A 57,671-nucleotide genomic window follows, 5' to 3' on the forward strand; every position below is an offset into this window, starting at 1 on the left:
GCCTTCCCGCACGTGGTGCAGCTCCTGGATGACGCGGTACGCCTGGTCTCGGAGCTGGACGAGGCCCCAGAGGACAACTATGTCGCCGCACACGTTCGAGCCGACGTCGCCGAGCACGGGGACGCCCGACGGGCCACCACCCGCATCTTCGGATCCAAGCCCGGCGCCTACGGCGCGGGCCTGTTGCAGGTGATGGACAACCGCAACTGGCGCGACGACGCCGATCTGGCCGAGGTCTACACCGCCTGGGGCGGCTACGCCTACGGCCGCGGCCTGGATGGGCGGGCCGCGCGTGGCGATATGGAACGCTCCTACGCACGTATCGCCGTGGCCGCGAAGAACACCGACACCCGCGAGCACGACATCGCCGACTCGGACGACTACTACCAGTACCACGGGGGCATGGTCGCCACCGTGCGCGCGCTGACCGGAACGAGCCCGGCCGCCTACATCGGGGACTCCACCCAGCCGGACGCGGTACGAACCCGTTCGTTGAACCAGGAGATGTCCCGGGTGTTCCGGGCGCGGGTGGTCAATCCCAAGTGGGTGGAGTCCATGCGCAATCACGGCTACAAGGGTGCGTTCGAGCTCGCGGCCACGGTGGACTACATGTTCGGTTACGACGCCACGACCGGTGTGGTACACGACTGGATGTACCAGAAGCTCACCGAAACCTACGTGCTGGACGAGACCAACCGGGAGTTCTTGGAGCAGGCGAACCCCTGGGCGCTCCACGGAATGACCGAGCGGCTGCTGGAGGCCGCCGACCGGGGCCTGTGGGCCGAGCCGGACCCGCAGACCCTCGAGGCGCTGCGCCAGACCTTCCTCCAGGTGGAGGGGGAGCTCGAGGACGAGGGGTAGACGTGCACGTGCCGCGGCCCCGGGAGCCGGAAACCGGCGTCGGGCGGTGCGGGCGGGGCCGGATGCCGCACCAACGGGGCCGTGGCCTACACCGTGCCCAAGACCCGGATCACGGCAATCTCCAGGACCACGCGCCGCGGGTTCTCCCGCGGCGTGCGGTAGCGCTCGGCGTAGCGTCGCTCCGCCTCGGCCACACTCTCTGGGTCGGTGCGTACCACGGCCCGCCCTTCCAGGGTCGACCAGCGTCGTCCGTCCACCTGGCAGACCGCCACGTGGGCGCCCGCCTCCCCGGCCGCGAGTACGTTGCGTGCCTTGCGGGACGCGGCCGAGGTAATCACCCGGACGATGGCACGGTCCAGGTCGAGTGTGGCCCCCACCGGAACCACGTGTGGTCTCCCGTTCGGGCGGAGGGTCGTCACCGTGCACAGGTGCCGTTCGGCCCAGAACGTTGCGAAGTCCGGGCCCCGCGCGTGCAGCTGGACTGGCCCGCTCACGAGCTCGCCCCGGTGGCGCGGCCGTTGCGGTCGGTGTGGCCCAGCTCGCGGTCCGGTGCCACCCGGTCCCGCACCCGGCGTTTGAGTTCGGGAATATCGGGAAACGCGCCCTGGGTGGCGCGGGACCACAGCACCTCCGATCCCAGACGAATCTCGAAGATCCCTCCGGACCCGGGAACCAGCGCCACCTCCCCGAGCTCCGCGGAGAACGTGGTCAGCAGTTCCTGTGCCGTCCATGCGGCGCGCAACAGCCACCGGCACTGGGTGCAGTACTCGATCTCCACGCGTGGTTCAGGCATGCTCGTCTCCTCCGGTGTTCGGGCGGGGTGCGCGGCCGACGATGGTACCGGCCCGGTCGATGACCAGGATGTCCACCTCCACCGCTGCACCACGTAGTACGTCCACGGCCACCCCGCGGGCGGTGTCGGCCACCACATCGCCGAGCGGAACCCCGGCCTGCTCGCACAGGCGCAGTGCCCCCAGGGCGGTGTTGGTGTCGTCCTCGCGGAGCCGGTGTGCCAGCTCCGGTGGTGCACCCGCCTGGGTGGCGAGTTGGGCCAGGTGGGACAGGTCCACCTGGGAGCGTCCCGAATGCAGATCAAGATGGCCCGCCGCCAGCTTGGCGAGCTTACCGATTCCCCCCGCGATCGTGAGACGCGGCACCGGGTGTCGGCGTACGTACTTCAGTACCGCGCCGGCGAAGTCCCCCATGTCGAGGAGGGCGTCCTCGGGGAGCCCGTACAGCTCGGCGGCAACTTGCTCGGAGGTGCTGCCGGTGCATCCGGCCACATGCCGGTATCCGGCGGCACGGGCGACATCCACGCCCCGGCGGATACTGTCGATCCAGGCCGAGCACGAGTACGGCACGACCACCCCGGTTGTTCCGAGTATCGACAGGCCACCGAGGATTCCGAGGCGGGGATTCCAGGTGTGGCGGGCAAGCTCCTCCCCGTCGACCACGCCCACCTCCACCACGACGTCGCCGGGCTGGCCGTGCGCCGTCGCCACCTCCGCCACGGCTTCGCTCATGAGACGGCGGGGAACCGGGTTGATGGCGGGCTCGCCGACCGCCAGGGGCAGCCCCTGTTTGGTGACGGTTCCCACGCCCGGTCCCGCGCGAAAGACCACCCCCGCGCCGGGGGTTCCGGGGCGTACGGTGGCACAGATCACGGCCGCGTGCGTGACGTCCGGATCGTCCCCGGCGTCCTTCACCACGGCGGCTCGGGCCCAGTCTTCGGCCCGTTCCTCCGTGGTCAACGTGAAGGAGGGCTGGTGGCCCCGGGGCAGCGTGATCGACACCGGATCGGGGAACTCGCCGGTGACCAGCGCCGTGTAGGCGGCCTTGGTTGCTGCCGTGGCACAGGCTCCGGTGGTCCAGCCGTGCCGCAGTGTGTCAGCCACACGTCACCCCTGCCCGGTTGCGCATACCCTCCAGCATGCCCAAGCGGAGCCTGTGCCCTGACCAGGGGGGGTGGTTCTCAGCTGTGCGGGTGCTCACCCATGGCACGTTCCAGTGCTTCCAGCACGCTGGCGCGGACCAGCGTCTGGCATGGCGTGTCCGTGGTGCCCGCCAACCCGGCGGCTGCCTGCACGGTCTCCGCGGACGCCGGCCGGTCGAGGAGCGCATCCTCCACGGAGCGCAGTCGCAGGGGGACTCGCGCCACCCCGCCCACGGCGACCCGCGCCCACCGGATGGTCGCTGGGGCGCGGGGGCGGGTTCCCTCCTGGTCGGCGGGGGCGGGGATTCCGAGCCGCACCAGGGTCTCGACCAGGGGCCATTCGGCCGTGCTGCGTCGGGTCAGGCGGTGGTAGGCGGCACACTCCTGCGCCGGGGGTGCGGGTAGGCGCACCCCGGTGAGGATCTCGTGCGCGGCGAGCTGGTGGTCGTGGGTGGGATCGGTCCCGTCCCCGAGCAGTTCGGGTACGGACCGCTCGCCTTCCGGATCGACGAGCACGGTCGCGTCGTGCGCCAGGAGCGCCAGCGCGATGGTGGAGGGGTGCGGTGCCACACACGGACCGAGGTTCACCAGCAGGGAGGAGGCTGCCCCGGCCTCGTGCGCGGGACACTGGTCGGCTCCGGTCTGGTGGCAGTCGAAGTCGGGGCTGCGGTAGTAGGGGCAGCGGTTGCGTTGGAGGAGGTTGCCGCCGATCGTGGCACGGCTGCGTACCTCCGGGGTCGCGATCTCGGCCACGGCCGCGGCCAGCCCCGGGTAGGACGTGCGGATGTGCGGGTCGCTGTGGAGCTCGGCGAGCGTGGTCGTGGCCCCCACCCAGGCGGGCTGCCCGTCCCGCGGGGGGTGCAGGCCGCGCAGGTCGGCAATGTCGGCCAGGTCCACGAACGGGCCGCTGGCACGGTTGAGGACCTGGCGGGAGGTGGTGTCGATCCCGCCCGCGCGAAACTCCGCGTCGGGGTGGGCGCGACGCGCGTCCCGGGCGGCGGCCACGGCATCTCCACCCTCGTGTTCGTCCAGTTCCGTGGTTCGCGTTGGGTTCACGACTGTTCCTCCAGGCCGTGCAGCACCTGCTCGGGCAGGATCGGCGTGCTGCGGGGCCGCCACCCCGTCGCGTTGTGTACCGCATTGCCGATCGAGGCGGCCACGGCGACGGTGGAAACCTCGCCGAGTCCGACCCCACCGCCGCGGACGTGGTCCCAGCCGTCGGTGTGGAAGTGCACGTCGATCTCCGGTGTGTCGGCGATGCCGGGGATCTGGTAGTCATCCAGATTCGTGCTGAGGACGGTACCGGAGGTGGGGTCCACCGTTCGCTGCTCGTACAGGGCGTAGCCCACCCCCTGGATCACTCCGCCTTCACACTGGTTACGGGCCAACCGTTCGGCATGGATGCGCCCCGCGGAGATGCCGCAGTCCACCCGCAGCGGACGGATCGTCCCCAACCGCGTGTCCACCTCGACCTGAGTGACCAGGACGGCCCCGGCAAACCCTCGACCAATCGCCACACCGTCCACCGGGAACGGGGTGACGTATCCGCCCCGGTCGCGGCGGCGCCGCCCCACGACCGATACGCCCTGCGCCGTGGCCGTATCGAGTCGCACCGGGGCGTCTGTGGGGGTGTTCAGAGCCCGACGCAGCCGCCTCGCGGCGTCGGCCGCGGCCGGCGCGAGGGACGGGGTGCTGCAACTACCGATCGCGGCGGGACCATGGGTGTGCGCGCTGTCGCCGACCTCGACCCGAATCCGCTCCGAGGGCAGCCCGAGCTCCGTTGCCAGGGTGTTGACCAGCACCGTACGACTACCCGTGCCAATGTCCTGGGTCGCGGTGCGTGCCACGAGGAGTCCGTCGTCCACGCTGAGTTCGACCCGGGTTGCGGGGTCCAACAGGTAGAGCCAGTTGGCGCAGGCCAGACCCACCCCGCGGCGCAGGCGCCCGGGCCGTGATCCACGGGTGGGGCGGTCCCGCCAGCTGGGGAGACGGCCCGCCCAGTCGTACAGCCGCTGCCGCTTGGGGTTACCGTCCCAGCGGCGCCGGAGATCCAGGGGGTCAACACCCAGGCTGTATGCCGCCTCGTCGACCGCCTGCTCCAGAGCCCAGGTCATCGGAGGCCCACCTGGGCCCCGGAAGGGGGTGGCGGGAGGGTGGTGCGTCAGCACGTCGTAGTCGCGCAGCCGCCGGGGAGCGTGTCCGTACACGAAGCGCGCCAGAGTGGCGGCATTGGACCCGACGGACACACCGCCCGAGCCGTAACTGTCCATCGTCAGACCGCTCAGCCCGCCCTCGGCATCGGTGGCCAGGGCGAGGTCGATGCGGGTGGCCGGGCGGTGCCCGCCGTCGGTGAGTTCCTCTCGCCGGCTCAGGGTGACCCGCACCGGGGTCCCGGTGTGCCGTGCCAGATCCACCGCGGCGATCACGTCCGAGGTGAGCCCCGCCTTGGCGCCGAAGCCGCCGCCCACGTGGTCGGAATGCACCCGTACGCGCTCCACGGGCAGTTCCCAGCGTCGCGCCACGGCGCGGGCCAGGCGCCGTACCGACTGGGTAGAGACGTACAGCCGCACCGTGCCGTTGGTCTCCCAGTGGGCGACGCAGCAGTGCGGTTCGAACGGGGTGTGCGTCTGGGCGGAGGTGGTGTAGCTGCCGGTCACCAGTACGCCGGAGTCGGGGCCGGTCGCGGCGGTCCGGCGCGCGGCGGCCGTCGGCCGCCAGCTCATCCCGGCGGGGCCCCGGAGGTTGCCGGTCCAGGGGACCGGGCCCTGCGGCGCCTCGGAGCTCAGGGGGGCTCGTTTACGCTGCCTACCTTCCGGATAGACCTGGGGCGCGTCCTCGGCGCGGGCCTGCTCCTCGGTGAGTACTGCTGGCAGGGGGGTGTACTGAACCGAAACCTCGGCGGCACGGCGTCGCGCCTCGACGTCGGTCGGGGCCGCGACCGCGGCGACGGGTTGGCCGACGTAGCGGACCGTGGCACCCTCGGAGCGCAACCGCACCAAGGGCACGTCCGCGGGAGCCTTGATGCCCTCGATCCGGGCATGGGCGTGCGGAGAGCGTACGATGACCCCGACCTGTTGGTTGGGCAGGCGGATATCGGTCGTGTAGCGGGCCTGACCGGTGACCTTCGCCGGAGCTTCGGTTCGGGGCGCCGGTGAGAGCGGACGGTGGGGGTCGTAGCGTCCGGTGCACGCGGCGGTGACGGCGGCGATGATGCCCGGATAGGCGCCGCAGCGGCACAGGTGACCGGCCAGCGCCGCGGTGACCTCGTCCCGGTGTGGCGGAGTGTCTCCGTGTTCGGCACGCCACCGGTCCACGAAGGAGGCGGCGGCGACCACCATCCCGGGCGTGCAGTAGCCACACTGGAGGGCGTCTTCGACGGCGAAGGCCCGCTGCACCGGATGGTCCCCGCCGAGTCCCTCGACCGTGGTGATGTTGCGGCCGTCCACGGTGGCGCACGGAGTGACGCAGCTCAGGGTTGGGGTCGCGTCCACCAGAACGGTGCAGGCCCCACAGACCCCGGTGCCGCAGACCACTTTCGTTCCGGTCAGGTCGAGGTCGTCGCGTACCAGCTGGTCCAGTGTGGTCTCCGGGGTAGCCGGGACGGGACTTCCGTTGACGGTGACGTCCATGCCGCTCCGGGGGATCGACGGTGGTTCCGGCCTATCCTTACACTCGCACAGGCCCTGGCACCAGGGGGCATCGGCGACCGGGCGCGAAGCCTCGGTGGGGCACGCGCTATCCTCCCGTGCAGGTCGGTACTCCGTACGGCCGAGAGGGGAGTGGGGCCATGGCTGAGCGAGCGGGCTGGTGGCCGGCCGCGGCGGACGCGGTCGATCCTCCGGACGTCGACTTCACCACCCCGAACATGGCTCGGGTCTACGACTATGTGCTCGGCGGCAAGGACAACTTCGCCGTGGACCGTGCGGTGGGCGACGAGATTCTGCGGCGCCTCCCGGAGGTGCGGCTGGGCGTGCAGCAGCAGCGCGCCCTGTTGCGGCGCGCGGTGCGGCTCATGGTGGAGGATCTGGGGATTCGGCAGCTCATCGATATCGGAGCCGGCCTACCGACCGCGGACAACGTGCACGAGATCGCGCGGCGCCACGCTCCGGGGACACGCGTGGTCTATGTCGACAATGATCCGGTGGTGTTGGCGCACGGGCGCGCGATTCTCGCCGACGCCCCTGAGGTATGCGTTGTGGAGGGGGACATCACCCGCCCGGAGGAGATACTGGCGCATCCGCAGACCCGCGGACTCATCGACCTCACCGAACCGGTCGGGCTGGTGCTGTGCGGCATCCTGCACCACGTCTCCGAGGAGGAGGGGCCGCAGGACCTGGTGCGTCGCCTGTGTGCCCCGCTCCCCGTGGGGAGTCACGTCCTGCTCCACCATCTGCGGGATCCGGGCAGCGCGGCCGCCGCCGAGCTCCAGCAGGCCTTCCGTGCGGCGACGGGGCGCGGTGAATTCCGTAGCGACGCCCGGGTCGCCTCCCTCCTCGACGGGCTGGACCTCCTCGAACCCGGGCTGGTTCCGGTCTGTCGTTGGCGGCCGGACCACGAGGTTCCGGAATCGGACGAGCACCCGGTGCTCCAGCTGGCCCTCGCGGCGTTGGCGCGCAAGTCCCGGCCGACGCTGCCATAGCCGGCACCGCGGGCAAGGCGATACGATGCGCCAACCTGTTGTCACTGGAGGTGAGCACGATGGTACGTGTCCCAACGTCGCTGACAGCCGTGGTCGCTGCGGTGGCCCTGTTCGGCGTGAGTGCCTGCAACGACGCCGAGGAGGAGCCGCAGGATCCCGTGGAGGACACCGATGTTGACGGCGATGACGCAGAAGCGGAGGACGACGCGGCGGACGATGCGGATCCCGACGCCGAGCCGCGGGCCGACGAGGTGATCGCGGTCGAGGCGACGGAGATGGCCTTCGAGGGACTGCCGGAGACCGTGCCGGCGGGAACGGTCGAGATCGAGCTGGACAATGTGGGGGACCTGCCCCACGACATTGTCGTGGAGGAACTCGGGGACGAGGTGGTGGCCAGTGCCGAGCCCGGCGAGTCCGCCTCCGGGACGGTAGAGCTGGAGCCCGGCGAGTACACCGTCTACTGCTCGATCGGCAACCACCGCCAGGAGGGCATGGAGGAGGTTGTTACCGTCGAGTGACGGCGGGTTTCGCCGACCTTCAGGCCCGGGGAATGTCGAACAGTCGGGGGAGATTGGTTCCCAGAGCCAGGTCTCCGCTGGCGGTCAGTTCCCGGGCCATGAACATGGCGATCGGGCTTCCGTTCCCGGAGACGAGCCGGAGGAAGGCGGCGTCGTCCATGGTCAGGGCGAGGGTTGGCTTTTCCTCCGCATGCCCGGGCTCGGTGGTGCAGCGTCCCTCGGCTATGGTCACGCGGTAGCTGATATCGCGCTCGCCGGTGACCGTCCAGTGGATGGTGGCGTTGACGGAGTGGACGGAATGTGCCGCCTCCGGCCGGAACTGGTGTTCCATTCGGGTGAAGATCTCGGCAATGACGCGTTCGCGGGTTTCCCCCTGCATCAGGGCGCTGATGTCCGCCGGCGTGGCCCCTGCGACCATGTGTGCGAACTCCTGCGGGGAAATGCTGGCGAAGTCCAGGTCGGCCAGGTGCTCAGGCAGGGAGTTGGACATGGGGCGTCTCCCGTCACTGGGGGGCGAACAGATTTTACCTGCGAGTAACATTACTCCTTGGTAGATAGGATCACAAGGGTGAGCCAGCGATCCAAGCGCCTGCCGCGGGCCGTGCGCGAGCAACAGATGATTGACGCGGCGATCCAGGTCTTCTCCGAGCGTGGATACCATTCCGCCATCGTCACCGAGATCGCGGAGCGTGCCGGTGTCTCCAAACCGATGGTCTACCTCTACCTGGGCTCCAAGGAGGATCTGTTCCTCGCCTGCGTCCGATCCTGCGCCCGGGAGCTGACCGCGGCGCTCCAGGAGTACGCCCGTCCGGAGCTGACCCCCGAGCAGCGACTGTGGCAGGGCCTGACCGCGTTCTTTACCTTCGTGGCCGACTACCCCGAACGCTGGAATGTGCTCTACCAGCAGGCCGCCAAACACGGCTCCACCATCGCGGCCGGGGTCGCCGAGGCTCGGGACCAGATCCTGCTGGACGTGACGCGCCTGGTGCGCGACGATCCTGCCACGGGGCAACAGACACCGCCGGACCGCACGCGAATGTCCGACAAGGAGGCCGAATTCGTCGCGCGTGCCCTGGTGGGAGCGGCGGACTCCCTCACCGACTGGATGCGGTCCTATCCCGACGAAGGCCCCGAACAGGTCACCCGACGGCTGATGACCATGGTCTGGGTGGGTATGGGAAACGCCCATGCCGGCCAGATCTGGTCCCCACCCGGCTGAGCGTTCCCCAGAAACGCGTCTCCCCGCCGCGGCGCGGGGGACAGCGGTCACGAGCCGGGAGTCGACAGGTGTCCCCGCAGGTGCCAACGGTCGCCGTTCGGGCTCCCCAACTCGAAGGCCCATCCCTCGTCCGTGGATCCGGCGTGCAGCCGCACATCGGAGCCGAGGAGCACCGGAGTGCGAAATGTGACCTCCACCTGGCAGGACGGGGCTGGTGGCGCCCCACCCGCGGAGCTTTCCAACAGGGCCAGACACCGGGCCTTGGTCCACATTCCGTGGGCGATGGCCCGGCGGAACCCGAACGGGCGCGCGGTCAGTGGGTGCAGGTGAATCGGGTTGCGGTCTCCGGACACCGAGGCGTAGCGCCGTCCCATGTTCCGCGCCACTCGCCATGTGGTGTCGATCTCGTTCCGGTCGGGTCCGCAGGGGTGCGGCGCGGGCCCTGAGGAGGCTCCCCGCGGCCCCCGTCGCAGATACGTGCTGACCGAGCGCCACTGGGGGACCTGGCTGTCCGCTGCGGTGAGGGTTGTGTGCACGTCGACGGTGACACCCGAGGGGTGGTCCTGGAGGGGATCGGCCCACGCACGCAGTGTCAGTGGCGTGTCCGGATCGATGGTGTCCAGACGGCGAATGCTGTTGTGTAGATGAACCAGGCCGATCGGCGCCAGGGGAAAGTCGGGCCGGGTCAGCAGCGCCATGGTCAGGCCGAATCCCAGAATATGCGGATAGGTTACCGGTAGTTCCCGCCCCTGGGGCCATCCGCACACCTCCCGGTAGCGGGCCACGTGTGCGGGGTCGAGGCGGACGTTGGGGAGGACCAGCTGTTGGGGTGGCACCTCGCCGGAACGCCGACGCCGGGGGACGGCGGCCCGCAGGTAGCTGGCGGTCAGGCGTGGCGAGCGGTGCAGGATGGTTATGGGACGGTCCGGCACGGCAGTCTCCCTGTCGGAACTGGGGTGGGGCACGCGGAATAGACGGGGCGACACGGGGCGAGGTCAGGCCCCGATCAGGGACTGTCCACAGACGCGGAGTACCTGACCGTTGACACCCCCGGTCCCCGGATCGGCCAGATAGCAGACCGCCTCGGCGACGTCCTGCGGGGTTCCGCCCTGGCGTAGGCTGTTCATCCGTCGCCCCGCTTCGCGCACCAGCAGCGGCATGGCTTCGGTCATCGGAGTCTCGATGAAACCCGGTGCGATCGCGTTGACCGTGGCGCCGCGTTCCGCGGCCGTGGGTGCGAGGGCGGTGACGAGCCCGATCAGTCCGGCCTTGCTCGTGGAGTAGTTGGTCTGGCCCGCATTGCCGGCGATGCCGCTGATCGACGAGGTGCACACCACGCGTCCCCCCGGCCCCAGCACCGGATCCGTGGGGTCGACGAGGCGTTCGGTGATGCGCTGCGCGGCCAGGAGGTTGACGGACAGGACCGCGTCCCACTGCTGGGCGCTCATCCGGGCCAGGGTCTTGTCGCGGGTGATTCCCGCGTTGTGCACCATGACGTCGAGCCGTCCGAAGTGGTGCCGGGCAGCCGCGACGATGCGTTGTGGCGCATCGTCCTCGGTGATGTCCAGCTCCAGGGCCTGACCGCCGACACGTGTGGCCGTGTCCGCGAGATGGGCCCCGGCGTGCGGTACGTCGATGCACAGCACCTGGGCGCCGTCGCGCGCGGCGGTCTCGGCGATGGTCGCTCCGATGCCCCGGGCCGCACCCGTCACCACCGCGACAGTGTCCGCCAGCGGTGCCACCTCGGCGATCGGGGGCGTCGGGGGCTCGGTGTTCGTGGACTGTGTGGTTTCGGACAGGTGCAGCGTCTGGCCGGACACGTAGGCGGAACGGTCCGAGACGAGGAAGCGCACCGTGGATGCCGCGGTGGTGGGGGCCTGGGCGGGAACGTAGATCAGGTTGACTGTGGCGCCCATGCGGAGCTCCTTGGCCAGCGCCCGGGTGAACCCCTCCAGGGACCGCTGTGCGACCGCGGCGCCGAGCGTGCGGCAGTCGGTCGCCGGGGTTCCGACCACGAGAACCCGACCGCCGGCGCGCAGGCTGCGTACGCGGGGCCCGAGGAGTCGGTGCAGGGTGCAGAGCTGTGTGGTCTCGGTGATTCCGGTCGCGTCGAGGATGAGGGAGCCCGGTTCCTGGGGTTCGTCCGGGGTCGGATCCGGGCTGGTGCAGGTGTGCACCGGCGTTCCACCCTCGGCGAGGATCGCGTGGAGTGCCCCGGTGACGGTGGCGTCCTCCGTGGTGGCCAGGAGCACCGGCCCCGGGGAGCGGGGGTTCTCGGGACTGTGACGGTACAGGTGGGGTGGACGGGGGAGGCCCAGACGCTTGGTGACGAAGCCTCCGAATCCCGTGGCTGCGAACCGTTGGTATCGATCGACCATGACTCACTCCTTACTTGAAAGTAAGTATACCCATGGGTTAAATAAGTGGTTACTCTGCGGTAGACAGTTGTGCGGAACGGTAGTCCCCCAGGCGCCGAGGCCGCCAGAGCAGGAGAGGCCACGTCCGGCCTCGTGTCCGGCCCCGAGGGTGGGAGGTGATCGCGCGTCGCCCACGGCAGTACGAACCGCGTCGTTTCGAAGGAGCGAACATGGGAGTACAGCAGGATCTACGCCGGGCACGGAAGCGGGTGGACCTGACCGGCCGCGTCTCGGTGGAGGTTCACCACGACGAGTACGGGCACGTACGCGAGGCCCGCACCTCTGCGTTGGTCGAGCGTCCCAGCGCCGGAAGTGTCGCCGATATCCCCTTCACCAATGCCGCCGAGGCTCCCGAAGCCGTCGTACTACGCCGCAGGACCGCGCGGGGCTGGCAGGATGTCACGGCCGCCGAGTTCGCTCGGCAGGTTTCCGAACTCGCACGGGGACTGGTAGCGGTGGGCCTGCCTCCCGGCGGACGTGTGGCGATCATGTCCCGCACCCGATACGAATGGACCCTGCTCGACTTCGCGGTCTGGGCTGCCGGTGGCCAGAGCGTGCCCATCTACCCCACAGCGTCTCCCGAACAGGTGGCCTGGATCCTCCGGGACTCGGGAACCCGCCTGTGCGTGGTGGAGAATGCGGAGCACGCCCGGGTGGTGGCCGCGGGGGTGCACGCCGATACGGAGCATCCCCGCGTGTGGCAGATCGATGATGCCGGCCTCGAGGAGATCTCCGGGCAGGGCCGGACCGTTCCCGAATCCGTGGTGGAGGAACGGCGCAGAGCGCTGGGGCCGCGTGACATCGCCACGATCGGCTACACCTCGGGAACGACCGGAAACCCCAAGGGGTGTGTACTGACCCATGCCAACCTGCACGCCGAATCCGCGAACCTCGTGCGACTGTTGCACCCCGTGTTCGTGGAGGTCACCAAGCAGACAGCATCCACGCTGCTGTTTCTCCCACTGGCACACATCCTTGGACGCACTCTCCAGCTCGCGTGCATGCAGGGACGGATCGTCGTGGGGCACTGTCCGAGTATCAATCCCGACGAGCTCCGTCCCGAACTGGCCTCCTTCAAACCCACGTTTCTCGTGGGGGTTCCGTACCTCTTCGAGCGCATCCACGACACCGCCCGGGCCACGGCCGAGCGCCTGGGGCGCGGTGCCTCCTTCGCCCGGGCCGACCGGATCGCCGTAGGCATCGGCCGGGCCGGGCTGGACTGGTACCTGGGTCGCGGCCCCAAACCGGGAATCGGGCTGCGCCTCGCGGCCGGACTGTACGACCTGTTGGTCTACCGGCGGGTGCGAAAGGCGCTGGGCGGCCGGGTGCGGTATGCGATCAGCGGCGGATCGCCCCTCGACGAACGGCTCAACCTGTTCTTCTTCGGCTGTGGCATCGTGATCTACGAGGGGTACGGCCTCACCGAGACCACCGCCGCCGCCACGGTGGTTCCGCCACTGAACCCGCGCCCGGGAACGGTGGGACAGCCGGTTCCCGGCGCTGCGATCCGCATCGACGAGGATGGGGAAGTACTCGTGGGCGGGGACATCGTCTTCTCTGCCTACTGGAACAACCCCGAGGCGACCAGGGAAGTCCTCGGGGAGACCTGGTTCGCTACCGGGGACCTCGGCACCCTGGACGAAGATGGCTTCCTCACCATCACCGGACGTATGAAGGACGTGCTCGTCACCAGCGGTGGGAAGAACGTGTCGCCCAGTGTGCTCGAGGATCGGCTGCGCAGTCGACCACCGATCGGGCAGTGCATGGTCGTGGGTGAAGGTCGACGCTACGTGGCCGCGCTCGTCACCCTCGAACCGGATGCCCTGGAGCACTGGCTCGCGGTCCGCAAACGCCCCACCGACACCCCGATCTCCCAACTCCAGGACGATCCGGAACTGCGCGCGGACATCCAGCAGGCGGTGGACTACGCCAACGAAGCGGTCTCCCGGGCGGAGGCCATCCGTGAGTTCCGCATCGTCGACGGCCAGTTCACCGAGGACAACGGCATGTTGACGCCGACCCTGAAGGTTCGTCGAGACGTGGTGGGGGCCCGGCACGCAGCGGACATCGAGTGGCTCTACTCCTGAGGCTGCCCTGAGCCACGAAGGCCCGCGCTCGGTTCGTATTCCCGGGAGGTGCGGGACATGGCGGTGGTGTCGCTGTCGGCCTCGCGGGAACGCTGGGTGGTGGACCGCAGGAGGCATACGTCCGTCGAGGATGGAGGTGCCCACGACGTGACCTTCGCCGACCCGCCACGATCGCCGCTGCGTCGAGCCGTGTACCGCGCCCCCGTGTGGATCTACCGCTTGGGTTTGGGTGGGGTCCTGGGCTCCCGGTTCGTCCTGCTCACCCACCGCGGTCGAGCCACGGGGCAGGTACGGCAAGTGGTGCTGGAGGTGGTGGGGCGGGAGGACGCCTCCGGGGGCTACCTGGTGGCATCGGGGTACGGAGCGCGGTCCCAGTGGTTCCAGAACATCCGGGCCGAGCCCCGGGTGTTGTTCCAGGTGGGGTGGCGTCGCTACCGCGGATCGGTGCACCTGTTGCCGCCCGCCGAGTCCGGGGCCGTGCTCGCTGCCTACGCGCGACGCCACCCCGCTGCGGCGGACGAGCTGATGCGCGCCCTGGGGCACGATTGTGGATCCGGCGCGCAGGATCGGGATGCGGCCTACCGCCGGATCGGAGCCGATGCCGAGCGGGGCGTGCCCGTCCTCGCCCTGCGGCCCGCGCAGCCGGTGGACTGAGGCGGCCCGCGCCACCGGAGCAGCACCCGGCTGTGTCCGGAGCGCTGGAGCGGCCGGCGGGGAGAGGCCGGTCCGGGGCACGTATGGCCGGTCGGCGCCTCGGTTCCGGTCCCTGGACAGCCCACTCCCAATTAGATAGTTTAGGTATCTAATTGGAGGGAGTGCCCATGTCCACGCCATCGTTGACCCCACACAGTGCTCGCATCGGCGGAATCCTGCTCATCTCCCTGGTGGGAGTGGCCTACGGCGGCACCTACCTCCTCCAGCTGGTGACCGGATCGCCGGGCCAGACCGACGTTCAGCTGGCCTTCGCACGTGCCGGCCACGCCCATGCTGGGGTACTGCTGATTCTGGGACTGGTCTGTCTCCTCCTCGCCGACGCCGTGGGCAGCCGCGGGCCGTGGGGCCTGGTGGCCCGGTTGGGCGTTCCCGTCGCGGCGATCCTCATGCCCCTGGGCTTCTTCACGTCTGTGGCGGGTGCCGGCACCACTGAGCCGAACGCCCTGGTGGCCCTGGTCTGGATCGGAGGACTGTGCCTCGCCGCGGGGGTGCTCACCCTGGGCGTCCAGCTGCTTCGCGCCGGTTGGACAGCAACGCCCGGCGTGGACACGCCCCGCCCGGGTGCCGCGGCGTCCGGACAGTCTCGCTCGACGACGGAAACGACCTGAGTACGGTGCCCGCCCGTCGCCCCACCGCGCACGGCCACGGATTCCGCCCCCGCCGGGCCGTCCCCGAGTAACCCAGCGACGGGGCGGCCCGGGAGCCCCCGCGATTCCCCGGTAGCGTCTCGGTCCCGGCCCCGGTCCCGCCACTATCGGGGAATCGGATGTCACGGCGCGCGGTCGAGGGCACTGTGCGTACGCGCCCAGACCCCCGGGGTCGGCTCAGCCGTTGTTGTTCACGGCCTTCTCGATCCGGTTGCCAATGTCGGGGTCGATCCTGCGCCAGTACTCGAAGGCGCGCCGTAGTACGGGCTCCGTGACCCCGTTCTTCAGGTGTCCGGCCACGTTGGACACCAGCCGGGCCCGGGCCGCGTCGTCCATGACCTCGCGCACGAGGGTTCCCGCCTGGATGAAGTCGTCGTCATCGCGGTGGGGAACGTAGGCGGCGTGCACCATTTCGCCGCTGGTGTACCAGCCAGCCGGCTCGCCGAAGTGCGTGGCGTCGGCGTGGGCGCCACCCTTGGAATTCGGGGCGTACACCGGGTCTGACACGTTGGTGACCCGCATGAGACCGTCCTTGCTGTAGCTGTGCACCGGCACCTGCGGGGCGTTCACCGGAATCTGCTTATAGTTGACCCCCAGCCGGGCCCGGTGGGCGTCCGCGTAGGAGAACAGGCGCGCGAGCAGCATCTTGTCCGGGCTGGGGCCGATCCCGGGCACGAGGTTGTTCGGTTCGAACGCGGCCTGCTCGATCTCGGTGTGGTAGTCGCTGGGATTCTGGGTCAGCGTCATACGGCCAACCTCGTGCAGCGGGTAGTCGCCGTGCGGCCACACCTTGGTCAGGTCAAACGGATTGAACCGGTAGTTTTCCGCCTCGGCGAACGGCATGATCTGTACGTAGAGCGTCCAGCTCGGGTGGTTGCCCTGCTGGATCGCTGCATAGAGATCCCGGGTGTGATAGTCCCCGTCCGTGCCGGCGAGCTGGTCGGCCTCCTCCTGGGGCAGGAAGTCGATCCCCTGGTCGGTCTTGAAATGGTACTTGATCCAGAACTTCTCGCCTTGGGCGTTGACCCACATGTAGGTGTGGCTGGAGTAGCCGTTCATGTGGCGCCAGGTCCGTGGGATTCCGCGGTCTCCCATGAGCCAGGTGACCTGGTGGGCCGACTCGGGGGAGAGGGTCCAGAAGTCCCACTGCATGTCGTTGTCGCGCAGGTTGGTGTCCGCGCGGCGCTTCTGCGAACGGATGAAGTGCTGGAACTTCATGGGGTCGCGCACGAAGAACACCGGGGTGTTGTTACCGACCATGTCGTAGTTGCCCTGGCTGGTGTAGAACTTCACGGCAAACCCGCGTGGGTCCCGCCAGGTGTCCGGGCTTCCCCGCTCCCCGGCGACCGTGGAGAAGCGGATCATCATATCCGTTGTGGTGTTGGGCTGGAACACGGCGGCCTTGGTGTAGGCGCTCACGTCCTGGGTGACCTGGAACGTACCGAAAGCGCCCCCGCCCTTGGCGTGCGGCTGCCGTTCCGGGATGCGCTCCCGGTTGAACTGGGCCATCTGCTCGATCAGGTAGTTGTCCTGAAGCAGGATGGGGCCGTTCGGACCGACGGTCAGTGAATGCTCGTCACTGGCGACCGGGATACCGGCATCCGTTGTGGTGGGCTGCGTCTCCGTCATCGCCGTGCCTCCTCGTACATTGACAACCCCGTGGCCACGGGCCTGGCACCCGTGGTTGTGGGCGCGCAGTCAGGGCACCGTCCCCAGAAGAGCACTTCGGTCCGCTCCAGCAGGAAGCCGTTGGACTCGTTCGGAACCAGGCACTGACCGGCGCGCTCGGCCCGGTCGACGTCGTCGATACGGCCACAGTCACGGCACACCAGGTGGTGGTGCTCCTCGCCGGTACGGCATTCGTAGCGGGCCGGATGCCCGGCTGGCTCGACGCGCTGGAGCAGCCCAACGCGGGTGCACGCGCTGAGTGTGTCGTACACCGCCTGGGTCGATATCGAGCCGATCCGCTGCCGTACGGCATGGCCGACGTCCTCGGCGCAGGCGTGCGGGTGCTCCGCCACCCATCGAAGTACGGATAGCCGAGGACCGGTGACCCGCAACCCGGCCTGGCGCAACTGCGCACGCAACGACGCGTCACGGTTGGGCATACCTCCACTCCAGTATGTGAGATAGGGCACGTCAAGAAGCCTGGCCCAGCGGTGGTCCCGGATTGGGGAGAACTTTGCCTCCTGCCGCGGGCGGCCACCTGTCGTGGTCCCCCGCTACGGCAGGGCGTGATTGTCCGGCTCGACAGCCCGACCGCTGCGTCGTCGGTGGCACCCGAACCAGGGCGGTGTGTTCAAGCCTTGTAGCCTCTGAATTCCCACCCACCCCGATGGAGGCCGATCGTGAGTACCGAGGTTCCCCGACCCCCGGGGTCCCAGACGTCGCTACGTCAGGCCAATCGGGAGCGGGTGGTGCAGCTGTTGCGCTCCAGCGGGACACTCACCCAGGCCGAGATTGCCCGCAACACCGGCCTGTCCCCGGCCACGGTGTCCAATGTGGTTCGGGATCTGCGTGCTGCGGGAACAGTGGGTGTGCGGGCGACCAGCGCCACCGGACGGCGGGCTCGCGCCGTGTCGCTGCTGCGGGAACCGGGCATGGTCGTGGCCCTGGAGTTTGGTGTGGACCAGCTCGCGGTCCTGGTCGCCGACCATGACCAGCGGATCCTCGCCCAGGAACGAATCCCCTACGACCTCGCGGGGGAGCCCGAGCGCGGGCTCCGGCGCGCCGCCTGGCTGGCCGAGACCGCGATGGGGCAGGCCCGAGTGGACCGGGGCATGGTGACCCGGGGCACGATCGCCTTTCCCGGGCCGATCGACCCGGATACCGGAGAGGTCGGTGCCACGACGGTGTTGCCTCGCTGGTCGGGCACCCGTCCTGCGGCGGAACTCGCCACACGGCTGGGCATCACGATGGTGGCGGAGAACGAGGCGAACCTGGCCGCGGTGGCCGAACAGGGGCAGGGGGCGGCACGCGACAGTCGCGCGATGGTGTACGTACACCTGTCGCACGGAGTGGGTGCGGGAATCGTGCTGGACGGGCGTCTGGTTACCGGGGTTGCCGGAACAGCGGGCGAGATCGGGCACGTCACCCTGGATGAGCGGGGCCAGGTGTGCCGCTGTGGCAACCGTGGCTGTTTGGAGACCCTCGCCGGTGCGCCGTACCTGTTGGCCATGGTGCCCCGACCCACCACCGACGCTGACACCACGGCACCGGCCACGCTGCACGACATCGTTCGTGCGGCCCAGCAGGAGGATCCCGGCTGCACCCGTGTGCTGGCCGAGGCGGGGTATGCCGTGGGTCGCGGCGTGGCGGTGCTGGTGAACGTGTTCAACCCGGACCGCGTTGTCGTCGGTGGGGCCCTGGCGCGCGGCGGGGAGTTGGTGCTGGAGCCCCTGCGTCGGGCTGTGGACTTGGAAGCCCTGCCCAGCGCGCTGAACCGAGCCGTGGTCGTTCCTGGACAGCTCGCGGACCAGGCCGCGCTACGCGGTGCGGTCCAGTACGCGCTGGCCTGAGCTGAGTATCAGCGGGAATCCCAGCTGTGCGGTGGATCCAATGTGTTTAAGTATTGAATGAATGAGATGTAACTCATTGGTTATCTGTTCAATCCTTGACGTCAACGGTTCGGTGAACTTGACTTCCGGCACGATCACGTGGGTCAGACCACAACTGACCTGGAGATCCGCTACCCACACCCGCAGCTTGGAGGACACACGGTGCGTGCAATCTCAGTGACCCGCACAATCCCCTGGCGCACAGCCGCCGCCGCGGCGGCGCTGGCACTCACGGCAACCGCCTGCGACGCGGCCACCACCGATGGCCCCGAAGGAACCCAGGGCGACGCCTCCATCGAGGAGGGCTTCACGGTGGGGCTGTTGCTCCCCGAGTCCCAGACCACGCGGTACGAAGCACACGACCGGCCCAACTTCGAGGAAGCCGTCGCGGAGGTGTGCCCCAACTGCGAGGTCAACTACCAGAACGCCAACGAGGACACCGACCAGCAGCAGTCCCAGGTGGACGCGATGCTGACCGAGGGTGTGGACGTCATCGCCCTCGGCGCGGTCGATGCTGAAGGCGCCGGAAGCATGGTGAACCAGGCGCACGAGCAGGGCGTACCCGTGGTCGCCTACGACCGGCTTGCCGAAGGCGGCGCCGACCACTACGTCTCCTTCCAGAACGAACGGGTGGGTGAGGTTCAGGCCGAATCCCTGGTGGAGGCGTTGGAGGACGAGGGAACGATCGACGAGGGTGAGGTCGTGGTGATCCACGGTTCGCCCACCGACCCCAACGTCGACGCGCTCAAGGCGGGTGCGGACCCCGTCCTTGAGGAGAACGTGGAGATCGGGGCCAGCTACGACACGCCGGAGTGGTCCCCGGACGAGGCCCAGAGCCAGATGGAGCAGTCGATCACCCAGATCGGCGCCGAGGACATCGTCGGTGTGTACTCCGGTAACGATGGCATGGCCGGTGGCATCATCGCGGCCTGGCAGGGAACCGGCGTCGACGAGATCCCGCCCGTGACCGGACAGGACGCCGAACTTTCCGCGGTGCAGCGCATCGTGGCCGGCGAGCAGTACATGTCTGTTTACAAGGCGATCGCCGACCAGGCCCGCGTCGCCGCCGAGGTATCGATTGCCCTGGCCACCGGGGAGGACATCGACGAGTACGACGTTGCCGAGTCCACCACGGTGACCGACGCCGAGGGCAACGAGGTGGAGTCCACGCTGCTGGAGCCGATCGCACTGACCGAGGACAACATCGAGGAAACCGTCCTCGCCGACGATTTCCACAGTGTCGAGGACATCTGCACCGATGCCTACAGCGACACGGACTTCTGCGAGGAGCACGCCGACGAACTCGAGTAGTCCGCCGCCAGAACCGGGCCGGGGCCGTGCCCCGGCCCGGCCGTGCGGATGCCAGACAGACCACAAAGGTGACCACACATGACGGAACCCATCCTGGACATCACCGCGATGTCCAAGAGTTTCGGGGCGGTGCGCGCCCTGGACGACGTGGACCTCCAAGTCGGCCCCGGTGAGGTGGTCGCTCTCCTGGGCGACAACGGGGCCGGAAAGTCCACCCTGGTCAAGGCCATCTCCGGGGTGAACCCGGCCGATTCCGGCCTGATCCGGTGGGAGGGAAACCCGGTACGGATCCAGCGTCCCCACGATGCCCAGAGCCTGGGAATCGCGACGATCTACCAGGACCTGGCCCTGTGCGACAACCTCGACATCGTCGCGAATCTCTACCTCGGTACCGAGCGCACCCGAGGCGGAACTCTGGACGAGCTGGAGATGGAGAGCCGGGCCCGGGCGTTGTTGGACTCGCTGTCCGTCAACAACATGCCGAACCTACGGGTGCCGGTGGCCTCCCTGTCCGGCGGGCAGCGCCAGATCGTGGCGATCGCCCGGTCGCTGCTGGGCGAACCTCGGGTGGTACTGCTCGACGAGCCGACCGCGGCCCTGGGTGTGGCCCAGACCGCCCAGGTGCTGGACCTCATCGAACGGCTGCGGGACCAGGGCCTCGGAGTAGTGCTGATCAGCCACAACATGGCCGATGTGCGGGCCGTGGCCGACCGGGCCGCGGTCCTGCGCCTCGGCCGTAACGCCGGGGACTTCACCATTTCGGAGACCAGTCACGAGGAGATCGTGGCCGCGATCACGGGCGCCGTGGCCGCTTCCGGATCGGAGGATGCGCGATGACCCAACTGAGGCCACAGGCCACCCAGGACGAGACATCCGCACAGTCCCGGCCCCCAACCAGTCTGCTGGGCACCGCTGTGGGGCACCTGCGCACCCGCCTGCGTGGCGGTGAGCTGGGGGCGATGCCGGTCATCGTCGGTCTGGTACTGATCGCCGTCGTTTTCCAGAGCCTGAACAGCAACTTCCTCACCCCGCAGAACCTGTCCAACATGTCGGTGCAGCTGGTCGCCTACGGACTGTTGTCCTGCGGTGTGATCATGGTGCTGCTGATCGGGGAGATCGACCTCTCCATCGGATCGGTCTCCGGGGTCGCCGGGGCACTCCTGGCGGTTCTGGCGGTCAACCACGGCCTGCCCGAGATCGTGGCGATCGCCCTGGTGGTTCTGGCGGGGGCCGCGATCGGCGCGCTGCACGGAACGATATTCGCCAAGGTGGGTGTGCCGGCCTTCGTCGTCACCCTGGCCGGCTTGCTCGGCTGGAAGGGTGCGCACCTGTTCGTCCTGGGGGACCAGGGGACCATCAACGTTCCCCGGGACGGCACCATCGCCGCACTCACCAAGACCTTCTTTGCTCCCTGGATCGGCTGGAGCGTCGCACTGGCGATCCTGGGGATCTATTTGGTCGCCCAGATGGTTGGCGCCCGCCGTCGTGCCAACGCCGGCCTGCCCACCCGCTCCACGGCCGAGGTGCTGCTGCGCTGGGCACTACTCGCGGCCCCCGTCCTCGGCGGCGTGGCAATCCTCAACGCCTGGAGCGGAGTCCCGCTGGCCTTCCTGATCTTCGTGGGCTTCGTCGTGGCCTTCGACCTGGTGCTGCGCAAGACCCGGTACGGACGCATGGTCTTCGCGGTGGGAGGGAACGCCGAAGCCGCGCGCCGCGCCGGGATCAACGTGGACCTGGTACGAATCTCGGTGTTCACCCTGTCCTCGATGCTCGCCTCCATCGGCGGCATCATGCTGGTGTCCCGCGCGGACGGGGTCAGTCAGGCAACCGGTGGCGACGAGGTGCTGATGTTCGCGATCGCCGCCGCGGTGATCGGGGGAACCAGCCTGTTCGGTGGCCGCGGTAGCTCCTACTCGGCGCTGTTGGGGATGCTGGTGATCCAGTCCATCACCGCCGGGCTGCTTCTGCTCCAGATGGACGCCTCCGTCCGGTTCATGATCACCGCGGTGGTGCTACTCATCGCTGTGGTCCTGGATGCGATGTCCCGCCGCAGCCAGCGAATGCACGCCCGCGGCGGGTGACCGGTGCGTCGGTCGTGTCCGGTCCGTCCCCGGACACGACCGACGCACCTCGGGGGAAACATCGGGGCACGGACAATCCCCACCTGGCCCGCTGCCCCCAAGCTCAGTAGTACACGCCGATGCGGGACCCCCCAATTTCGGTGACCTGCACGTCCAGGTCGAACACGTCCCGGAGGATCTCTGGGGTCATGATCGCCTCGGGAGGACCCGCATGGGCGATCTCCCCGTCCCGCATCGCGATGATCCGGTCGGAGTAGGCCGAGGCGAAGTTGATGTCGTGTACAACGAGGACGACGGTCTTACCGAGCGTGTCCGCGGCGCGGCGGATCTGGCGCATCATCGCCACCGCGTGCTTCATATCCAGGTTGTTCAGCGGCTCGTCCAACAGCACGTACTCGGTGTCCTGACACAGCACCATGGCCACGTAGGCGCGCTGGCGCTGTCCCCCCGAGAGCTCGTCGAGGTAGCGCTCGGCCAGCGGCCCCAGATCCAGAAATCCCAGCGCCGCCTCGATCTGGCTCCGGTCCGTGGGTGTGAGATGGCCCTGGGAGTGCGGATAGCGGCCGAAACTCACCAGGTCCCGTACGGTCAGCCGGGTGGTGAACCGATTCTCCTGGCGCAGGATGGACATCCGCTGGGCCATGACCCGTCCCGGGGCGCGGGCCACATCCAGCCCGTCCACCGTCACCTGCCCCCCGTCCGCACGCAGGAGCCGTCCGATGATGGTCAGCATCGTGGACTTGCCCGCGCCGTTTGGACCGATGATGGAGGTCAGTCCTCCTCGTTCGATCCGTAGCGAGACGCCGTTGAGGACGGTCTGACGTCCGTACACCTTGGTGAGCTCGGTCAGTTCGATCAACGTGCCGCCTTTCGCAGCAGGAAGTACAGGAACAGCGCGCCCCCGACGAATTCGATGACCACGGTGAGGGTTCCGGCATGCCCCAGCAGGTGTTCCAGAACGAACTGTCCACCGACCAGGGTGCACAGGCCCACCAGGAAGGCGACGGGGAGTACGTACCGATGTTCGTGCCGCCCGGCGATCTGGTACGCCAGCGTTGCGGCCACGAAACCGAAGAACGTCATGGGGCCCACCAGCGCGGTCGAGATCGCTACCAGCAGGGTGACCACGACGAGGAGGCGTGTCGCGGTGCGGGTGTGGTCCACCCCCAGGTTGACAGCGGTGTCGCGCCCCAGGGCGAGCACGTCCAGCATGCGGTGACGTCGCCACGCGTAGATCGCGATCAGGATCACTAGGCCGCTCACCCAGGGCAGCAGCTCCGCGTCGGCGCGGGTCAGGCGGGCGAACAGCCGGGTTTGTAGGGCGGTGAACTCGTTGGGGTCCAGCAGCCGCTGCATGAGTTGGGAGAGGCTGGTGAACAGGACACCGAACACGATCCCCACCAGCAGCATCAGGTGCAGGCTGCCAACCCCGCCCGTGAACAGGCGGTTGAACAGCAGCAGTGCGAAGACCACCATCAGCGCGGTCTGGGCGAGGAAGGCCACCACCGGCGGCAGCAGGTTCAGCCCGGCGATACCGAACACGAACACCAGACAGGTCTGCACCAGGACGAACAGCGCTTCCATACCCATGATGGAGGGGGTGAGGATGCGGTTGTCGGTGACGGTGTGGAACAGCACGGTGGAGATCGCGCCGCAGAAGGCCACCACGAGCATGGTCACCACCACGCTCGTGCGCCGCTCCACGACGTATGACACGTTCCCGGTGATGTCGTAGGTCACGTAGGCGAGAATGCACAGCGCCGCGGCCACGGCGAGGATCGCGATCCGCGCCCACGGGGATGGCAGTCGCCGGCTCCGGGGGCGGACGGGGGTCGGGGATGGTACGTCGGGGGCCGTGTTCGGGTGTGCGGTGCCGCTAACGACCGGCATGGGTGCCCTTTCGCAGCAGGAGGAACAGGAACACCGCCGCCCCCACCACCCCGAGGACGCTACCCACGGGAATCTCGAAGGGGGCGCGGACCACCCGGGAGACGATGTCGCAGAGTACGAGGACGCCACCCCCCAGCAGGCACACCCAGGGAACTCCGTGCCGGACATGATCGCCCACCGTCATGCTGACCAGGTTCGGCACGATCAGCCCGAGAAACGGCAGGGAACCAACCACGGAGACCACGACGCCGCTGATCGCTGCGACGATCCCCACGCCCAGGGCCAACACGGCGCGGTAGTTCAGCCCGAGATTGACCGCGATATCGCGGCCCAGCCCGGCTGCCGTGAGGCGGTCGGCCAGGACGTAGGCAGCGGCGGCCAACAGGCCGACGAGCCACAGGTGTTCGTACCGCCCCTGCATCACCCCGGAGAAGTCGCCGGACTGCCAGGTCCCCAGGGTTTGCAGTAGGTCGAAGCGCAGGGCGATGAAGGTGGTGGCCGCGCTGATGACGGCACCGAGCATGATGCCGACCAGCGGCACGATCATCGAGGACTTCAGGGCGACACGCTGGAGAATTCCCAGGAACAGTGCGGTGCCGAGCAGGGCGGCTGTGCAGGCGGCGCTCATCCGCACCCACAGGGGGGCGGCCGGCGCGAGGATAGTCATAAGCAGAATGCCGAGTGCGGCGGACTGCACGGTGCCGGCGGTGGCGGGTTCCACAAAGCGGTTGTGCGTGAGCATCTGCATGATCAGACCGGCCACACTCATGGCCGCCCCGGCGAGGAGCAGAGCTAGGGTGCGGGGAAGCCGACTGATGAGGAACAGCTCGCGGGACTCCGGGTCCGTCAGCAGGCGGTGCGGGGAGATGTCGCTGGCGCCCACGAACAGGCTGAGCACCGACAGCCCCGCCACTCCGAGGCTCGCCACAGCCAGCGGGAGGTAGCGGGAGCCCGCCGCGGGCTGGGTGGTGGCGCTGTCCGCGGCGGGCGGGGAGGGGGCGGTTCGGGATGGCACGGTTCAGGACAGGGCCGCGTCGATGTCGTCCAGGGTGTTGAGGTGGGCCTGGATGCCGCCGACCAGGTACACCTCTTCGGAGTTCAGGTAGAGGATCTGGTCCTCCTGGGCGGCGGTGGTACTGGCCACCAGGTCGTTGTCGAGAACCTGCTCGGCCGGGGAAGCGCCGTCCTCGCCGATGGCGGTGTCCCGGTCGATGACGTACAGCCAGTCCGGGTCGGCCTCGGCCAGGGCCTCGAAGGACAGGACCTCGCCGTGGCTGGCCTCTTCGCTGGAGACCTCGACGGCGGGTTCGAGCCCGAGATCGTCGTAGAAGTACCCGTAGCGTGACCCGGGTCCGTAGGCGCTGATCTCCCCGGAGCTGGTGATGACGACCAGGCCGTCTCCGGCCTCGGCGACCTGTTCTCCGAGGTCGGCGGTGCGCTCCTCCAGCTCGGTGACGAGTTGCTCGGCTTCCCCGGTCCGGTCGAAGATCTCGCCGTAGGCCAGTGCCCGGTCGGCGAGACTGCCCAGGGTGTTGCCGGTCTCGGTGCTCATGTCGATCGTGGGGGCGATCTCGGCGAGTTCCCCGGTGGCGTCGGAGCTGCGGCCCCCGCTGATGACCAGGTCCGGGTCGAGCTCGGCCACGGCTTCGAAGTCGGGGTCGAACAGGGATCCGACGTTCGCGACCGCGTCGTTGTCGGCATAGTCGGAAAAGAAGGCGGGAACGGCGTCCGCGGACGGGATGCCCGCAACCTCGATATCGAGTGCGTCCAGGATGTCCAGCTGGGTGTTGTCGAAGACGACAACGGTTTCGGGCGTCTGCGGCACCTCGATCTCGCCGTTCTCCGCCTGCACGGTCACGGTTTCGGTCGTTCCACCGTCTGCGTTGTCGTCCGCGGCGTCGGCCGAGCATCCGGCGAGCACCAACGCCGATACGGGAAGGAGGGAGCACACAGCGAGGGAGCGTGGGGACACGGCAACTCCAGACGATCGACACCCCACCGAGGTGTTCGGTAAGGCTTAACTTACTAAGGCAAGCCTATATTTACATGCCGGTTGTGGTGCCAACAAGCCGCGGTATGCGGAGCCCGGGCGGGCACTGGGGGCACAGCGGCGGCACCGCCCCGACAGCCCGTCCCACGAATCCGGTGTGTGGCAGGCGTCCTAGACGACGCCCCAGGTCCGCCGAGTCCGGCGGACCGTGGCCGGGATCACCACATAACCTGGCTGGGACCAGGAGCCACGGCCAGGAAGCGCCGAGACCGCGGCCGCGGGACCTACTCCGGTGTCGGCGGCCCGTCCGGTGGCATCCAGACGCGCACACCCGGCCACGCTGAAGGGAGCCCCGACCGTATGCCCGATGTCGCGCCCACCCCCGAGAGCACCGCCCGGTACCGCCCCTGGCTCCAGGTGGCCCTGGCCGAGGCCAAAGCCAGCCTCGACAGCGGAGGAATCCCCATCGGGGCCGCGCTGGTGGCCGCGGACGGTACCGTGCTCGGGCGCGGCCACAACCGCCGTGTCCAGGACGACGACCCCTCCGTCCACGGCGAGACCGCGGCGTTTCGCAACGCCGGCCGGCAGCGCACCTACGCTGGTACAACCATGGTCACCACCCTCGCCCCGTGCTGGTATTGCAGCGGGCTGGTGCGTCAGTTCGGCATCCCCCGTGTGGTGATCGGGGAAGCCCGCACGTTCCACGGGGCCCACCACTGGCTCGCCGCCCACGGCGTGGAGATCGTCCTGCTGGACGACCCCGCGTGCGTGCAACTGATGAGCGACTTCGTCACCGCCAACCCCGACCTGTGGTTCGAGGACATCGGCGCCGAGGACGCGGAGCCCTCACAACAGCCCGAGTGACCAACCCACACCGCGTCGCCGAACCCCGACGCGTCCGGCGATGCCGTCTCTGGACCGGGCTGGCTCCCCGGCAGGGTCGACTCCGCGGGCCGCGGGGCGGCCGTCACAGCGAGCTATGCAGTGGCCCAATTCCGCATTGGGACCGGCTGCCCGCGGGCGCCCCGAAGCCACCCGCGCCTCACCCCCGCGGTCGGAGCCGCCCCTGCGGCAGTTGTGGTGCCGGCAGCGTCTGTTCCCAGGACCGCGGAAACACCCCGAAGTCCGCCGTATCCCGCGCGGTGCTTCCACCCCGAACGCGCGCCTGCTCCCACCGTTCGCGGTAGGTCACGATCTCCGCATGGCTACGCCCGACGAAGTTCCACCACATCACGATCTGCTCGCCGAGCGGTTCCCCACCCAGCAGCAGGAAGCGAGTGTCCACCCGCGGCGCACAGAGCTCCAGGGCCTTCGCCCCGGGGTCCTGACACAGCAGCTGCCGCTCCGCGGCCGCCACCCCGCCGAGCGTGACCTCGCCCCGGTCCACGAGCACGCCGTACTCGAAACCGGGATCGGCATCGAGGACCAGCCGCTGCCCGGCGGGCAGGAGGACCTCCGCACCAAGCAACGGTGTGTGTGTCGACACCGGCGACACCTGCCCGGCCAGCGTGCCCAGGAACACCCGAAGCTCGGCAGCCCCGTGGGACACGGCCACAGGCACGTGGTGATCGAAGCGGGGCGCGCCGAACCGGGTCCGTTCCGGCAGCGCCACCCACAACTGCACCCCGTGCAGTATCGGCGCGGAACCCACCGAGTACTCGGAGTGCGCAATGCCCGCACCGGCCGTCATCAGGCTCAGTTCTCCCGGGCCGATGACGGCATGACCACCCGTGGTGTCACGGTGCTCCACCTCCCCGGCGAACAGCCAGGACACGGTCTGCAATCCGGTGTGTGGGTGACCGGGAACCCGCATGCCGCCACTGCGGGAGACATCGTCGGGGCCGTAGTGGTCCACGAAGCACCACGCGCCAATCAGGGACTGGGCACGTTGGGGCAGCGTGCGGTGCACAGTCATCCCACGGGGACCACCCAGCGGGACCTCGCGGGCGGTAAGGAGTCGAACGTCGGCGGACGAGTGCCTCTCGCTGTTGACACAGGTGACCTCGGCCGGTGCGGAGTCGAGATTACTCACCTGCCCCACAGTTGCCGTTGTGGCCCCCCGGGTCAAGCGCACAACTGGACACGGGAGTAGAACACGGTCAGTGCAACAGCCGATCCAGGAAGGCGTTGCCGAAGGTCTGACGTGGGTCCAGTTCCCGGACCAGCGCGGCGAAGTCCTCGAACCGCGGGTAGGCGGCACGCACCTGCTCCGGCGGGGTAACGAAGAGCTTGCCCCAGTGCGGCCGTGGCGAGAACGGGGCGAGCGCGGCCTCCACCTCCCGCAGCACCCGAAGCACCGCGGCCTCATCATCGATCCAGGTGAAGTGGATCCCGAGAACGTCACGGCCGTAGCTGGGGCTGAGCCACAGGTCGTCCTGCGCCACCGTCCTCAGCTCGCAGACCTGGAGCAGCGGAGCGATCTGCTCCCGCAGCGCGAACAGCGCCGTCAGCGCGGCGGAGGCGTGCTCCCGCGGAACCAGGTACTCCGACTGGAGTTCCTGCCCACTGCTGGGCAGGAACTCCGCGCGGAAGTGGGGGAGACGCTCGTGCCAGGCACCGGCGATGCCGTCCTGGAGTGTGCAGTTCTCCGGTGGCATACCCGGAACCGGGTGGCTGGGGCCGGACGGGCGGGCCCCGAAGAGGTCACCGTCGGGGCGGGGGTCGTGTTCCCGGCGTTTGATCCACACCGTTCCCGCCTCCGCGGAGTGCCAGCGGGTGAACACACTCACGCTGTAGCCGCTCGCGAAGATCTCGTCGAGATGCGCGTGCAGCGCCGACCAGGACAGCCCGGAATACACCCACTGCCGAACCCCGAACGTCGGTACGACGTCCAGCGTGAGCCGGACGACGACCCCGAGGGCGCCCAGCCCGACCACGACCCCGGGGAACCGGTCGCTGTCCCGGTCCCGCCGCAGCGTCCGTAGCTGCCCGTCCGCGGTGACCAGGTCGATGGCGGATACCGCGGTCGCAAGGTTTCCGTTGGCGTCCCCGGAACCGTGCGTGCCCGTGGCGCAGGCACCGGCCACCGAGATGTGCGGCAGCGAGCCCAGATTGTGCAGCGCGAGCCCGGCCGCGTCCAGGTCTGCGGTCAGCTGGGCATAGCGCAGCCCCGCCCCCACGGTGACGGTGGTGGACTCGCGGTCCACCAGGGTCGGTTGCTCCAGCGCGTCCAGGGACAGCTGCGCGGCACGCCCGTCGGCGATGTCGTTGAACGAGTGCCCGGTGCCCACCGGGCGGATTGCCTCGCTGGCTGCCACCAGTTCCTGCACCTGCGCGATCGTTCTCGGCCGGTGCAGGGCCCCGGGGCGGTAGGTGACGTTCCCCGCCCAGTTTGTGCGCTGTGTCGTGGTCACGGAGTCCCCCAGGTGAACGTGTGGCTCGGGGTCGGTGGCTGTGCGGTGGTCGGCGCCGGCCGGTCGTTGGTGGACATCCGGGAGAGCCGGGACCGTTCCCGCCATCCAACCAAACCGCAGGATCGTCCCGAAGGCAGGGGCCGGCTGCTCAGGTGCAGTCGGTGTAATCCAGCGAGAAGCCCTCCCCGGGACCGTAGTCCACGGTCCACCAGTCGTCGGTGGGAATCCGTTCGCCCGGGGTGGCGCACACACTCACGGGTGGGGCACCGAGCCCGTCCTGATGGTACTCAGGACCCTCGAAGGTGAGGAGCGTCGCGTCGCGCGAAGGGATCGTGTAGGCCCCGCTGAACCGCACCGCCCGGTCGGGGACTGCGGACTCCTCAACCCGCCCCGAGGTGTGGCGCTGCTCCCCGTGGTTCACCACGAGCATCTCGCCGGTTACCGGGACCGTGCTGGTGGGGAGTACATAGGCGTTGGACTCCACCCCGTTCGAGGTGGACATCATGTCGAATACCGCAACGGCGGCCCGCTGCCCCGAGCCGTCGCTGTGCTCGAAGTAGGCGTACTCGGTGCCGAGATCGCGTTCGGGAAACAACGCGGCCGTCTGCGCGTCCACGTCCCGAAGCTCGGCCCGGGCCCGCCAGCCGTCGTTCTCCGCGGTGTCCACAGCGAGATCGCCAGGCCAGTCCCCGGCGTAGGCGTGCGGCTCCTCCTCCGGCTCGGGGAGCTGCCCGGGATCTGGAGTGGTGCCGGGAGCCGTCCCGGCGTCGGCTTCGCTCTCCTCGGCGCTGTCCGGGGAGAGCAGCGTGAGCGTCAGCACCGTGGCCGCGGTCACGGACACCAACGCTGTCCCGGTCACCGTGAGCACAGCGCGGCCACGCCGCGGCGCGGCTGGGACGGGCGGCACCTCCACGCCGGGCCAGTGCGCGGCGAGGAGTGCGGCCGTCGCCGCGCTGCCGTCGTCAGGGCTGTCGGTACCCTGCCAGGCACCGTGTACGGCCCGGAGGGCCTGCCGGGCGTCGGGCCGCTGCTCGGGGTCCCGCGCCAGGGCGGCCGTGACCACCGGGCGCAACGCAGGCGGTAACGCGCTGAGATCCGCTGTGGACGCGTGGGCGTCCGGGGCCATCAGCGCCGCCCCGGCCTCACCAAACGGGGGCCGACCGCTGGCGGCGAAGGCGACCAGACTGCCCCAGGCGAACAGGTCGGCGGGGGCGTCCGCGGCGCGTCCCGCGTACTGCTCCGGGCTGATCCAGCCCGGCGTTCCCAGGACCACCCCCGTGCGGGTCAGTGCGGTCTGCTCGGTGGCTCGGGCGATTCCGAAGTCCAGCAGCACCGGCCCGTGTTCAGCGAGGATGACGTTTCCCGGCTTGAGGTCCCGGTGGATGACGGCGTGTTCGTGGATCGTGTGCAGCGCCGCGGCCGTGGCCGCGGCGAAGGCGAAGAGACGCCCCCCGGCCAGCGGACCGTGCCGTCGGACATAGGTGCCCAGGGTGTGCCCGGGGACGAGCTCGGTGGCCAGCCACGGCCGCGCCGCGGCGGTGTCGGCGTCGTGGAACCGTGCGAGGTGGGGGCCCTGAATGTCGCGGATCAGGTCGACCTCGCGTACGAAGCGTGTCTGGAAGTCCCGGTCACTGCTGTGCTCGTCGTGAACCACCTTTATGGCGAGCAAGGTGTCCTGGGGGTTGCGCGCTGTGTACGCTGCGTACGCCGCGTACGCCGCGTACACTGTGCCCATCCCGCCGCTGCCGAGTCGTCCGTACAGGCGGTAGGGGCCGATCCGGCGGGGATCGTTGCGGGTGAGGGGGTGCACGAGTTACTCCTTGCCTCGCTCAGTACATGGCAGGGTTACCGCAGTTGTAGCCTCCGCGATGCCAGACCGGGAAGTCCGGCCAGGGCTCGATCTGGAGGTCGAAGCACACACTGGCCTGCGGCGTGAAGTGGACCAGCTCGTCCGGATGGTTCCCCCACAGGTTCCCGTCCGGGAGCGTGTAGAACAGTTCACCGTGCGTGCCCGCCCCTGGGGCGGTGACCCGAAAGTCCACACTGTCCTGTTCCGGGGTCACCACCGCCAACACCTCGTTCTCGGTGAGGGGATGCTCCTCGTAGGTGCTGCCGAACTCGTCCACGTGGTCGGCGTCGGACTCGTCGTGGGCACAGTCGATGAACTGCCGGACCTCGCCACAGCGAAGACTCCGGACCGTGAGGTCGTTGCTGTGCAGGACAAAACCACCGACATCGTCCTCGTAGTCCACCCGCCCGGTGAGTTCCACGCCGTTGGCGGTGTCCTCCGCCTCGAGCATTCGGATCGTTGCCACGGGGGGAAGCGGCTCGCCGGACGGCTCGTTGGGAGATTCGGCGCCGGGCGCCTGCTCGGACGCGCCCACGGTGATGCTGTCCCCGTTGATCTCGCGCACCGCAACCTCCGCCAGATCCCGCTCATCCGGGGCCTGGTCCGCCACCAGGTTGGGGCCGCCTCGGGTGATGTCGTCCACCGGCTGGGGCTCCTGACCCGCTGCCTCCGGGGTGGCACCGCCTGGGGTCGCGTTTCCCGGAGTGGGCGTGGTCGGAGCCCCGGTGGCATACCACTGCCCGGCGAACCAGCCGCCCGTGACCGTCAGGGCCACGGCCATCGCCGCGGCGGCGGACAGCTGAACCCCGCGCCGGCGCCACCAGGGCCGGCGCGGGGGCAGCAACGGTTTCCACGTGCTGGTGTCGCTGTCCGCCTCGACCGACCACCCTCGCTCCAACAGTGCGGTGAGGGCCATCGTCGGTTCCGCTGCCGGGGCCTGCTCGGGTCCCGCGCCGAGTGCGGTCACGGTGTGGAGTGCTGCTGTGGCGGTTGGTCGGTGCCGCGGGTCGGTCGCAAGCGCGGCCAGAACCAGCTCCCGCATCTGTGGCGGTAGCCCCGTGACGTCGGGCGCCTCGTTCAGGGTGCGCTCGGCGACTGCCTGGGCATGCCCGTCACCGAACGGGTTGCGTCCGGTGGCCGCGAAGGCGACGAGCCCACCCCAGGCGAACACGTCCGCGGCGACGCTGGGCGCCGCCCCCTGGTACAGCTCCGGGGCGATCCAGCCGGGAGTGCCGACCAGCCCCCCGGTGCTGGTGATGGCCGACTCGTCCACCGCCCGAGCGATACCGAAGTCGAGCACCTTGGGTCCGGTGGGGGAGAGGATCACGTTTCCTGGCTTCAGGTCGCGGTGCACGACACCGGCGGCGTGGATCGCCTGGAGTGCTTCGGCGGCCCCCGCCGCGAAAGCCAGCAGATGGTCTCCCGCCAACGGCCCCCGCTCGGCGACATACGCGCGCAGCGTGGGCCCGGGAACATACTCGGTGGCCAGCCAGGGGCGGGCCGTGTGGGTGTTGGCGTCGAGGAACCGCGGCAGGCATCGCGCCTGGACCCGCCGCACCATGGCGACCTCTCGAGCGAAGCGGGCCCGGAAGTCACGGTCGGCGGCGAAGTCGGACTTGACAACCTTGACGGCCGCCGGGTGCTCGTGCCGATCGACTGCGGCATAGACGGTGCCCATCCCGCCCGCACCGATCCGGCCCGCGATCCGATAGCCCCCGATATAGGCGGGGTCGCCCTCGGACCGGGGGATGATATGCGTCGACCAGGGGGGAGCGGCTGTCACGGATATTCCTCGATCTCCGGTTGTCTGCCGAGCAGAATTGTAGGCAACCGTGGTCATTCACCGCAGCAACGCCCGCACCGGCCGGGGCCGTGCAGCAGGCAGCCAGGCCGGAATCCGGTGGGGCTGCGGAGGGGACCAGTTCGAGCTGGCGGAAGCGCAGCGAACGCGGGGTCCCGGTACGGGACCTGGCCATGGTCACAGCATCAGCAACATCGCCCCCATCGCTGCGATCATGCCCAGACTGCATATCGCGTCCCGACGGTGGGGACGGCTGTGTACCTGGGCCCGGCAGCATACGTGCACGACGCCCCAGAAAATCAGCACCGCCACGACCCCGACATTTTCTCCGGCAGCACCCGCGTGGTGTACGTGTGTGTCGGCAGGGTCTGGACCGTCGGTACCGGGTGCCAGCAGCACCAGGAATGCCATGGTGGCCAGGTCCGCGACGACGTGCAGCCATTCGTGCCGACGTGGCAGCTGGTACCACGCCCACGCCGCGGCCACCAGCAGCAGTGCGACCAGCGGGAGGCGCGTCGGGCCGGTCATGCCCAGCGCGGCCATGATCCCCATGGCCATCGCCATCACCCCGTGCAGCGCCCAGTCGAGTACCGGCCCGCGCAGGCGAACCAGTAGTGGCACCAGCGAGAACCCGAAACCGACAACACCCAGCACGAGGTGTACGGCCGTGCCGATCGCCACGCCTGTCCCCAACCCGCCGGAGGTACGCACGCTGACTACCGAGAAGCGGATTCCCCTGCGGCCGGTCTGGACAACCTTGCCGCACCGCCAGAGAAGTGTGCCCCGCCTCGGGGCGGACAGGTGACGGATCAACGAAACCGAAAGTGCGCTCGGGGCCAGTTCGACCGTCGCGACACGACGCCTCCTCCAGAGGCGTGCTTCCGGTGGCACGGGCCGGTACCCGGGGCATGTCCGCGAAACCGGACCAGGTGACATGGCCGGCGTTCGACCCCAGGGCGTTGGTCACGCTCGTTGTTTCGCTGGCCCTGGTGCCGAATTCGTCGTTCGCTTTCGTCTACCCGACGGATTCCGGGCCGTCGGTCGCAATAGCCAGGGGTGCGCCCGCCGGCAGTAGGTAAGCAGCGTAGAGAATCAGAGGCGTCCGCATTTCATTGTATCCTATATGCGAAGCTTCTTCTCCGAATGGCTCGATGAATGCAGATCCTTCAGTGATGTGCTGTGTTTCTCCGCTTTTCATGGTGTGTTTGAGTTTCCCGGATTGAACTACGATGAGGACGGGGCCTTGGTGGTAGTGCCATCCTGTTGACTCTCCCGGTGGGATCTGGATCTTGGCGAAGATGAGTGACATGTCATCGTCGACTTCGATTCGATCTTGGTGTGTAGTAGTTCCAGATGCCAGTGTGGAGAAGGTTACTATTTTCGGGTATGAGCTGCTGGTATCGGGGAGTTCCTCCACCATTGTCATCCTTAAATCAGGGGTGGTTCAGGTGTAGTCGGCCCAGGTCGTCGGAGTGAAGGTGGATGCGGTTTCGGATTGATCGCATGGGGAAGATAGGGATCCTGCGGTTCCGACCATGTGTGCTCCCCCATCCGCGTAGATGACCGATCCGGTTGTTGCGGGCAGCCATGAAGACAGAAGTGCTACGCAGGTTCGCGCCACCGTGTCTGGGTTGTCTGGTGACCAGCCGAGGGGAGCTTGGCTGACGAAGGCGGATTCCAAGGCCTCAAACTGGGGTACGGCAGATGCGGCCAGGGTGCGTACCGGTCCTGCGGCGACGAGATTGACCCGAATGCCACGGTGGCCCAGGTCGCGTGCGAGATAGCGTACGCAGGACTCCAGGGCGGCCTTGGCGATGCCCATCCAGTTGTAGCCGGGCCAGGCCACGCTGGCGTCGAAACCAAGGCTAACGATCGAGCCACGCCCGTTCATCAGGGGCAGGATCGCCTCGGTCAATGCCGCCAACGAGTAGGCCGAAGTGTGGAGCGTGGTTGCGACGTCGGCCCAGGAGGTGTGCAGTATGTGTCCCCCCAACGCGCGGGGAGGGGCATAGGCTACCGAATGCAGCACCCCGTCCACGCCTGGGACGTGTTCGCCGACCCGGTCGGCAAGCGCAGCGAGGTCCTGGCCGTCGGTGACGTCGAGAGGAACCACTGGGCAGTGCTGCGGGAGTGATTCCGCGAGGTACTCCACGAGCGCTGGACGACGGTGGCTGGTGAGGACGATTCGGGCACCCTCCTCCTGCGCAATGCGGGCCGTGTGGTAGGCCAGGGAGGCCGAGGAGACCACACCGGTGATGAGGAGGTTTCGACCGGCCAGTATTCCCATGGGGTTCTCCGTGGGTGAGAGACAAGAGCGCCGATCCGGGCTGGCTAGGGCAGGCGTACCACCTGTGCGGCCCAGGTCATGCCCACTCCGAACCCCAGGAGCAGTGCGAGTTCCCCAGACTCCGCTTCGCCGGAGGCGAGTAGGGTCTCGATCGCCAGCGGAATCGATGCCGCCGAGGTGTTGCCGTCAGTGCGGATGGCCCGTGCGACGGTGACATGGTTTGGGAGGTTGAGCTCGTCGACGAACCGCTGGATCAGTCGCTCGTTCGCCTGGTGGGGGATGAACGCACTGATGTCCCGCCAAGTCGTCTCCGCTTGGATCAATGCGGTCCGGGCGAGTGGCGTCATCTGGCTACCGAACCGGCGGGCGAGCTCAGGACCATCCATGTGCAGGACAGGATCCGTGGAAGTGACCTGGGTGCGTCGCCGTTCCAGCGTGAACAGGTGTTCCGCCGTTCCGTCGGATCCCCAGGCCACGGGGCCGAACCCGGCACGGTCGGCGGCGCTGACCACCGCTGCCCCGGCGCCGTCGGCAAACACCGCTGCCGTGTCTCGGTCCGTGGGGTCGACGACGTCCACGAGGCGTTCCGCCGCAACGACAAGAACATGCTCGGCGGCACCCGTGCTGATGTGACCAGCGGCGGTCGTCAGTCCCAGGCTGAATCCGGCACATGCGGCGTTCACATCGTAGGCGCCAGCCTGGGAGGCACCGAGGTCGCGGGTGAGTGCCGGAGCAAGGGCGGGAATCTGTCGCGTATTGGTCATAGTGGCCAGAACAACGCATCCGACATCGGACGGTTTCAGCTCCGCGTGGTCGAGTGCGGAACGTGCGGCTTTGCTCCCCATGCTGACCAGGGTTTCCTTATCGCTCGCCTGGTGTCGAGACACAATTCCCGTGCGTTTTTGGATCCAGTCCGAGGGTAGGGAAAGCTGGGCGTCGATTTCGCTGCTGGTGATGACCTGGCGTGGTCGATAGGTTCCGATTCCGGATATATGGCAGGGACGCCCGCCACAGGGGCGCCGGATGGCAGGTTTGGTCTGATCGGGAGTGCGCGCTGGGCTCATGACGGTTCTTCCTGGGTCGCCAGATGGCGGTTGACGTAATCGAGTGTGGATTGTGGTGTCCGAAAATCGTCGATAATCTCCGGTGGCACTGGAACTTGGTATTCGTTGGTGATACGTTCCGCCAACTCCACGAGGGTTAGGGAGTCGATATCGAGTTCGGTGAAGGGACGTGCGGTATCGACTGTGGCGATATCGATGTCGACCTTGCATGCGTGGAGTATCCGGGCAAGGTCATTCAGGGTGAACGTAGCCATCATGTCTCCGTGTACGGATGCTGTATTGATGTGGCGCGGTCTCTGCGAATGTGAGTTACCAGCCTGGTGAGTACCTGTTCGGAACCGATTTCATCGAATAGCACTCCGTCGCCGGGCAGCTCGGGGCGCCCCCAACGGTCGATGATTTCTTCGATGGAGTGCTGCCACAATACGGGATGCGTGAGGTGAGCAACCAGAGCGTCCCGGACGTCGAGATTCTGGTATGGTCGGGCCGTGAGGTTCGCGATAACGGGCGTCTTCCCGGGACACGCATTGAAATTTGGCATTGCGATTCGGAATTCATTGGCAGCGCCTCGCATATGCCGAGTATGGAAGGCGCCAGTGATGCGCAGCCGCGATGTGAGTTTTGCGCCGGCCGACTGGAGGGCTGAGCGTGCCGTATTGATCTGGTCTACCGGTCCGCCCAGGACCGACTGAAATCTGCTATTCAGGTTCGCCGGTTCGATCTCGCTCAGCTCCGCCTGTTCCAGAACAGAGTTGATCTCGACGATCGTCAATCCCACGACGGCGAGCATCGCGCCCGGACGACCGGTCGTAACCTGGGCCCGTGTCTGTACCAGGCGCAATCCGGTGGCGAAGTCGAGGACTCCGGCCGCCTCCAATGCGTTGTACTCACCCAGACTGTGTCCGATCAGGACATCGGGCTGGGCAAAATGTTTCAGATAGTTTCGGTATGCCAGGGCATTGGTCACGTACACGGCTGGTTGCGCGTAACGTGAATCTTCGAGCGCACCGTGTGGATCCGAAAGACACAACTCGCGCACCGAGTAGTCAAGAATATCGTCGGCTTCGTCGATCAGTGACGAGGGGTTCTCCAGGAGTTCGCTCCCCATCCCTCGACGTTGGCCCCCCTGCCCGGGAAACATCAGGACCCGGAGGTAACTGGTCGTACTGCGGAACGTCATACGGTGTCCTACTCCGAAAGAATATGGGCGAGAAACCGGGAGAAGTAGTTCCGGTCCATCGGAGGAATCATGGGGGAGGGCTCGAGGCAGGCAAGAGTCGTATCCGCGCTGGCATAGGTAGCCACACCGTTCTCTGGGCTCGGCAGAAAACGGGGAACAGCGGAGGAAAGCTGGTATACGGGGCTGCTCGGGCCGTAGGTTGTGCGAACCAGGTCCAGCCACCGGTCGTAAGGAACACGATCTAGGTCCGGTCGTTCCGCGCGCACCATGCTGAAATAAGTCTCCAGGGGCATGGGTGTGGGTGCGATCGGGTGGAACACTCCCGTCGGGCCGGCATATTCGGTCGCGATCCGGACGATGCAGGTGGCGGTGAAGTCGGCGCAGCTCACCGGGAGTTGAAAGTTGTGCGTCGGTATGCTTCCCACCCGCACACAGGCCTGGGTAAGCTGGGCAAGCCAGTCGGACGTGCACGCGAATCCGCTCGTACTGTCGCCGAGGATGGCCCCCGGCCGGTAGATACGTGCCGGAAGCCCACGCTCGCGCGCCTGGCACACCCGGCTCTCGGAGACCCATTTGCTCTCGTAGTAGCCCACTGGTAACGGCTGCGGAGGTCTCATGTCTTCCGTGACGACCCCCCACCCCTCGGCGAAACCAGCAATAATCGTCCCCAGGGTCGAGATATGATGAAATGGGATTCGTCGACGGAAGGTGGCGAACTTTAGTAACTCCGTAGTTGACACCACATTGCTGTTGCGGAGAAATTTGTATCCACTAACCAGATTGACCCAGGCGGCACAGTGATAAATGCTGTGTACGCGTTCCGACCAGTACTCATACTCGGGTGGCGTTAGTCCCAATCTGGGCTTGGCGATATTTCCGACGATAATATCGACACGATGTATCTCCTCGGTGTTGGCCCCGCGAGCCGCCAGAGATGCGTGCAGCTCAGAATATGCCTCCTCTGGCGTTCGTCCACGCACCACACAACAGATCCGGGATCGGGTCCGCTCCAGAAGTGTCGCAAGCAGAAATCCTCCGAGATATCCGGTGGCCCCCGTTAGGAGAATCGCGCCTTCGTCTTCCGGAGATGGGGTTGGTGCCGCGGACGGATCGATTTCTGCTGGCAGGGTGAGGTCAGAAACATAGGCGCGACTGTCGGGTTCGGAACTGGGTTGCAAAGGTTATCCTCGTGACTCAGGAACGAAAAGAAATATTTTTCGTGTGGAGTGCTTTTCTTCTGGAGTGACGATTGCTTTGTGTCGTCATCCTGGTATCGACTGTAGCAGTGTGATTGATCATTAAATAGTGGCAACCCTTGGATTTCAAATATGTAGCAGCAGAGAAATATTTTTATGTAGCTGAGGAGAGTGTTCTCTTACTCTTGGTTCCTCTTGCCTGTTCTGTGGCGCGACGGAGGGATGTTGTTCGTTATCTCTGAGGTGAAAGGAGTGTGTTCTCTGGGATGGAGGATGCGTGGTAGATGACCGGGGTTGGGTGGAGATTTCGCTGATTGCTGGCCACGCTCCACGAGGTCTGCGGGTAACCATCTCGCGCGTGCTGGCGCAGTGCTCGAATACCGCTCCCAATCAGCCCTGGAGGCTGCTGCGAAGGGCAAAACCCTGGGTGGGCGGAACACGTGTGGAGCTCACTGGAGGCACACCCTGCCGGTGCCGCGGTGGCGGCCGACAGTTGGGGTGCAACCGGATCAGATTCCGCCACTCGCACCGGGTGTAGCCGAAGGGTATATTGTCCCGGATGTTCGGAACCAAGGAGCGGATTTTGCACTCTGGTGCAGGTCGCACCGGAAAGAGAGGCCGTGTCCTGGGGTCACTCGCTGGAGTCACTCAGTTTCCCCACGGCGCGATCCTCGAGGAGGGGGATGGGACTACACCCTGGACGCTGCCATTATTGGAGCTGGGGTCGGCTGTGGCGTTGTGGGCTGGTCCTCCCATAGGTGCGGTACAGACGGGTGCTGAGGTCAGCCCCGTTCATGTCGAGGGTCCACAGCGGAGTTCAACTTTCCAGCACCAGTACAGCGTTATGTCCTCCGAACCCGAATGAACTGCTGAGGGCGGTACGGACCTCCCTGGCGCGGGGGGTATCGCGGACGAGGTCGAGTTCAATGTCCGGGTCTGGGGTGGTCAGGCCGGCGATCGGAGGGACCATGCCGGTTTGGATGGTCAGTACGGTCAGGCCAGCCTCGATAGCGCCAGCTGCACCGAGGGCGTGTCCCGTCACACCTTTCGTGGAGGTCACCGGGGGTCGGTGGGGCAGCACTCTGTCGATAACCCGGGCTTCGGTGAGGTCGTTCAACGGGGTGCTGGTGCCGTGCGCGTTCACATGGTCCACCTCGGAGGGGTTTCGGTCGGCGTCGGTGAGCGCCAGCCGGAGTGCCCGTTCTGCCGCCACCCCCTGGGGGTGGGGAGCGGTGCTGTGGTGGGCATCGCAGGTGGTGCCGTAGCCGGTGATTCGGGCGCGTGGGCGGACGCTGCGTTCCACAGCGTGTTGTTCGGTTTCCAGGACCATGACTCCTGCGCCTTCGGATATGACGAAGCCGTCGCGTTTCTGGTCGAACGGGCGGGAGGCCGATTCTGGATCCTCGTTGTTGCGCGATAGCGCTCCCATACTGGCGAATGTGGCCAGGAAGTAGGGCGTGAGCAGGGCTTCTGTGCCCCCGGCGAGGACGATATCGGCCGCTCCTGTCTGAAGGAGCCCCCGAGCTGCCCCGAGAGCATCGGTCCCGGCGGCGCAGGCGGTGTTGACGGTGAGGTTGGGACCGGTGGCGTGGAAACGGATGGCTAGCTGGGCTGCGGCCTGGTTCGGCATGGACATGGGCAGGGCGAGCGGTGACACCGTGCTCGGACCGGTGTTGTGGATTCGTGCCATCTGTGTCTCCGTGGTCTCAGCACCCCACGCCCCACAGCCCAGGACGATGGCCACACGCTCGGAATTCCAGGTGGAGGGTGTGAGGCCGGCATCCTGGATGGCTTCATCCGTGGCCAGGAGCGCGAGCCGGGTGAAGCGGTCCAGCCGCCATCCCTGTGCCCCAGCGGGGAGTGGGGTGGTGCCGGAGACGGGGGCCGGGCAGGCGATCCGTACGGGCAGGTGTGCGAATTCCGGGAGAGCTTGGGCCGTAGGCTGGCCGCTGCGGACCGTCTGCCAGGTCTCGGCCGCGCCAAGACCTCCAGAGGTCACCAGGCCCAGCCCACTGACGACTGCGGGGAAGCGGGACATCATTGGCTCCTTACTGACAGGGAGCGATATGGCGGGTGATCCAGTCCAGCCAGCCAGTGGGTCGTGGTGGTTGGTACGGGCCAGCGGATCCACCGGGACGACGTGCATCGTGGCCGAGGTGGCACCGGCCAGAATTCGTGAACGGCAACGGGCCGCGTCGGCGGACCGCCCCAGCAGCCGCCGGAGCTTGCGCGTCCCGGCGCGGAGGCCGTCGAATGTCGTAGCCACCCGAGTGCGCCTCTTGCCACCCACGCCCACCGCCACCGGTCGGGGAATTCGCCATGCAAGGGGGATTGCAGAGTGTTGTTCGGCGTCCCGATTCGCGTGGTCATAGATGTTGCGTAGTTCTGCGGGAGGGGCCGCTGAGGACTCTTGATTCTGGCTGTTACGCGTTGGTGCCCTCGAGGCACTACAGACAATGTTATGCGGAAAGTCGCTCCCCTACGCGAGGGTGAGGGTTCGGCGGGAACATTCCATATTTGTACAACGTAGCCGTTCTTCTGACACATCCTAGGGGTGCCAGTACGGGACGGAATTCCGGAGGTGGCATGTCTGTGGTAGTGATTTCGGAACGCAGTGATAACCGATATCTTACCGGTGTCCGGATACGGGGCGCTATTGGGAGCGGACGGCGGAACTAACACGCTCCATGCGGTAGGGATGAGTGGCGTGCCCGAATACTGCGTGGGGGTCGTGCCCTGCGCTGTGTGTACCCTGAGGTTTGGCCAGACACCAGACATCAGCGCTGGTCCCGGTCAGCAGTTGGAATGCGGTGGCTCCGCCGACGAGACCGCTCGCTGAGGTAGGCGAGATGCACGGGAGCAAGGTCCGGACGTGTGGTAGTCCTGTCTATTAACGCTGAGCAGTCATCCCACCGTAGCGTGTGTAGTAACTGAGGTAGTCGTCGGCGATCGCTGTCCGCAGCACTGAGTTGGGAAGGGCGAACCCCTCGATCAGGAGCGGAATATAGGGAAGGATTTGGACACATAGTTCATCCAGGGTTCGGGAGATGCTCAGGACTTGGTCGGCGGTGAGGACACCGTGGGCGAGATACCAGCCTGAATCCTTGGCGATTTCATTCAGCCCGTACACCGTGGCCAGTAGTGTAAGCGCGCTGTTGGCGTCGGGATGTGTCACAGTGGAGATGTCATCCAGAAAGGATCCAAGTGCTGTACGACTGCCGTACGTTCTGGCCATGTCTAGCGCAGGATTGAGATTATCGTTCCAAGCGTCGAGCCGTTCCCTAGTGTCCAGTAGTGCTTGTCCGTATTTATCTCGGATTTCCCATCGTAGGCTTTCCTCGCGATAGGAAAGTAGATCATACATGCTACGGGGATCGTTCAGCTGCCCTGGTTCCGGTGTGGATGGACGAGGCGTTCGGTGCTGGAGCAGACTACCTGCGGCAATACTGAGTATAACCAGGTTGTCGCCCTCGGCTGTAATGACTGTCTGAGCCGCCCCCACATAGTCAGCGATGCGATTTATGGCGAACATCCCTTGCGCCCCACATCGTTCCCTGCAAATGTGAATAGTTTCGGAAGATGACCAGCTGGCGATTGCTTTTGCGACAGAAATAAATTCTTCCAGATCCTCTGATGGCTCGTTCTGCATCATCGCGTATCGTGACTTAACGTTGTTCATAAGACTGGTCATCGAATAGGTTGCGGCCAGTTGTGAAAATAATTCACGCTGTTGACTGCGATACTGGATTAAAGGGACATCGTTGCGCCCTGGAGCGAAACTATGGCGCTGAATAGAGTATTTAAGAGCAATAACAAGACTTGCACGAGCGCAGGATACTAGCCCAGATGTGAGCCCGATTCGCCCCAGTAAGAGAGCATTAACCGACTGTAGAAAACGTTGGCGGCGACTGATGCTAGAATTAAATTCTCCGTTGGGGTTGAGTGTGCCGTGCGTCCCAGGAACGAAGTTTGCTCGAGGGACGCGTTTCTGGCTAAATACGGTAATCGCATTGTCGAGGTGATGTCCGGGTTTATGGGGGAGGGGTGTTATTTGTATGTTTCTGCATGGACCCGCGCTGTCAGTCAATCTAACTATGAAAGGAAAAACCCCCTCGTCTTTTCCGTTAATTTTCAGCTTAGCCATGGCGATGCCCAGCTTGGGAATTCCTTCGAGAAATGTCGCATTGGGCATGAACTTTGCTGCGCGTGGTCGGGGAGTATTGAGGATGAATTCATTAGATCTGGGGTCATAATCCGCCTCGGTCTCCAATGCGGAGGCGTTATTTCCGTATCCTAGTTCGGTGACCAGATACACCCCGAACGAGGACATGGATTCCAGTTCCCTGGTATACTGGTCGAGTTCGGGCTGGTTGTTCCCATGGATGCACAGAGTTCCAAGACACAGTCCATAGTGGATGGACAGGAGGGCGTTCGCGGTGGGATCGAGTAGGGCGGACCATTCAAGCAGTGCGAACAGACGCATCGGGGTCCGCGCCACGTCGCCGGGTATGTTGAGTCGGTCCCGAAGGAATCGCACGCGTTGGTAAGATAGTTGGCATGCTTGGTTGTCGGTGAGTCCTTCCCGGAAGTCGAATATGTCTGCGCGCAGGGTATTCCGAATGTCGGCGTGGAGTTCGGTGAAGCGGTTCGCATAGACGACGTCTATGAGCGCTTGCACAGCAGAAGTGGAAGGGGCAGGTAGAGACGCCATACCGGCCGGTCTCCTCTCGTGTCTCTGTGCGGGTGTGTGTGATAGGTGGTGGAGAGCGGACGGCGGAGCACCACGTCTGGAACGCTTCGACCAGGGACGAAATATTTGCGGTCGAGAGTGACGATCACGGTTGGCTGAATTTGTGCACCTAATTATGCAGTCATTCCGAAATTCGTGTTTCGGGTCAGGCGGGACCGACAAAAGACTTCTGTAGAATCGCGGCAATTACTCTGCAAGTATTTTGGTTTCGGTTTTTGGTGCGATTAAAACCGAGTTTCGGTGGTCGATTACTGTTTCAATTATAGTGTGGAAACGGCGATGAGTGCAGTCACTCGTCAGTATTAGTTCCTGATTCTTGATTGGCGATCCAGGTGGATATTTCTTCCAATGTCTGTTGAGGCGATATTTCTACTTCGTTGAGTCCTATATCAAATGTTTGCTGTACCGTCAGAGCTAATTCCATTAGCGCCAGTGAGTCAAGCTCAAGATTTTCCAGCATTGCTTTTGGGTGAATATCGGACTCAGGAATCTCGAATTTTGTTATCAAAATTTCTTTCAATTTGGAGTATGTTTCCTGCATAAACGTTCAGCTTTCCTTATGATGGAATTTCCAGTCAGTCTCATGTTATGCATATGCAGTGATAAAGTAAATAATTTTTCATTGAGTGTCACCTGAGCGAAATATTTGTATAGCGAAAGCGTGACTAGTAGTGGGTGACGAGGCTCTCGAGGCAACGCGGGACCGTGTGCTTATGCCGCCGGTCGCACACCGCGTGCGCTATGCCGGCGTTCGACCTTCCAGGGTGCTGCCGGCGGGGAGTGGCCGAGGGGAGTCATCGGCGTTGTTCTGGGGTCTGGTCGTGCTATCCAGCAACTCCGCGCGGGCACGCAACGGGTATCGCACCTGCGTGTCAGCTCGGGGACTGGTGTGTTCAGTGCGTGTGCGCCGGGTGGCACGTCCAGTCGGGAAAGGGATCGGAGAGCTCGTCCCAGGCACCGGCGAACTCGGTGTCGGTGAGCAGGCACGCTTCCAGTGCCGTGTGGAGTTCGGGAGAGCGGAGGTCGGTGCCGATGAACACCAGCTCCTGTTTCGGTTGGACGGGCTCCGCGTCGGCGAGCTCGTGTTCGTCGAAGCCGAGTGCGGGACCGTCCGCGGGGTTCCACACCCCCGAGGGCTCGAACCGGGCCACGGTACCGGCCTGGGACCACAGGCCGGTGATCGCGGGGCGGGTGGCGAGCCAGAAGAAGCCTTTGGACCGCAGGACTGTGCCGAACTCTCCGCCGTCGATCCGGTCGGTGACCAGGCTCCACAGTCGTTCGGGGTGGAATGGGCGTTCGGCGCGGAACACCAGGCTGGAGATCCCGTACTCCTCGGTCTCGGGAATGTGGTCGCCGTTGAGTTCGGCGACCCAGCCCGGGGCCAGGGCGGCCCGGTCCAGGTCGAACAGGCCGGCGCCAACGATGCGGTTGGGGTCCAGGCGGCCGTGGTCGGTGTGCATGAGCTGCGCCGCGGGGTTCAGGCGGCGTAGCGCGGCCTCGACCCGGTTTCGTTCCGCTGGGGTCACCAGGTCGATCTTGTTCAGGACCAGCACATCGGCGAATTCCACCTGGTCGACCAGCAGGTCGCTGACCGTGCGCTCGTCCTCGGGGTAGGCGTCGAGTCCCCGGGAGGTGAGGTCGTCGCCGGCGTCGAGTTCGTGCAGGAAGTTCACTGCGTCGATGACGGACACCATGGTGTCGAGCACGGTGTGTTCGAGCAGGGAGTGTCCGTTCTCGTCAGCGAAGGCGAAGGTGGCGGCGACCGGCATCGGTTCGGAGATGCCGCTGGACTCGATCAGCAGGTAGTCGAACCGGCCGTCCCGGGCGAGTCGGTCGACCTCGGTCAGTAGGTCGTCGCGCAGGGTGCAGCAGATGCAGCCGTTGGTCATCTCGACGAGTCGTTCCTGGGTGCGGGACAGGGCACTGCCGTCGCGCACCAGGCCCGCGTCGATGTTGACCTCGCTCATGTCGTTGACGATGACGGCCACACGCAGGCCCTGTCGGTTGTTCAGGACGTGATTGAGCAGTGTGGTCTTGCCCGCGCCGAGAAAACCGGAGAGCACGGTGACGGGAAGTGCCGGCGCCTCGTCTGCCCGAAGGTGCTCCGTAGTGTCGGTCATACCTCACCCTGTTTGAAAATGAATATCATTTCTTTAGGGTGACTCTACCGGAGGAGCCACCGCACACCGAATCGGCCAACCAGCATGCTTGTCGAGCGCACACGAACCGGAACGAGGCCGACACCGCGTGCAGACGGGGCGGGCGGCCAGGACCGCGGCCGCATCGACAGTGCCCGGAGCACGGGGGCCGGAAACGCCGGGACCAACGGCCAGGACGGTCGTACCCACCAGGGAACACACGGGGGCACCCCGGTGCGGCGTGGGGGAGGCCACCGGCGGCGCGCCGATCGTCGCGAAACGGCCCCCGCCGACCCTCCCCGGCACACCTACCCCAGCACGCCCCGTGCTCGGTCGTGACTCCGGGCACTCCCCCGCGGTAGTCCCGTCAGTCCTCCAGGACGCCCAGCACCCGAAATTCCACCCCGGCGCGCGGCAGCCGCGCGATGAGCGCGTCGCCCATGGCGGTGGCCGTGGTCACCTGCCCCGAAGTCTCGGGTAGGGCGTCCTCGTGCAGGCACAGCGCGGCCTCAGCGAGCATGCCCGAGGTGGCGCCGTATCCGGGTTCACCACCCGAGACCAGGGCGCGCACCCGCCGCCCACCACCCGAGCCCACGACATGCACCGTGAACCACCCTTGCGCGAGCTGTTGGCGACTCGGCCCGTCGCCCGGAGCACGCAGGGACAGGAGGCGACGACGTATCGCGGGGACCTGGGCGGCCGCCATCACCCCCGCGGCACCCCCCGCGGCGGCCACCGCACTGGGGAGCCGCCGGAACGCCGCGTAGTGCCCGTAGCTGAAGTCGGGTCCATACCGTTCCAGCGCCGCCGCGGAGCGCGCCACCACCTGCGGGTCCAGGGTGGGCACCGGTAGCGTCCAGCCTCGGGCCAGGCGGGTGCGCGGGACCCCGCGGCGGTCGATCCGGACTCGTCGCCCCTGCGGCCGGCCTTCCACCGCCCGGCGTTCCCGTGCAGCGGTCGTCATAGCCGTGGCGTCGGCGAAAGCGCCCAGGGCCGAGCTCAGCGTGCCGCCCGACGCCGACCCGCGGGCACGAACGAAGCTTTCCACGTGCAGGGGCACCCCCTCGGGTAGCCGGTGCACGGTGAACAGCACCCCCAGGTCGTAGGGAATGGACTCGAAGCCGCAGGCGTGCACCAGCCGTGCCCCGGTGCGTTGTGCGGTGGCGTGGTGCCGCACGTACATACGGTCCACGAATGCCGGCTCGCCGCACAGGTCCAGGTAGTCGGTTCCCGCGGACGCGCACGCCGCCACCAGTGGTTCCCCGTACTGCGCGTAGGGCCCGACCGTCGTGGCGATGACCCGTGCCGAGGCGGCCAGGTCCTGGAGCGTGGTGGGATCATCCGCGTCGGCACGCAGCAGCGCGGGTTCCGGCCGGTCCGGTGCGACTTCGGCGAGTTGGCTCCGCAGGGCCGCCAGCTTCTCGGTGCTGCGCCCGGCAATGGCCCACCGCAGCTCGCGTGGGGCGTGGGTGGCCAGGTATTCGGCGGTCAATGATCCGGTGTACCCGGTTGCGCCGAACAGAACAAGGTCGTAGTCGCGTGGCATGGGTTCGTCTCGTTTTCGCTCGGCTTCGGCGTTATCGTTGGTGGCTCCACGATGCACCATCGACCCCGCCCGGCCCCGGGCGCATCCGCCGCACCGAGCCCGGACCACGGATACGATGCCGCGCTCGGCGGGGCAGCGTCAGGCATTGTCCAGATGAGGGGTGGTTCGGGTGTGCGCAGGTCACGGTGTGCGGCGGGTGTGCTGGGGACCTTCCTGGTGCTGGCTGGCTGTGGTGGATTCGATGAGCCCCAGCGCAGTGTTCCGATGCCCGAAGAGCCCGTGCCCCTGTCGACGGGCCACAACGTCACCCCGTCAGGACACACGCGCCCGGCCGCGATGGGGCCGACTCAGCTGCTGGTCGGCATCGGCAGATCCACCAGGTCACCGAGCCTGCGGCGGATCACCTGCGGGCTGCCCAGGGCGAGCTGGTCGGCCTGGGCGCGCTTCAGGTAAAGGTGTGCGGGATGTTCCCAGGTCATGCCGATCCCGCCGTGCAGCTGGACGCACTCCTCGGCCGCGGCGACCGCTGTCTCCGAGCAGTACGTGCTGGCCATCAGCGCTGCCACGTGCCGATCCGGATCCCGGTCGGCCTCGGTGCCCGCGGCGTAGCGCGCCGCAGTGCGGGCCGCCTCGATGCGGACGTACAGATCCGCGAGCCGGTGCTTGAGCGCCTGGAACCCGCCGACGGTGCGGCCGAACTGGATCCGCTCGCCCAGGTAGGCCACGGTCGCGTCCAAACACCACTGGGCCAGCCCCAGCTGTTCCGAAGCCAGCAGTGCCGTACCCAGCTCCAGGGCCTGGCTGAGGACCGTTTCCGTGCCGCCGTTCAGGATCCGACGCCCGGTGGCGCCGTTCAGGTCGAGGTCGGCGAGCTGACGGGTCATGTCCAGCGACACCACCGGGGTGACGGTCACCGAGTCCACATCGAGGGCATGCAGCGCCAGCTCGCCGCCACGACGGGCGGGAACCAGCAGCACGTCGGCCTCCAGGGCACCGGCCACCCCGCTGATCTGCCCGGTCAGAGCCCCGTCACCGGACTCCTGCACAGTGGGGGAGTACTCATGCGGGCTGGTGGCCAGCGGAACGGCCAGGGCTGCGGTCCGCTGCCCCTCGGCCAGCTGGCTCAGCAGCCCGTTCTCGACCGTGCCCAGCAGTACCCGGGTGGCGATAACCGCACTGGTCAGGAACGGAACCGGGGCGCACGCGCGCCCCAGCTCCTCCAGGACGACGGCGGCCTCGCGGGCGCTGGCTCCGGCACCGCCACGCTCCTCGGGTACCAGCAGTCCGGCCAGTCCCAGGTCGGCCGCCAGGGGGCGCCACAGTCGTGTGGCCAGCGCGCTGTCCCCGTCGTAGCAGTCGGCAACCCGCTCGGCGGGGCACTGGTCGCTGAGCAGGGCACGCACACTCTCCCGGAGCGCGGTCTCGACGTCGGTGTAGAGCAGATTGGCGTCAGTCACCGGGGGATGTCCTTCCAGGGCTGGTCCTTGTCGAAGCGGGGCTCGGGCTCCAGCCCCAGTACGCGTTCGGCGATGATGTTGCGCAGAATCTCGGACGTGCCGCCCTCGATGGAGTTGCCCTTGGCGCGCAGGTAGCGGTATCCGGCATCCCGCCCGGTCATGTCCACCAGGTCGGGGCGGGTCATGGTCCAGTCGCTGTAGCGCAGCCCCTCGCCCCCGAGAAGCTGAAGCTGCATCCCACTGATCTGTTGGGATAGCCGCGCGAAGGTGAGCTTCATGCCCGAGCCCTCCGGGCCGGGCTGGCCCGCCGCCAACTTCTGCCGCAATCTGGTCCCGGACAGGCGCGCCAGTTCGGACTCCACCCACAGTGACATCAGCTGGTCGTGATACTCCGGCCGGCGCACCTCCGGACGGTCCCGCCAGGTCTGCGCCGTAATTCCGATCATTCCGGACTCGCGCGGTGCGGCGTTGCCACCGATCGCCACCCGTTCGTTCATCAAGGTGGCGTTGGCGACCCGCCAGCCCTCGCCCTCGGCACCCAGCCGCTGCGTGTCCGGGATCCGAGCCTCGGACAGGAACACCTCGTTGAACTCGGCCTCCCCGGTGATCTGGCGCAGCGGCCGCACCTCGACGCCGGGGTCCTGCATATCGCAGATGAAGTAGCTCATCCCGCGGTGTTTCGGCACGTCCGGGTCGGTGCGCGCCAGCAGGATGCCCCACCGTGCCAGATGCGCCTGCGAGGTCCACACCTTCTGCCCGTTGACGATCCAGGTGTCCCCGTCGCGCACGGCGCGGGTGGCCACCGCGGCCAGGTCGGAGCCGGCGCCGGGCTCGCTGAACAGCTGGCACCACACCTCCTCCCCGGTCCACAGCGGCCGTAGGAAGCGGTGCTGCTGTTCCGCGGTGCCGTAGGCCAGAATCGTGGGGGCGGCCATACCCAGCCCGATCCCGATCCGGCGCGGATTGTTGTCCGGAGCCCCCGCGGCCGACAGCAGCTCGGTTACGTAACTCTGATGGGAGCGTGCGAGGCCCAGCCCTCCCAACCCTTCGGGGTAGTGCACCCAGGCGAGTCCCGCATCGAACTGGGCGCGGAGGAACTCGAGGCGGTCTGTGCTGCGGGGATCGTGCGTGTCGAGGAGCGCTGTGACCCGGGATTTCAGGTCGGCGCGCACGCTCTCCTCGGTGGTCATACTGGTCTCGCTTTCGCGTTGTGCAGGCCGCTGATACCGCAACGACGGTGAGTGGAGCCCTACCGACATCGCCGACCACGACAGCGAATGGGAACTGCGCATGGTCGGTGTCAGCTGAGGCGCCCCACACTCCCCGCGACACATGGCGGGGCAGACCCTAGCTCCGGGATGCGGCAGCCGCCCGGTTGAGCGCCTCCGCCGCGGAGCCCGCAGACGGGTCGTGGGTTTCGTAGGAATGGAGGTGACGCAGCCGTTCGTCCAGGTCGATCCCGCGGCCGAGCATCGCGCGACGCCGGAGAACATAGCCGATCGCGCCAGCCACGAGGACGGCGCAGACCGCCGCGAACACGCCTGGGGCACCGGCGAGCACCACCAACCACAGCAGGGCCGCGATCGTCGCACTGACGATGGCGGTGATCCGCAGCAGCGGCATCGGCAGCCGGTAGATCGAGGTGCGGTAGTGCTCCGGGTAGCGCTTCGGCAGGTTCCACAGGCCGAACGCGGTCATGATGTTGCCGTAGAGGATGATCATCCCGAGGAAGGTCGTCAGTAGGACGACATCCGGGGTGAAGAGCGCCCCCACCATCGGGGGGACGACCAGAACGATGACAGCGCGGTGCGGCACCTGGCTGACCGGGTGGATCCTGGCGATGCTGCTGGAGATCACGTCATCTCGTCCGGCCCGCATGAGGGTACGGGAATAGGAGATGACCAGAGCATTCACGGTGGTCAGTGCGCCCAGGATGGCCGCGGCGGCCACGGCTCCACCAATGGCGGTGGGCATGGCCTCGCCTGCGGCCTGCGCGATTCCTCCGCCACCATAGGCGGCAAGGTTGGTCCAGGAGTCGAGCCCAACAAAGACGCCGACGAGGCCGACGGAGAGCAGTACGGACACCGTCATCCCGAGCGCGAGCACCCGAGGGATGTTCCGGACCGGATTCTTGAGCTCCTCGCCGAGCTCCACAATCATCGAGTAGCCCTGGAACGGGATGTACAGCGAGATCATGGCGAGCAGCATGGGGCCGAGACCCTCCGGCAGGAACGGACTGTAGTTCCCGACGTCGATCTGGCCGCTGCCCGGAATGATGAAGGCCAGCGAGCCAAGGAAGATCCCGCACACCATGGCGATCTGAACGCCGGTGACCAGGCGCACTCCCAAGAGATTCAGGATGAGGAAGCCCAGGAGCACGCCGAAGGCCAGCGCGGGAGCGGGGAGGTCCACGAAGAAGCGCATGAACTCGGCGAAGCCAACAGCGGTGAACAGCAGGGTCGACCAGATGGCCCCGATGATCATGAACAGCGATATGTAGCCCCACAGTGGCTTCACCAGGCGCGAGGGGTAGACATACTGACCGCCGGCCACCGGCATGGCGCCACCAAGTTGGAGCAGCGCCAGGATCGAGAACACCATTGGGACCACGGTGAGGGCCAGGGCGAGCGCGATGCTCGGGCCCGCGGCACCGATCAGTTCGCCCGGTAGTACGAAGACACTGATTCCGACGACCGTGCCGGTCATCAGCACCATGCCGCCGAGGAGACCGATCTTGCGGTCTATCGGCTGGGCTCCTGTAGGGGCCGCCATACGGTTCCTCCTGAGCATTACAACGTCGGCACACACGACCGGCTGCTGTCGAGGTGTGCCGTGCCCCAGTGGTGAGCAGCGGAGACTCGACCGTGGTCTGACGTGATGTGAGTCTCAGCTACGTTCGCACACCGACCAGTCGGTATGTCAAGGATGGTGGGGCACGAACCAGTGATTCCTCGGATCCCCGTGCCCTCGCCGAAACACGCACTCCTGCCCAGTCACGCCCACTTCTGACCACTGGGAGTGGGCAGGAGTGCGTATGCAGGGGACGCGTGGTCGCATTACCTCCAACGGGCCGCCCCTGCCCTTGTGGATGGCGCCACCCGCCGGCCGGCCCCGCACGGCGACCTCACCGAGCACGTGGTCGCCGCCGACGCCCTGGCCCGCCGCTATGCCTTCACCCCTGACGCTCTGGCCGGCTTCGTTGCCCAGGCCCGCCTCGCCGGAATCCGGGGCGTGCGTCAGGTGGCCGCGGTGGCCGCGCAGTGCGAGCCGCTGGCCGAGTCCCCGGGCGAGTCGCGGATGCGCATGCGTATCGTGCGCGCCGGACTGCCCAGGCCCGAGGCCCAAGTGAAGGTCCACGACGAGTGGGGGGGAGTTCGTCGCGCGGCTGGATCTGGCCTATGCGGAGCTCAAGCTCGGCGTCGAGTACGACGGCCTGCTGCACCGCGACCGCTGGGCCATCGACCTCGCCCGCGCCAACCGTCTGCGCGAGCTGGGTTGGGAGCTGTTCACTTTCACCGCCGACGACCTGAAACCGGGAGTGGACACTATCCCCCGGCAGCTCGCCGCAGCGCTGGCACTCCGGGGGGCGCGACGTTGACCGGTGTAGCTCAGTCGCCGTGGGCAGCTTCGCGCACCTCATCGAGCGCGACTGCACTGACATAAGGGGCGAACGTTCTGGTCCGGAGTGGCGCACCCGGCAGGATTCGAACCTGCGGCCGGCAGATTAGAAGTCTGCTGCTCTATCCACTGAGCTACGGGTGCTGGTGGTCCTTGCGGTGGCATTCTAGAGGAATTCGGGGGATCTCGTGTTGCGTCATGTGATATTGGCTGGCAGTGAGTTGCGTTGTCCTGGTCCCGATCGGCCTGGAGTGGCGGTGTCATGACCGCGTCCGGTTCCGGCCAGTTGCGGGTGCCGCCCGGCGTGCGCACGGACGGGCGACACCCGGCTGATCTGATCCGGGTCACCATACCCAGAGCCCGCTGACGAGTACCAGCACGGTGACGAACGTGAGCATCATCCGGCCCACCCCTTTCCCCGGCGGTCATGCCGAGGCCCCTCCCCATATCTCTATGTATATGTTCAATGTCAATATGTAGTCAACGGTGGGCGGGGTCGTAACGGTTCGTACACCCTGGAGCTAAGGGGCCGGCGAGGGAACTACGCCGCGTACCGGTTACCGTAAGCTGCGTGGCAATCAGAACCGATCACCCGACCAGCGGCCCGGCCGTCGCCGGTGGCCTCCTTGCTGGTGTTGCGCTGGACCGGGTCCTGGGCGATCCTCGGCGTGGACATCCGGTGGCGGTCTTCGGCGCTGCGGCCACGCGCCTGGAGCAACGGCTGTACGCCCCCACCCGGCTTCGGGGCGCCGCGTATCTCGCGCTGTGCCTGGCCGCGGTCGTCGCGCCCGCCGTCGGTGCCCACCGCTGCCTACGCACCGTTCCGGGCGGCCACACGGCCGCCGTCGCCCTGGCCACCTGGGCCAGTGTCGGAGCTACCACGCTGGAGCGCGAAGCCGAGGGTATCGCTGCTGCGCTGGAGCGCGGAGACCTCGCCGACGCGCGCAACCGCCTGCCGCGGCTGTGCGGACGCGACCCCCGGGATCTGGACACCTCCGAGATCAGCCGCGCCACCGTGGAGTCGGTCGCCGAGAACACCTCGGATGCGGTCGTCGCCCCCCTGTTCTGGGGCGCCCTGCTCGGCCTTCCCGGCCTGCTCGGTCACCGCGTGATCAACACCTGTGACGCCATGGTCGGTCATCGCTGTGCGCGCTACACGAACTTCGGGTGGGCAGCCGCCCGCCTTGACGACCTCGCCAACTGGGTGCCCGCTCGGTTGACCGCGCTGGCCACGGTCGCCACCGCCAGGTTCGTTGGCGGTAGCCCCACGGACACCAGCCACGCCCGTGCGCGGTACGGTCGCCACCATCCCAGCCCGAACGCCGGCCAGTGCGAAGCCGCGTTCGCCGGTGCCCTGGGGGTGCGGCTCGGTGGAGCCAACCGGTATCAACACACGGTCGATCACCGGCCCGAACTCGGCTCCGGGCGCCGGCCGGAGCCCGCGGACATCCGGCGGGCGGTGCGCCTGGGTCGTGCCGTCACCGCTGTGAGTACGGTTGTGGCCGCCGCGGCGGCACTCGCGTTGAGCCGCCGCGCGGGAGGTCGTCCATGAGTGGGGCGCTGCTGGTGACCGGCACCACGTCTGATGCCGGCAAGAGCGTGGTGGCGGCCGGCCTGTGTCGCTGGCTGGCCCGTTCCGGCCTGCGGGTGGCCCCGTTCAAGGCCCAGAACATGTCGCTGAACTCCGTGGTTACCCCGGACGGGGGCGAGATCGGCCGGGCGCAGGCCATGCAGGCGGCGGCCTGCGGTATCGAGCCGAGCCCGGACATGAATCCCGTCCTACTCAAACCCGGAGGTGACCGCCGTAGCCAGGTTGTGGTTCGCGGCACGGCTGAGGGCGAGGCCGACGCGGTCACCTACCACGACCACAAGGAACGCCTCCGCGCGGTCGCCGCGCAGAGCCTCGCCGAGCTGCGCGCCCGCTACGATGTCGTGATCTGTGAGGGCGCGGGTAGCCCCGCAGAGATCAATCTGCGTTCCGGGGACATCGCCAACATGGGCCTGGCACGCTCCGCCCGGCTGCCCACGCTCCTGGTGGGGGACATCGACCGGGGCGGGGTCTTCGCCGGCCTACACGGGACCCTCGCCCTGTTGGAGCCGGCCGACCAGGAACTCGTGGCCGGGTTCGTGATCAACAAGTTCCGTGGTGCCGCCGAGCTGCTCGACCCCGGCCTGGGCATGCTGGAGCGGCTCACCGGCCGTCCCACCCTGGGAGTGTTGCCGTGGCTGGACGGGCTGTGGCTGGACGTTGAGGACTCGCTGGGGCTGGGGGCCGAACGCGGCCCCACCGGTACTCCCCGGGGGACGGATCCGCTGCGGGTCGCGGTGGTGCGCCTGCCCCGCATCAGCAACTTCACCGACATCGATGCCCTCACGGTCGAACCGGGGGTCGAGGTGCGGTTCGTCACCGAGCCCCACGAGCTCGCCGATGCCGACCTGGTGATTCTGCCCGGAACCCGTGCCACTGTCGCCGATCTGGACTGGGTGCGCCAACGTGGGCTGGATGTGGCCCTGCTCCGCAGGGCACAGCGGGGGCGCCCCGTGCTGGGGATCTGCGGGGGGCACCAGATGCTCGCCCACGAGATTCACGACAGCGTGGAGTCCCAGCGGGGTACGGTTCCTGGGCTCGGGCTGCTGCCCACCCGGGTGGTCTTCGCGCCCCAGAAGACCCTGGCCCGGCCTCGGGGGAGCGCTTTCGGGTATCCTGTGACCGGCTACGAGATCCACCACGGCACCGCCACCGTCAACTGGGACCAGGCGGCGCCCGACACGGTTCCGTTCCTGGATGGATGCCGGAGTGGCTCCGTGTTCGGTACCACCTGGCACGGGGCTTTGGAGAACAACGACTTCCGCCGGGCCCTGCTCGCCGACATCGCACAGCGCACCCGGCGCGACTTCGTGCCCGCCCCCGACACCGACTTCGCTGCCGAGCGCACCGCCCGCCTGGACGCACTCGGGGATCTGGTGGTCAACCACATGGACACCGAAGCCGTGTGGCGACTCATCACCGCCGGGCCCCCGGAACAGCTGCCCGTGGTTCCACCAGCCGGGGCGGGCTGATCCACCAAGAATAACGACGGGGTGTGGTCCCGTCGGGGCCTGCCCCGGATCCACCGGCCCCACAGCGCGAGTTCCTGCCGGAACCGCTCGGGGCTACGGCACCGTTCAGCTCATGGCCGCATGGCGCAGATAGTTCACCTGAGCGTGGACATGCTGGGCCTGTGGTACCGAATGAACCGGAACCGTCGTCGTGTGGTCGTGCTCCCCGGAACGCACGCGGACCTGGATGTGGCCGCGCACCACCGTCTCCCGGACGGCGAGCAACAGCAGGCTGAAGACGCACACGAAGAAGAACCCCACGATGCTGAGCACGATCGCCCAGGTGGGGATGGGACGCTCCACATGCGTCAGGTCGTGGACCGACCACACACTTCCCCGGAGCGGAAAGGTTCCTGCCGGGGTGATCACCTGCGTCGCTGTGACCGTGATGTCCCCGAGCACCGCGATCTGTGGTTCCAGCGCGGGCCCGGGTGCGCCCAGGGGCTGCCACCCGCCCACCTGCGGCGCGGGGACCTGCTCCGGGGGGCTTCCCTCCGCCGGGCCGCGGTGCGGAAACCCACCGGGGAACTGCTCCCCGGCCCAGGGCGAAACAGCGTGATGCGGATCGTCGTTGGGATCCGGCGGGCCGAGGTGACTCATGCCACCGATTGTTGCACCGCGGCGCCAACGGTGGACAGGTTGGGCGAGCGGTCGGAGAACGGTTTCGGAATGAGACGGTCCAAAAGTGTGCTGAAGGCCATATGAGGGGTAGGTTGGGGATACCCGCCAGTGGACGGGAGGCCGTTAGCTATGCCGGTGTGGATCCTGTGGTTGATCGCGGCCGCGGCCCTGGGTGTCGCGGAGGCAATGACCCTCACCCTGTCCCTGGGCCTGCTGGCCGCCGCCGCGCTGATCGCTGGGGTGGTCGGCGCACTGGGGATGCCTGTCGTGGTGCAGATCCTGGCCTTCGTGGTCAGTGCCGCGGCCGGCCTGTGGATTGTGCGTCCCATCGCCAAGCGCCATTTCCGGCAGCCGCCCGTGCTGCGCTCCGGCGCCGATGCGCTCGTTGGGCGGCAGGCAGTGGTGATTGAGGAAGTCAGTGCGCTGAACGGTCGGATCAAGCTGTCCGGCGAAGAGTGGTCGGCACGCACGCTCGACGAGAACCAGGTGATTCCGGAGGGGACGTTCGTCGACGTGATGGAGATTGAGGGCGCCACCGCGGTGGTCTATCCGCGTGAGCTGCTGCCATGAGTGGCTTCGGCAGCGTGCAGGCGCGGGTGGACCACGAGGGGAGGACTAAGCTGTGGAGATAGTGGCACTCGTCATCGCGATTGTCGTGGTGTTGGCGGTCGTGTCCACGGTGCGGATCGTTCCGCAGGCCCGCGCCTACAACATCGAGAGATTCGGACGATACCTGCGCACCCTGCATCCCGGACTGAATTTCATCGTGCCCGGGGTGGACCGGGTGAACACCAAATTCGACCTGAGGGAACAGGTCTTCTCCTCCCGCCCCCAGCCCGTGATCACCGAGGACAACCTCGTGGTCAACATCGACACGGTGCTCTACTACCAGATCACCGAACCGAAGGCAGCAGCCTACGAGGTGGCCAACTACCTCCAGGCCATCGACCAGCTGACCGTGACCACCCTGCGTAACGTCATCGGCAGTATGGACCTGGAACGCACCCTGACCTCCCGGGAGGAGATCAACAGCCGGCTGCGCGGTGTCCTCGACGATGCAACGGGCAAGTGGGGGATCCGCGTGAACCGCGTCGAGATCAAAGCGATCGATCCGCCACCCACCATCAAGGAGGCCATGGAGAAGCAGATGCGCGCCGAACGCGATAAGCGCGCTGTGATTCTCCACGCCGAGGGTGAGCGCCGTTCTCGCATCCTCACCGCTGAAGGTGCCAAACAGCAGGCGATCCTGGAGGCGCAGGGCGACCAGCAGGCGGCGATCCTCCGCGCCGACGGTGAGGCCAAGGCCGTGGAACGGGTGTTCCGTGCGGTCCACGCGAACAATGCCGACTCCAAGGTGCTGGCCTACAAGTATCTGGAGATGCTGCCCTCCCTCGCCAAGGGCGAGGGCAACACCTTCTGGGTCATCCCGGGAGAGCTGACCCAGGCGGTGCGCAATGTCAGCCAGGCCTTCACCGACCAGGTCGGTCAGGTGGCGTCCGGGGAGTCCACCAGTTCTGGAGGCGAGGACAGTGGTACGGATTCCGGAGAGTCCGGCGAGTCCACACCCCCGGAACTGACCACGGGTGAGGAGTGGAGCCTCGACCCCTCCCGGCTGAGTGAGGCCGCAGACGCCGCGGCGGAAGCGGCGGAGGCGGCCGTGGCTGACGCCAAGGCTGAGGCCCATGCCGCCGCACAGGGGCGGCCCGACGAGCAGCTCCCACCGCCCCGCGAGGAGAGCAACTGAGTGTGCCCCGTCCCGGTCCCGGCCACACCGGCCGGGGCCGGGACGGAACATGGCGTAGGTCAGCCGTGGGGTGGGTGCGTGCCGGTCACAGTTCGAGCAGCGGC

The 57,671-nt window shown here is 67.4% G+C and carries 52 protein-coding genes and 1 tRNA gene (2 of these 53 running past the window's edge); 17 read left to right on the forward strand and 36 right to left on the reverse strand.

Going from position 1 to position 57,671, the window contains the following annotated elements; all coding sequences use genetic code 11:
- Positions 1–861, forward strand: the end of a protein-coding gene (gene cobN, locus RIF23_RS11960; RefSeq protein ID WP_310912571.1) for a cobaltochelatase subunit CobN. Its footprint begins 2,847 nt before the window's first position; 861 of the gene's 3,708 nt are visible here — the last part of the coding sequence; its start codon lies off the left edge, out of view; its stop codon occupies positions 859–861.
- 86 nt (positions 862–947) lie between these two features.
- Here the strand turns inward: cobN and RIF23_RS11965 are convergent, their stop codons facing one another.
- The 5 genes from RIF23_RS11965 to RIF23_RS11985 all read right to left on the reverse strand — a co-directional run bounded on the left by RIF23_RS11965 (position 948) and on the right by RIF23_RS11985 (position 6,423).
- Entirely contained in the window at positions 948–1,355 is a 408-nt protein-coding gene (locus RIF23_RS11965) for a pyridoxamine 5'-phosphate oxidase family protein (RefSeq protein ID WP_310912572.1), read from the reverse strand.
- Entirely contained in the window at positions 1,352–1,654 is a 303-nt protein-coding gene (locus RIF23_RS11970; RefSeq protein ID WP_310912573.1) for a SelT/SelW/SelH family protein, read from the reverse strand. The genes RIF23_RS11965 and RIF23_RS11970 overlap by 4 nt, the downstream gene beginning before the upstream one ends.
- A complete protein-coding gene (locus RIF23_RS11975; protein WP_310912574.1) occupies positions 1,647–2,756 on the reverse strand; it encodes a cobalt-precorrin-5B (C(1))-methyltransferase in 1,110 nt (369 codons plus the stop codon). The genes RIF23_RS11970 and RIF23_RS11975 overlap by 8 nt, the downstream gene beginning before the upstream one ends.
- 77 nt (positions 2,757–2,833) lie before the next feature.
- Positions 2,834–3,850, reverse strand: coding sequence for an FAD binding domain-containing protein (locus RIF23_RS11980; RefSeq protein ID WP_310912575.1), 1,017 nt, complete (start codon positions 3,848–3,850; stop codon positions 2,834–2,836).
- Positions 3,847–6,423, reverse strand: a complete 2,577-nt coding sequence (locus RIF23_RS11985) for a molybdopterin-dependent oxidoreductase (protein ID WP_310912576.1) — start codon at positions 6,421–6,423, stop codon at positions 3,847–3,849. The genes RIF23_RS11980 and RIF23_RS11985 overlap by 4 nt, the downstream gene beginning before the upstream one ends.
- A gap of 158 nt (positions 6,424–6,581) precedes the next feature.
- Here RIF23_RS11985 and RIF23_RS11990 point away from each other — a divergent pair, with 158 nt between their 5' ends.
- Together RIF23_RS11990 and RIF23_RS11995 are read left to right on the forward strand one after the other, a co-directional pair.
- Entirely contained in the window at positions 6,582–7,433 is an 852-nt protein-coding gene (locus RIF23_RS11990) for an SAM-dependent methyltransferase (protein WP_310912577.1), read from the forward strand.
- A gap of 59 nt (positions 7,434–7,492) precedes the next feature.
- Complete coding sequence (locus RIF23_RS11995) at positions 7,493–7,951, forward strand: cupredoxin domain-containing protein (RefSeq protein WP_310912578.1); 459 nt, start codon at positions 7,493–7,495, stop codon at positions 7,949–7,951.
- 19 nt (positions 7,952–7,970) lie between these two features.
- On the opposite strand, the gene RIF23_RS12000 is transcribed toward RIF23_RS11995, so the two are convergent.
- Positions 7,971–8,441 carry an SCP2 sterol-binding domain-containing protein gene (locus RIF23_RS12000; protein ID WP_310912579.1) on the reverse strand — a complete coding sequence of 157 codons (471 nt, stop codon included), beginning with the start codon at positions 8,439–8,441 and terminating at the stop codon, positions 7,971–7,973.
- Positions 8,442–8,519: 78 nt separating this feature from the next.
- On the opposite strand from RIF23_RS12000, the gene RIF23_RS12005 reads away from it, so the two are divergent.
- Positions 8,520–9,170, forward strand: a complete 651-nt coding sequence (locus tag RIF23_RS12005; protein WP_310912580.1) for a TetR/AcrR family transcriptional regulator — start codon at positions 8,520–8,522, stop codon at positions 9,168–9,170.
- Between the two features lie 47 nt (positions 9,171–9,217).
- On the opposite strand, the gene RIF23_RS12010 is transcribed toward RIF23_RS12005, so the two are convergent.
- Together RIF23_RS12010 and RIF23_RS12015 are read right to left on the reverse strand one after the other, a co-directional pair.
- Positions 9,218–10,102: a MaoC family dehydratase gene (locus tag RIF23_RS12010; RefSeq protein WP_310912581.1), complete on the reverse strand. Its 885-nt coding sequence runs from the start codon at positions 10,100–10,102 to the stop codon at positions 9,218–9,220.
- Between the two features lie 63 nt (positions 10,103–10,165).
- Positions 10,166–11,548 (reverse strand): 3-oxoacyl-ACP reductase, encoded by a 1,383-nt coding sequence (locus RIF23_RS12015; protein ID WP_310912582.1) that lies wholly within the window; start codon positions 11,546–11,548, stop codon positions 10,166–10,168.
- A 209-nt stretch (positions 11,549–11,757) separates the two neighbouring features.
- Here RIF23_RS12015 and RIF23_RS12020 point away from each other — a divergent pair, with 209 nt between their 5' ends.
- The 3 genes from RIF23_RS12020 (at position 11,758) to RIF23_RS12030 (ending at position 14,996) form a co-directional block, all read left to right on the forward strand.
- A complete protein-coding gene (locus RIF23_RS12020) occupies positions 11,758–13,674 on the forward strand; it encodes an AMP-dependent synthetase/ligase (RefSeq protein ID WP_310912583.1) in 1,917 nt (638 codons plus the stop codon).
- A gap of 57 nt (positions 13,675–13,731) precedes the next feature.
- Complete coding sequence (locus RIF23_RS12025; protein ID WP_407659457.1) at positions 13,732–14,328, forward strand: nitroreductase family deazaflavin-dependent oxidoreductase; 597 nt, start codon at positions 13,732–13,734, stop codon at positions 14,326–14,328.
- Positions 14,329–14,495: 167 nt separating this feature from the next.
- Positions 14,496–14,996 (forward strand): hypothetical protein, encoded by a 501-nt coding sequence (locus RIF23_RS12030; RefSeq protein WP_310912584.1) that lies wholly within the window; start codon positions 14,496–14,498, stop codon positions 14,994–14,996.
- A 216-nt stretch (positions 14,997–15,212) separates the two neighbouring features.
- Here RIF23_RS12030 and RIF23_RS12035 read toward each other — a convergent pair whose 3' ends face one another.
- Both RIF23_RS12035 and RIF23_RS12040 read right to left on the reverse strand, forming a co-directional pair.
- On the reverse strand, positions 15,213–16,664 hold the full coding sequence (locus RIF23_RS12035) for a catalase (protein WP_310912585.1): 1,452 nt from the start codon (positions 16,662–16,664) through the stop codon (positions 15,213–15,215).
- The gene (locus RIF23_RS12040) at positions 16,661–17,143 is read right to left on the reverse strand and encodes a Fur family transcriptional regulator (RefSeq protein WP_310912586.1); all 483 of its coding nucleotides are present in this window, start codon (positions 17,141–17,143) and stop codon (positions 16,661–16,663) included. Before RIF23_RS12040 ends, RIF23_RS12035 begins: the two co-directional genes overlap by 4 nt.
- A 240-nt stretch (positions 17,144–17,383) precedes the next feature.
- Here RIF23_RS12040 and RIF23_RS12045 point away from each other — a divergent pair, with 240 nt between their 5' ends.
- The 4 genes from RIF23_RS12045 (at position 17,384) to RIF23_RS12060 (ending at position 21,984) form a co-directional block, all read left to right on the forward strand.
- Positions 17,384–18,553: an ROK family transcriptional regulator gene (locus RIF23_RS12045; RefSeq protein ID WP_310912587.1), complete on the forward strand. Its 1,170-nt coding sequence runs from the start codon at positions 17,384–17,386 to the stop codon at positions 18,551–18,553.
- A gap of 210 nt (positions 18,554–18,763) precedes the next feature.
- A complete protein-coding gene (locus RIF23_RS12050; RefSeq protein WP_407659463.1) occupies positions 18,764–19,903 on the forward strand; it encodes a substrate-binding domain-containing protein in 1,140 nt (379 codons plus the stop codon).
- A gap of 78 nt (positions 19,904–19,981) precedes the next feature.
- Complete coding sequence (locus RIF23_RS12055; RefSeq protein ID WP_310912589.1) at positions 19,982–20,740, forward strand: ATP-binding cassette domain-containing protein; 759 nt, start codon at positions 19,982–19,984, stop codon at positions 20,738–20,740.
- Complete coding sequence (locus tag RIF23_RS12060; protein WP_310912590.1) at positions 20,737–21,984, forward strand: sugar ABC transporter permease; 1,248 nt, start codon at positions 20,737–20,739, stop codon at positions 21,982–21,984. Before RIF23_RS12055 ends, RIF23_RS12060 begins: the two co-directional genes overlap by 4 nt.
- 103 nt (positions 21,985–22,087) lie before the next feature.
- Here the strand turns inward: RIF23_RS12060 and RIF23_RS12065 are convergent, their stop codons facing one another.
- Genes RIF23_RS12065 through RIF23_RS12080 form a run of 4 tightly spaced genes read right to left on the reverse strand, consistent with a single transcriptional unit; the run spans position 22,088 to position 25,846 of the window.
- Positions 22,088–22,843, reverse strand: a complete 756-nt coding sequence (locus RIF23_RS12065; protein WP_310912591.1) for an iron ABC transporter ATP-binding protein — start codon at positions 22,841–22,843, stop codon at positions 22,088–22,090.
- Positions 22,840–23,874 carry an iron chelate uptake ABC transporter family permease subunit gene (locus RIF23_RS12070; RefSeq protein ID WP_310912592.1) on the reverse strand — a complete coding sequence of 345 codons (1,035 nt, stop codon included), beginning with the start codon at positions 23,872–23,874 and terminating at the stop codon, positions 22,840–22,842. The genes RIF23_RS12065 and RIF23_RS12070 overlap by 4 nt, the downstream gene beginning before the upstream one ends.
- Positions 23,861–24,889 carry an ABC transporter permease gene (locus RIF23_RS12075; protein WP_310912593.1) on the reverse strand — a complete coding sequence of 343 codons (1,029 nt, stop codon included), beginning with the start codon at positions 24,887–24,889 and terminating at the stop codon, positions 23,861–23,863. Before RIF23_RS12075 ends, RIF23_RS12070 begins: the two co-directional genes overlap by 14 nt.
- Positions 24,890–24,892: 3 nt before the next feature.
- Entirely contained in the window at positions 24,893–25,846 is a 954-nt protein-coding gene (locus tag RIF23_RS12080) for a siderophore ABC transporter substrate-binding protein (RefSeq protein ID WP_310912594.1), read from the reverse strand.
- A 378-nt stretch (positions 25,847–26,224) separates the two neighbouring features.
- Between RIF23_RS12080 and RIF23_RS12085 the strand changes: the two genes are divergently transcribed.
- Positions 26,225–26,728, forward strand: coding sequence for a nucleoside deaminase (locus RIF23_RS12085; protein WP_310912595.1), 504 nt, complete (start codon positions 26,225–26,227; stop codon positions 26,726–26,728).
- 178 nt (positions 26,729–26,906) lie between these two features.
- On the opposite strand, the gene RIF23_RS12090 is transcribed toward RIF23_RS12085, so the two are convergent.
- The 19 genes from RIF23_RS12090 to RIF23_RS12180 all read right to left on the reverse strand — a co-directional run bounded on the left by RIF23_RS12090 (position 26,907) and on the right by RIF23_RS12180 (position 51,257).
- Positions 26,907–27,896, reverse strand: coding sequence for a pirin family protein (locus tag RIF23_RS12090; RefSeq protein WP_310912596.1), 990 nt, complete (start codon positions 27,894–27,896; stop codon positions 26,907–26,909).
- 67 nt (positions 27,897–27,963) lie between these two features.
- Positions 27,964–29,217: a D-arabinono-1,4-lactone oxidase gene (locus RIF23_RS12095; protein WP_310912597.1), complete on the reverse strand. Its 1,254-nt coding sequence runs from the start codon at positions 29,215–29,217 to the stop codon at positions 27,964–27,966.
- 148 nt (positions 29,218–29,365) lie between these two features.
- The gene (locus RIF23_RS12100) at positions 29,366–31,027 is read right to left on the reverse strand and encodes a protein kinase domain-containing protein (RefSeq protein ID WP_310912598.1); all 1,662 of its coding nucleotides are present in this window, start codon (positions 31,025–31,027) and stop codon (positions 29,366–29,368) included.
- A gap of 19 nt (positions 31,028–31,046) precedes the next feature.
- Positions 31,047–32,849, reverse strand: a complete 1,803-nt coding sequence (locus RIF23_RS12105) for a serine/threonine-protein kinase (RefSeq protein WP_310912599.1) — start codon at positions 32,847–32,849, stop codon at positions 31,047–31,049.
- A gap of 195 nt (positions 32,850–33,044) precedes the next feature.
- Positions 33,045–33,578, reverse strand: coding sequence for a DUF5134 domain-containing protein (locus RIF23_RS12110; RefSeq protein WP_310912600.1), 534 nt, complete (start codon positions 33,576–33,578; stop codon positions 33,045–33,047).
- Between the two features lie 304 nt (positions 33,579–33,882).
- Positions 33,883–34,287: a cupin domain-containing protein gene (locus RIF23_RS12115; protein WP_310912601.1), complete on the reverse strand. Its 405-nt coding sequence runs from the start codon at positions 34,285–34,287 to the stop codon at positions 33,883–33,885.
- 24 nt (positions 34,288–34,311) lie between these two features.
- Positions 34,312–35,154 carry an enoyl-ACP reductase FabI gene (fabI, locus tag RIF23_RS12120; protein WP_310912602.1) on the reverse strand — a complete coding sequence of 281 codons (843 nt, stop codon included), beginning with the start codon at positions 35,152–35,154 and terminating at the stop codon, positions 34,312–34,314.
- Between the two features lie 44 nt (positions 35,155–35,198).
- Positions 35,199–36,218 carry a ketoacyl-ACP synthase III gene (locus RIF23_RS12125; RefSeq protein ID WP_310912603.1) on the reverse strand — a complete coding sequence of 340 codons (1,020 nt, stop codon included), beginning with the start codon at positions 36,216–36,218 and terminating at the stop codon, positions 35,199–35,201.
- Positions 36,215–36,475 carry an acyl carrier protein gene (locus RIF23_RS12130; protein WP_310912604.1) on the reverse strand — a complete coding sequence of 87 codons (261 nt, stop codon included), beginning with the start codon at positions 36,473–36,475 and terminating at the stop codon, positions 36,215–36,217. The genes RIF23_RS12125 and RIF23_RS12130 overlap by 4 nt, the downstream gene beginning before the upstream one ends.
- The gene (locus tag RIF23_RS12135) at positions 36,472–37,398 is read right to left on the reverse strand and encodes an ACP S-malonyltransferase (protein ID WP_310912605.1); all 927 of its coding nucleotides are present in this window, start codon (positions 37,396–37,398) and stop codon (positions 36,472–36,474) included. The genes RIF23_RS12130 and RIF23_RS12135 overlap by 4 nt, the downstream gene beginning before the upstream one ends.
- An 8-nt stretch (positions 37,399–37,406) precedes the next feature.
- The gene (locus RIF23_RS12140) at positions 37,407–38,576 is read right to left on the reverse strand and encodes a thioester reductase domain-containing protein (protein ID WP_310912606.1); all 1,170 of its coding nucleotides are present in this window, start codon (positions 38,574–38,576) and stop codon (positions 37,407–37,409) included.
- 835 nt (positions 38,577–39,411) lie between these two features.
- Entirely contained in the window at positions 39,412–40,635 is a 1,224-nt protein-coding gene (locus RIF23_RS12145) for a beta-ketoacyl-[acyl-carrier-protein] synthase family protein (protein ID WP_310912607.1), read from the reverse strand.
- An 849-nt stretch (positions 40,636–41,484) separates the two neighbouring features.
- Entirely contained in the window at positions 41,485–43,305 is a 1,821-nt protein-coding gene (locus RIF23_RS12150; RefSeq protein WP_310912608.1) for an acyl-CoA dehydrogenase family protein, read from the reverse strand.
- Positions 43,306–43,633: 328 nt separating this feature from the next.
- Entirely contained in the window at positions 43,634–43,885 is a 252-nt protein-coding gene (locus tag RIF23_RS12155) for an acyl carrier protein (protein ID WP_310912609.1), read from the reverse strand.
- A 352-nt stretch (positions 43,886–44,237) separates the two neighbouring features.
- Positions 44,238–45,464, reverse strand: coding sequence for a GTP-binding protein (locus RIF23_RS12160; protein WP_310912610.1), 1,227 nt, complete (start codon positions 45,462–45,464; stop codon positions 44,238–44,240).
- A gap of 385 nt (positions 45,465–45,849) precedes the next feature.
- Positions 45,850–47,028, reverse strand: coding sequence for a saccharopine dehydrogenase family protein (locus RIF23_RS12165; protein WP_310912611.1), 1,179 nt, complete (start codon positions 47,026–47,028; stop codon positions 45,850–45,852).
- 347 nt (positions 47,029–47,375) lie between these two features.
- The gene (locus tag RIF23_RS12170; RefSeq protein WP_310912612.1) at positions 47,376–48,485 is read right to left on the reverse strand and encodes an acyl-CoA dehydrogenase family protein; all 1,110 of its coding nucleotides are present in this window, start codon (positions 48,483–48,485) and stop codon (positions 47,376–47,378) included.
- A complete protein-coding gene (locus RIF23_RS12175; protein ID WP_310912613.1) occupies positions 48,482–49,675 on the reverse strand; it encodes an acyl-CoA dehydrogenase family protein in 1,194 nt (397 codons plus the stop codon). The genes RIF23_RS12170 and RIF23_RS12175 overlap by 4 nt, the downstream gene beginning before the upstream one ends.
- Before the next feature lie 157 nt (positions 49,676–49,832).
- Positions 49,833–51,257, reverse strand: a complete 1,425-nt coding sequence (locus tag RIF23_RS12180) for an APC family permease (RefSeq protein WP_310912614.1) — start codon at positions 51,255–51,257, stop codon at positions 49,833–49,835.
- Positions 51,258–51,876: 619 nt separating this feature from the next.
- Here RIF23_RS12180 and RIF23_RS20820 point away from each other — a divergent pair.
- Positions 51,877–52,083, forward strand: coding sequence for a DUF559 domain-containing protein (locus RIF23_RS20820; protein ID WP_407659464.1), 207 nt, complete (start codon positions 51,877–51,879; stop codon positions 52,081–52,083).
- An 88-nt stretch (positions 52,084–52,171) separates the two neighbouring features.
- On the opposite strand, the gene RIF23_RS12185 is transcribed toward RIF23_RS20820, so the two are convergent.
- A tRNA-Arg gene (locus tag RIF23_RS12185) sits at positions 52,172–52,247 on the reverse strand.
- Between the two features lie 433 nt (positions 52,248–52,680).
- Here RIF23_RS12185 and RIF23_RS12190 point away from each other — a divergent pair.
- Positions 52,681–53,655 carry a cobalamin biosynthesis protein gene (locus RIF23_RS12190; RefSeq protein ID WP_407659465.1) on the forward strand — a complete coding sequence of 325 codons (975 nt, stop codon included), beginning with the start codon at positions 52,681–52,683 and terminating at the stop codon, positions 53,653–53,655.
- Positions 53,652–55,163, forward strand: coding sequence for a cobyric acid synthase (locus RIF23_RS12195; protein ID WP_310912616.1), 1,512 nt, complete (start codon positions 53,652–53,654; stop codon positions 55,161–55,163). The genes RIF23_RS12190 and RIF23_RS12195 overlap by 4 nt, the downstream gene beginning before the upstream one ends.
- A gap of 105 nt (positions 55,164–55,268) precedes the next feature.
- Here RIF23_RS12195 and RIF23_RS12200 read toward each other — a convergent pair whose 3' ends face one another.
- Positions 55,269–55,802, reverse strand: a complete 534-nt coding sequence (locus RIF23_RS12200; RefSeq protein WP_310912617.1) for a hypothetical protein — start codon at positions 55,800–55,802, stop codon at positions 55,269–55,271.
- A gap of 150 nt (positions 55,803–55,952) precedes the next feature.
- Between RIF23_RS12200 and RIF23_RS12205 the strand changes: the two genes are divergently transcribed.
- Positions 55,953–56,393 carry an NfeD family protein gene (locus RIF23_RS12205; RefSeq protein ID WP_310912618.1) on the forward strand — a complete coding sequence of 147 codons (441 nt, stop codon included), beginning with the start codon at positions 55,953–55,955 and terminating at the stop codon, positions 56,391–56,393.
- Between the two features lie 52 nt (positions 56,394–56,445).
- On the forward strand, positions 56,446–57,567 hold the full coding sequence (locus RIF23_RS12210; RefSeq protein WP_310912619.1) for an SPFH domain-containing protein: 1,122 nt from the start codon (positions 56,446–56,448) through the stop codon (positions 57,565–57,567).
- An 85-nt stretch (positions 57,568–57,652) separates the two neighbouring features.
- Here the strand turns inward: RIF23_RS12210 and RIF23_RS12215 are convergent, their stop codons facing one another.
- On the reverse strand, positions 57,653–57,671 hold the 3' portion of the coding sequence (locus tag RIF23_RS12215) for a hypothetical protein (protein ID WP_310912620.1). It continues 638 nt past the right edge of the window; the window shows 19 of its 657 coding nt (coding positions 639–657); its start codon lies beyond the right edge, outside the window; it ends in the stop codon at positions 57,653–57,655.

Origin of the sequence: Lipingzhangella rawalii, from assembly GCF_031628175.1 — a bacterium.
Classification (GTDB): domain Bacteria; phylum Actinomycetota; class Actinomycetes; order Streptosporangiales; family Streptosporangiaceae; genus Lipingzhangella_A; species Lipingzhangella_A rawalii.

Bases quoted from the DNA above. Each gene is read 5' to 3' on its own strand.
- RIF23_RS11970 (WP_310912573.1), bottom strand. From the start codon at position 1,654: ATGCCTGAACCACGCGTGGAGATCGAGTACTGCACCCAGTGCCGGTGG.
- RIF23_RS11985 (WP_310912576.1), bottom strand. From the start codon at position 6,423: ATGGACGTCACCGTCAACGGAAGTCCCGTCCCGGCTACCCCGGAGACC.
- RIF23_RS11990 (WP_310912577.1), top strand. From the start codon at position 6,582: ATGGCTGAGCGAGCGGGCTGGTGGCCGGCCGCGGCGGACGCGGTCGAT.
- RIF23_RS11995 (WP_310912578.1), top strand. From the start codon at position 7,493: ATGGTACGTGTCCCAACGTCGCTGACAGCCGTGGTCGCTGCGGTGGCC.
- RIF23_RS12000 (WP_310912579.1), bottom strand. From the start codon at position 8,441: ATGTCCAACTCCCTGCCTGAGCACCTGGCCGACCTGGACTTCGCCAGC.
- RIF23_RS12015 (WP_310912582.1), bottom strand. From the start codon at position 11,548: ATGGTCGATCGATACCAACGGTTCGCAGCCACGGGATTCGGAGGCTTC.
- RIF23_RS12020 (WP_310912583.1), top strand. From the start codon at position 11,758: ATGGGAGTACAGCAGGATCTACGCCGGGCACGGAAGCGGGTGGACCTG.
- RIF23_RS12025 (WP_407659457.1), top strand. From the start codon at position 13,732: ATGGCGGTGGTGTCGCTGTCGGCCTCGCGGGAACGCTGGGTGGTGGAC.
- RIF23_RS12030 (WP_310912584.1), top strand. From the start codon at position 14,496: ATGTCCACGCCATCGTTGACCCCACACAGTGCTCGCATCGGCGGAATC.
- RIF23_RS12035 (WP_310912585.1), bottom strand. From the start codon at position 16,664: ATGACGGAGACGCAGCCCACCACAACGGATGCCGGTATCCCGGTCGCC.
- RIF23_RS12040 (WP_310912586.1), bottom strand. From the start codon at position 17,143: ATGCCCAACCGTGACGCGTCGTTGCGTGCGCAGTTGCGCCAGGCCGGG.
- RIF23_RS12055 (WP_310912589.1), top strand. From the start codon at position 19,982: ATGACGGAACCCATCCTGGACATCACCGCGATGTCCAAGAGTTTCGGG.
- RIF23_RS12060 (WP_310912590.1), top strand. From the start codon at position 20,737: ATGACCCAACTGAGGCCACAGGCCACCCAGGACGAGACATCCGCACAG.
- RIF23_RS12070 (WP_310912592.1), bottom strand. From the start codon at position 23,874: ATGCCGGTCGTTAGCGGCACCGCACACCCGAACACGGCCCCCGACGTA.
- RIF23_RS12085 (WP_310912595.1), top strand. From the start codon at position 26,225: ATGCCCGATGTCGCGCCCACCCCCGAGAGCACCGCCCGGTACCGCCCC.
- RIF23_RS12115 (WP_310912601.1), bottom strand. From the start codon at position 34,287: ATGGTGGAGGAACTCCCCGATACCAGCAGCTCATACCCGAAAATAGTA.
- fabI (WP_310912602.1), bottom strand. From the start codon at position 35,154: ATGGGAATACTGGCCGGTCGAAACCTCCTCATCACCGGTGTGGTCTCC.
- RIF23_RS12125 (WP_310912603.1), bottom strand. From the start codon at position 36,218: ATGAGCCCAGCGCGCACTCCCGATCAGACCAAACCTGCCATCCGGCGC.
- RIF23_RS12130 (WP_310912604.1), bottom strand. From the start codon at position 36,475: ATGATGGCTACGTTCACCCTGAATGACCTTGCCCGGATACTCCACGCA.
- RIF23_RS12135 (WP_310912605.1), bottom strand. From the start codon at position 37,398: ATGACGTTCCGCAGTACGACCAGTTACCTCCGGGTCCTGATGTTTCCC.
- RIF23_RS12145 (WP_310912607.1), bottom strand. From the start codon at position 40,635: ATGATGTCCCGCTTCCCCGCAGTCGTCAGTGGGCTGGGCCTGGTGACC.
- RIF23_RS12150 (WP_310912608.1), bottom strand. From the start codon at position 43,305: ATGGCGTCTCTACCTGCCCCTTCCACTTCTGCTGTGCAAGCGCTCATA.
- RIF23_RS12155 (WP_310912609.1), bottom strand. From the start codon at position 43,885: ATGCAGGAAACATACTCCAAATTGAAAGAAATTTTGATAACAAAATTC.
- RIF23_RS12160 (WP_310912610.1), bottom strand. From the start codon at position 45,464: ATGACCGACACTACGGAGCACCTTCGGGCAGACGAGGCGCCGGCACTT.
- RIF23_RS12165 (WP_310912611.1), bottom strand. From the start codon at position 47,028: ATGCCACGCGACTACGACCTTGTTCTGTTCGGCGCAACCGGGTACACC.
- RIF23_RS12175 (WP_310912613.1), bottom strand. From the start codon at position 49,675: ATGACCACCGAGGAGAGCGTGCGCGCCGACCTGAAATCCCGGGTCACA.
- RIF23_RS12180 (WP_310912614.1), bottom strand. From the start codon at position 51,257: ATGGCGGCCCCTACAGGAGCCCAGCCGATAGACCGCAAGATCGGTCTC.
- RIF23_RS12195 (WP_310912616.1), top strand. From the start codon at position 53,652: ATGAGTGGGGCGCTGCTGGTGACCGGCACCACGTCTGATGCCGGCAAG.
- RIF23_RS12200 (WP_310912617.1), bottom strand. From the start codon at position 55,802: ATGAGTCACCTCGGCCCGCCGGATCCCAACGACGATCCGCATCACGCT.
- RIF23_RS12205 (WP_310912618.1), top strand. From the start codon at position 55,953: ATGCCGGTGTGGATCCTGTGGTTGATCGCGGCCGCGGCCCTGGGTGTC.